This window comes from Mesorhizobium sp. WSM4849, assembly GCF_055811385.1.
This window is the reverse complement of record NZ_JBVVPW010000027.1, coordinates 1-57,671: the sequence shown is the minus strand read 5'-3', so window position 1 is coordinate 57,671 and position 57,671 is coordinate 1. Positions and strand designations below refer to the sequence as shown.

The 57,671-nt window shown below is 61.7% G+C and carries 45 protein-coding genes and 4 pseudogenes (1 of these 49 running past the window's edge); 14 read left to right on the top strand and 35 right to left on the bottom strand.

The annotated features are described in order from the left end of the window. Window positions 1-255 carry the 3' portion of a trifunctional glycosyltransferase/class I SAM-dependent methyltransferase/polysaccharide deacetylase gene (locus AC0L3L_RS26285; RefSeq protein WP_473639843.1) on the top strand. Its footprint begins 2,724 nt before the window's first position, so the window shows 255 of its 2,979 coding nt (coding positions 2,725-2,979); the start codon falls outside the window, past its left edge; the stop codon is at window positions 253-255. Window positions 256-293: 38 nt separating this feature from the next. On the opposite strand, the gene AC0L3L_RS26280 is transcribed toward AC0L3L_RS26285, so the two are convergent. Further along, window positions 294-974 carry a redoxin domain-containing protein gene (locus AC0L3L_RS26280; RefSeq protein WP_473528301.1) on the bottom strand — a complete coding sequence of 227 codons (681 nt, stop codon included), beginning with the start codon at window positions 972-974 and terminating at the stop codon, window positions 294-296. Window positions 975-992: 18 nt separating this feature from the next. Continuing rightward, window positions 993-4,292 (bottom strand): ATP-binding protein, encoded by a 3,300-nt coding sequence (locus AC0L3L_RS26275; protein WP_473639841.1) that lies wholly within the window; start codon window positions 4,290-4,292, stop codon window positions 993-995. A gap of 351 nt (window positions 4,293-4,643) precedes the next feature. On the opposite strand from AC0L3L_RS26275, the pseudogene AC0L3L_RS26270 reads away from it, so the two are divergent. Beyond that, window positions 4,644-4,915: pseudogene (locus AC0L3L_RS26270) on the top strand (adenylate/guanylate cyclase domain-containing protein); the annotation flags it as partial. A 91-nt stretch (window positions 4,916-5,006) separates the two neighbouring features. Here the strand turns inward: AC0L3L_RS26270 and AC0L3L_RS26265 are convergent. The 3 genes from AC0L3L_RS26265 to AC0L3L_RS26255 form a co-directional block, all read right to left on the bottom strand. Beyond that, window positions 5,007-6,392 carry a hypothetical protein gene (locus AC0L3L_RS26265; RefSeq protein WP_473639839.1) on the bottom strand — a complete coding sequence of 462 codons (1,386 nt, stop codon included), beginning with the start codon at window positions 6,390-6,392 and terminating at the stop codon, window positions 5,007-5,009. 208 nt (window positions 6,393-6,600) lie between these two features. Then, window positions 6,601-7,125 (bottom strand): GNAT family N-acetyltransferase, encoded by a 525-nt coding sequence (locus AC0L3L_RS26260; protein ID WP_095483612.1) that lies wholly within the window; start codon window positions 7,123-7,125, stop codon window positions 6,601-6,603. Between the two features lie 57 nt (window positions 7,126-7,182). Beyond that, window positions 7,183-8,007 (bottom strand): hypothetical protein, encoded by an 825-nt coding sequence (locus AC0L3L_RS26255; protein ID WP_473639836.1) that lies wholly within the window; start codon window positions 8,005-8,007, stop codon window positions 7,183-7,185. A 189-nt stretch (window positions 8,008-8,196) separates the two neighbouring features. Here AC0L3L_RS26255 and AC0L3L_RS26250 point away from each other — a divergent pair, with 189 nt between their 5' ends. After that, complete coding sequence (locus AC0L3L_RS26250; RefSeq protein WP_473485760.1) at window positions 8,197-9,612, top strand: DUF5939 domain-containing protein; 1,416 nt, start codon at window positions 8,197-8,199, stop codon at window positions 9,610-9,612. 37 nt (window positions 9,613-9,649) lie between these two features. On the opposite strand, the gene AC0L3L_RS26245 is transcribed toward AC0L3L_RS26250, so the two are convergent. The 8 genes and pseudogenes from AC0L3L_RS26245 to AC0L3L_RS26210 all read right to left on the bottom strand — a co-directional run bounded on the left by AC0L3L_RS26245 (window position 9,650) and on the right by AC0L3L_RS26210 (window position 20,630). Continuing rightward, window positions 9,650-10,129, bottom strand: a complete 480-nt coding sequence (locus tag AC0L3L_RS26245) for a class I SAM-dependent methyltransferase (protein WP_473485761.1) — start codon at window positions 10,127-10,129, stop codon at window positions 9,650-9,652. A gap of 211 nt (window positions 10,130-10,340) precedes the next feature. Further along, on the bottom strand, window positions 10,341-11,522 hold the full coding sequence (locus tag AC0L3L_RS26240) for an ABC transporter permease (protein WP_473639834.1): 1,182 nt from the start codon (window positions 11,520-11,522) through the stop codon (window positions 10,341-10,343). Continuing rightward, window positions 11,519-12,517, bottom strand: a complete 999-nt coding sequence (locus AC0L3L_RS26235) for an ABC transporter permease (RefSeq protein WP_473485762.1) — start codon at window positions 12,515-12,517, stop codon at window positions 11,519-11,521. The genes AC0L3L_RS26240 and AC0L3L_RS26235 overlap by 4 nt, the downstream gene beginning before the upstream one ends. Before the next feature lie 2 nt (window positions 12,518-12,519). Further along, the gene (locus AC0L3L_RS26230; protein WP_473639832.1) at window positions 12,520-14,418 is read right to left on the bottom strand and encodes an ABC transporter substrate-binding protein; all 1,899 of its coding nucleotides are present in this window, start codon (window positions 14,416-14,418) and stop codon (window positions 12,520-12,522) included. Continuing rightward, window positions 14,415-16,310 (bottom strand): ABC transporter ATP-binding protein, encoded by a 1,896-nt coding sequence (locus AC0L3L_RS26225; protein WP_473639829.1) that lies wholly within the window; start codon window positions 16,308-16,310, stop codon window positions 14,415-14,417. The genes AC0L3L_RS26230 and AC0L3L_RS26225 overlap by 4 nt, the downstream gene beginning before the upstream one ends. A gap of 164 nt (window positions 16,311-16,474) precedes the next feature. Next, on the bottom strand, window positions 16,475-17,815 hold the full coding sequence (locus tag AC0L3L_RS26220; RefSeq protein WP_473639828.1) for an adenylate/guanylate cyclase domain-containing protein: 1,341 nt from the start codon (window positions 17,813-17,815) through the stop codon (window positions 16,475-16,477). A gap of 206 nt (window positions 17,816-18,021) precedes the next feature. After that, a pseudogene (locus tag AC0L3L_RS26215) lies at window positions 18,022-19,366 on the bottom strand (nucleotide sugar dehydrogenase). 103 nt (window positions 19,367-19,469) lie between these two features. Further along, entirely contained in the window at window positions 19,470-20,630 is a 1,161-nt protein-coding gene (locus AC0L3L_RS26210) for a DUF3095 domain-containing protein (RefSeq protein ID WP_473639894.1), read from the bottom strand. Window positions 20,631-20,722: 92 nt separating this feature from the next. On the opposite strand from AC0L3L_RS26210, the gene AC0L3L_RS26205 reads away from it, so the two are divergent. Beyond that, window positions 20,723-21,811 (top strand): glycosyltransferase family 4 protein, encoded by a 1,089-nt coding sequence (locus AC0L3L_RS26205; protein WP_473639826.1) that lies wholly within the window; start codon window positions 20,723-20,725, stop codon window positions 21,809-21,811. Then, window positions 21,808-22,572, top strand: a complete 765-nt coding sequence (locus tag AC0L3L_RS26200) for a polysaccharide deacetylase family protein (RefSeq protein ID WP_123148673.1) — start codon at window positions 21,808-21,810, stop codon at window positions 22,570-22,572. The genes AC0L3L_RS26205 and AC0L3L_RS26200 overlap by 4 nt, the downstream gene beginning before the upstream one ends. Before the next feature lies 1 nt (window position 22,573). On the opposite strand, the gene AC0L3L_RS26195 is transcribed toward AC0L3L_RS26200, so the two are convergent. From AC0L3L_RS26195 to AC0L3L_RS26180, 4 genes are all read right to left on the bottom strand, one after another. Next, entirely contained in the window at window positions 22,574-23,428 is an 855-nt protein-coding gene (locus AC0L3L_RS26195; RefSeq protein WP_473639824.1) for an MBL fold metallo-hydrolase, read from the bottom strand. Window positions 23,429-23,550: 122 nt separating this feature from the next. Then, window positions 23,551-24,000: a cyclic nucleotide-binding domain-containing protein gene (locus tag AC0L3L_RS26190; RefSeq protein WP_123148675.1), complete on the bottom strand. Its 450-nt coding sequence runs from the start codon at window positions 23,998-24,000 to the stop codon at window positions 23,551-23,553. Between the two features lie 161 nt (window positions 24,001-24,161). Continuing rightward, a complete protein-coding gene (locus AC0L3L_RS26185; protein WP_473639822.1) occupies window positions 24,162-26,876 on the bottom strand; it encodes an ABC transporter transmembrane domain-containing protein in 2,715 nt (904 codons plus the stop codon). A gap of 9 nt (window positions 26,877-26,885) precedes the next feature. Then, window positions 26,886-27,251 carry a hypothetical protein gene (locus AC0L3L_RS26180; RefSeq protein WP_473639819.1) on the bottom strand — a complete coding sequence of 122 codons (366 nt, stop codon included), beginning with the start codon at window positions 27,249-27,251 and terminating at the stop codon, window positions 26,886-26,888. 80 nt (window positions 27,252-27,331) lie between these two features. Between AC0L3L_RS26180 and AC0L3L_RS26175 the strand changes: the two genes are divergently transcribed. Continuing rightward, window positions 27,332-28,006: a methyltransferase domain-containing protein gene (locus AC0L3L_RS26175; protein ID WP_473639817.1), complete on the top strand. Its 675-nt coding sequence runs from the start codon at window positions 27,332-27,334 to the stop codon at window positions 28,004-28,006. Between the two features lie 125 nt (window positions 28,007-28,131). Here AC0L3L_RS26175 and AC0L3L_RS26170 read toward each other — a convergent pair whose 3' ends face one another. From AC0L3L_RS26170 to AC0L3L_RS26160, 3 genes are read right to left on the bottom strand one after another with little or no spacing between them, the layout of a single operon-like run. Then, window positions 28,132-29,262, bottom strand: a complete 1,131-nt coding sequence (locus AC0L3L_RS26170) for a glycosyltransferase family protein (RefSeq protein WP_473639815.1) — start codon at window positions 29,260-29,262, stop codon at window positions 28,132-28,134. Beyond that, window positions 29,259-30,503 (bottom strand): glycosyltransferase, encoded by a 1,245-nt coding sequence (locus AC0L3L_RS26165; RefSeq protein ID WP_473639813.1) that lies wholly within the window; start codon window positions 30,501-30,503, stop codon window positions 29,259-29,261. Before AC0L3L_RS26165 ends, AC0L3L_RS26170 begins: the two co-directional genes overlap by 4 nt. 1 nt (window position 30,504) lies before the next feature. After that, window positions 30,505-31,719, bottom strand: a complete 1,215-nt coding sequence (locus AC0L3L_RS26160) for a glycosyltransferase family protein (RefSeq protein ID WP_123148680.1) — start codon at window positions 31,717-31,719, stop codon at window positions 30,505-30,507. Between the two features lie 480 nt (window positions 31,720-32,199). On the opposite strand from AC0L3L_RS26160, the gene AC0L3L_RS26155 reads away from it, so the two are divergent. From AC0L3L_RS26155 to AC0L3L_RS26140, 4 genes are all read left to right on the top strand, one after another. After that, window positions 32,200-33,165, top strand: coding sequence for an ABC transporter substrate-binding protein (locus AC0L3L_RS26155; RefSeq protein ID WP_473639811.1), 966 nt, complete (start codon window positions 32,200-32,202; stop codon window positions 33,163-33,165). Further along, window positions 33,162-33,854, top strand: a complete 693-nt coding sequence (locus AC0L3L_RS26150; protein WP_473639809.1) for a L,D-transpeptidase — start codon at window positions 33,162-33,164, stop codon at window positions 33,852-33,854. The genes AC0L3L_RS26155 and AC0L3L_RS26150 overlap by 4 nt, the downstream gene beginning before the upstream one ends. A 152-nt stretch (window positions 33,855-34,006) precedes the next feature. Next, on the top strand, window positions 34,007-34,225 hold the full coding sequence (locus AC0L3L_RS26145) for a hypothetical protein (protein WP_473639807.1): 219 nt from the start codon (window positions 34,007-34,009) through the stop codon (window positions 34,223-34,225). A 191-nt stretch (window positions 34,226-34,416) separates the two neighbouring features. After that, complete coding sequence (locus tag AC0L3L_RS26140) at window positions 34,417-34,656, top strand: hypothetical protein (protein ID WP_473639805.1); 240 nt, start codon at window positions 34,417-34,419, stop codon at window positions 34,654-34,656. A 106-nt stretch (window positions 34,657-34,762) separates the two neighbouring features. On the opposite strand, the gene AC0L3L_RS26135 is transcribed toward AC0L3L_RS26140, so the two are convergent. Further along, window positions 34,763-36,805, bottom strand: coding sequence for a transcriptional regulator (locus tag AC0L3L_RS26135; protein ID WP_473639803.1), 2,043 nt, complete (start codon window positions 36,803-36,805; stop codon window positions 34,763-34,765). Window positions 36,806-37,046: 241 nt separating this feature from the next. Here AC0L3L_RS26135 and AC0L3L_RS26130 point away from each other — a divergent pair, with 241 nt between their 5' ends. Continuing rightward, window positions 37,047-38,135, top strand: a complete 1,089-nt coding sequence (locus tag AC0L3L_RS26130) for a PLP-dependent cysteine synthase family protein (RefSeq protein ID WP_473639801.1) — start codon at window positions 37,047-37,049, stop codon at window positions 38,133-38,135. A 20-nt stretch (window positions 38,136-38,155) separates the two neighbouring features. Next, the gene (locus AC0L3L_RS26125) at window positions 38,156-39,427 is read left to right on the top strand and encodes an aminotransferase class I/II-fold pyridoxal phosphate-dependent enzyme (protein WP_123148687.1); all 1,272 of its coding nucleotides are present in this window, start codon (window positions 38,156-38,158) and stop codon (window positions 39,425-39,427) included. 438 nt (window positions 39,428-39,865) lie between these two features. On the opposite strand, the gene AC0L3L_RS26120 is transcribed toward AC0L3L_RS26125, so the two are convergent. From AC0L3L_RS26120 to AC0L3L_RS26105, 4 genes are all read right to left on the bottom strand, one after another. Then, the gene (locus AC0L3L_RS26120; protein ID WP_473639798.1) at window positions 39,866-41,506 is read right to left on the bottom strand and encodes an ABC transporter substrate-binding protein; all 1,641 of its coding nucleotides are present in this window, start codon (window positions 41,504-41,506) and stop codon (window positions 39,866-39,868) included. A gap of 223 nt (window positions 41,507-41,729) precedes the next feature. Then, the gene (locus tag AC0L3L_RS26115; protein ID WP_473639796.1) at window positions 41,730-42,704 is read right to left on the bottom strand and encodes an alpha/beta hydrolase; all 975 of its coding nucleotides are present in this window, start codon (window positions 42,702-42,704) and stop codon (window positions 41,730-41,732) included. A gap of 19 nt (window positions 42,705-42,723) precedes the next feature. Further along, window positions 42,724-43,404, bottom strand: a complete 681-nt coding sequence (locus AC0L3L_RS26110; protein WP_473485780.1) for an isochorismatase family protein — start codon at window positions 43,402-43,404, stop codon at window positions 42,724-42,726. A gap of 268 nt (window positions 43,405-43,672) precedes the next feature. Further along, complete coding sequence (locus tag AC0L3L_RS26105) at window positions 43,673-44,977, bottom strand: M24 family metallopeptidase (RefSeq protein WP_473639794.1); 1,305 nt, start codon at window positions 44,975-44,977, stop codon at window positions 43,673-43,675. A 476-nt stretch (window positions 44,978-45,453) separates the two neighbouring features. Between AC0L3L_RS26105 and AC0L3L_RS26100 the strand changes: the two genes are divergently transcribed. Next, entirely contained in the window at window positions 45,454-46,833 is a 1,380-nt protein-coding gene (locus tag AC0L3L_RS26100; RefSeq protein WP_473485782.1) for an FAD-binding oxidoreductase, read from the top strand. A gap of 186 nt (window positions 46,834-47,019) precedes the next feature. On the opposite strand, the gene AC0L3L_RS26095 is transcribed toward AC0L3L_RS26100, so the two are convergent. The 8 genes and pseudogenes from AC0L3L_RS26095 to AC0L3L_RS26060 form a co-directional block, all read right to left on the bottom strand. After that, entirely contained in the window at window positions 47,020-47,997 is a 978-nt protein-coding gene (locus AC0L3L_RS26095) for a GlxA family transcriptional regulator (protein WP_473485783.1), read from the bottom strand. A gap of 199 nt (window positions 47,998-48,196) precedes the next feature. After that, window positions 48,197-48,385, bottom strand: a complete 189-nt coding sequence (locus AC0L3L_RS26090; RefSeq protein WP_127211681.1) for a DUF1059 domain-containing protein — start codon at window positions 48,383-48,385, stop codon at window positions 48,197-48,199. A 127-nt stretch (window positions 48,386-48,512) separates the two neighbouring features. Next, a pseudogene (locus tag AC0L3L_RS26085) lies at window positions 48,513-48,726 on the bottom strand (PLP-dependent transferase); the annotation flags it as partial. Continuing rightward, window positions 48,711-48,902 (bottom strand): annotated as a pseudogene (locus AC0L3L_RS26080) (GlxA family transcriptional regulator); the annotation flags it as partial. The pseudogenes AC0L3L_RS26080 and AC0L3L_RS26085, both read right to left, overlap by 16 nt. Before the next feature lie 146 nt (window positions 48,903-49,048). Then, window positions 49,049-50,134 (bottom strand): MBL fold metallo-hydrolase, encoded by a 1,086-nt coding sequence (locus AC0L3L_RS26075; protein ID WP_473639792.1) that lies wholly within the window; start codon window positions 50,132-50,134, stop codon window positions 49,049-49,051. After that, entirely contained in the window at window positions 50,122-50,718 is a 597-nt protein-coding gene (locus AC0L3L_RS26070; protein WP_473525972.1) for a hypothetical protein, read from the bottom strand. The genes AC0L3L_RS26075 and AC0L3L_RS26070 overlap by 13 nt, the downstream gene beginning before the upstream one ends. Next, entirely contained in the window at window positions 50,718-51,167 is a 450-nt protein-coding gene (locus AC0L3L_RS26065; protein ID WP_473485786.1) for a (2Fe-2S)-binding protein, read from the bottom strand. The genes AC0L3L_RS26070 and AC0L3L_RS26065 overlap by 1 nt, the downstream gene beginning before the upstream one ends. Window positions 51,168-51,180: 13 nt before the next feature. Further along, entirely contained in the window at window positions 51,181-53,301 is a 2,121-nt protein-coding gene (locus tag AC0L3L_RS26060) for a xanthine dehydrogenase family protein molybdopterin-binding subunit (RefSeq protein WP_473639790.1), read from the bottom strand. A 227-nt stretch (window positions 53,302-53,528) separates the two neighbouring features. On the opposite strand from AC0L3L_RS26060, the gene AC0L3L_RS26055 reads away from it, so the two are divergent. Further along, window positions 53,529-54,521 (top strand): LysR family transcriptional regulator, encoded by a 993-nt coding sequence (locus tag AC0L3L_RS26055; RefSeq protein WP_473639788.1) that lies wholly within the window; start codon window positions 53,529-53,531, stop codon window positions 54,519-54,521. A gap of 68 nt (window positions 54,522-54,589) precedes the next feature. On the opposite strand, the gene AC0L3L_RS26050 is transcribed toward AC0L3L_RS26055, so the two are convergent. Together AC0L3L_RS26050 and AC0L3L_RS26045 are read right to left on the bottom strand one after the other, a co-directional pair. Further along, window positions 54,590-55,771, bottom strand: coding sequence for a cystathionine gamma-synthase (locus tag AC0L3L_RS26050; protein ID WP_473485788.1), 1,182 nt, complete (start codon window positions 55,769-55,771; stop codon window positions 54,590-54,592). Continuing rightward, entirely contained in the window at window positions 55,768-57,240 is a 1,473-nt protein-coding gene (locus tag AC0L3L_RS26045) for a pyridoxal-phosphate dependent enzyme (RefSeq protein WP_473639786.1), read from the bottom strand. Before AC0L3L_RS26045 ends, AC0L3L_RS26050 begins: the two co-directional genes overlap by 4 nt. Window positions 57,241-57,671 lie beyond the last annotated feature (431 nt).

Genomic DNA, 57,671 nt, shown 5'->3' with positions numbered 1-57,671 from the left:
CTCCTGCGCTCTCATATGTTCATCGAACGGTGGACCGGTCGGCCAACCACGTCGTTCGCGGCACCCTTTTCTGTCACCGACCGACGGCTTGGCAGGCTGGCCAAGGAGTGCGGCTATCGAATCGGCTTCGGCGGCAGACACGGGCCGGCGGACCTCGATTGCGATCCCATCGACCTTCCGCGCATCGAGATTCGCGGGGATCGCTCGCTCGATGACTTTGTTGCCACCGTCGAGGCCGTACTCGAAGAGCGGTGAACTTGTCAGTGTCCCGCCCGTTTACCTCGTTCGCAAGTCTATTGGGCGACTTGGGTCACGGCTGACATCAGCTCCTGCGGGCTTGGCGCCCCAAACATGTATCGCCCACCCTCTGGAACTTCCGTGAAGCTCCAGCGGACGATCCCCTGCCGGTCGAGCAGGAATTGACCGACCAATTGTCCGTGTCCCGTTGCCATCATCTGCTCGTCGGCTTCGGTCACTTCGTACTTGTCCTTCTTGTTGAGAATTTCGGTGGCCGCAAAAGGATCCATCGGACCGGGCAACTCGCCTGGTATGTCGACCCGCATGTCCTTTGCCGCTGCCATCGAGACCTTGTACGGCCAGATCGTCTCGTTTTGGGTGAATTCGAGATTGGGCAGTCCAAAAGCACGATGTGAAGCGCGTTCAGGGTCGGAGGCCGCAAGCAGATTCGGCATCGGGTGGTAGCGGAAATAGAGACGCGCCCGTTCGATCGGCGTGTTGACCACCGTCAGGCTCTCTACGCCCTTTTCGCGCAGCTCCGGATCAAGCCGCGCCTGGGCGGCGATATAGCGCCGGCAAAACGCACAATGCAGACCTCGAAACAGGCCGACCAGCACCGGTTTTTGTCCGCGAAAGTCGTCAAGCGCGATCTTGCCTTCCTGGGTAATCGCGTCGAGTACCAAGTTCGGCGCACGGTCGCCCGGTTGAAGCGGTACCAAGTCACTACGCGCGGACATTTCCAACCTCCAACCCGGCTAGTCGAGAAAAGGCAGCACCACAAGCGCTTCCGGGTCGAGCCCGTGCTGGGCGCATATGCCCTGCGCCAGGGAAAAGTAGCGTTCGGCCTCGGCCAGATTGTCGAGGTCGAGATTAAGCGTTGCGAGACCATCATAGCACGGAAACAGCAGTTGGGGCTCGCCCGTTTCGCGGGCTACGTCCAGCGCTTCCTGGAACAAGCCAATCGCCAGTTCCGGACGGCCGTTGCACTGGTGGATCTGCCCAAGCACGATCAACGGCACCGGCAGGTGCTCGCGCTGGTCGAGCGCCCGGTCGATCTCGATGGCCTTCTCGGCAGCAGGCACGCCCTCCGTTGGACAGCGATCCGTGAAAGTACAACAAGCGACCGCCAGATTGGCGAGGAGGCGCGCCTGGAAACCCAAATCACCAATATGGCGCGCCACTTCAAGACCGCGCCGACAGACCTCCATCGCCTGTGCCGGATCGATGGTCGTGTAAAGCACGCCGAGATTGGTGTAGCCGCGGCAGGCCGCGCCCAGTAGACCGGCGGCTTCGGCCAATTCAATGCTACGCTCAACCTGACGCACCGCTTCACGGTTTCGCCCAAGGCGAGCCAGCGCAACAGCCTTGGTATTAAGTGCCTCGGCGGTCACAAGAGTGGCATCACACCCGACCTCAGAGACATGCTCCGTTGTCAGAGAGCGTACGCAATCCAGCGCCGCGTCTGCCCATTTTGCCGCGAGGGCGTGATCTCCGCTACGGAACGCCTGGCGGCCACGTTCTTGCCAGAGATGCGCCTGCTCGATCGGGGCATCCGCTCCATCGAGGAGCGCTGCCGCTTCAGCATAGCGGGATTCTGCGTCGTCCCGCTTGCCGACGTCCCAGAGCAGCCGACCGATCTTACGCAAAACTCGCGCCGACGCGACACGATTGGCTGACTCGCGGTATGCCTGCAACACCGTCTCGTAGTGGTGGTGCGCGATCTCGCGGCGGCCTACCGGGCCGCTCAAATCGGCAATGCGCTCTGCAATTGCCAGTTTGAGCGGTGTTTGCCCGATCGCGCCCAACGCAGTCAGTGCTCGCTCGTAGAAACGAAGGGCGTCGTCGTTGGCGTATATCATGCGAGCGCGATCGCCCGCCGCCTGCAGGTAACGCGCGCCCCTCTCCCGCTCGGCGCTCTGTGCGAAATGATGACCGAGCACGGTCAAATCCTCGAGCCGTTCCGGCTTGTCGCCGCACAGTTGCTCCAAGGCAGTACCGACCCGCCCGTGGATGTCGGTGCGACGTTGCAGGAGCATATTCTGGTAGATCACGTCCTGCAGCAATGTTTGCGTAAAGCGGTAGCTTTGCGACGAGACCGAGCCTGATCCGGCAACTTCCTCGATGATTTCCGCATCGCAAAGCAGTTCGCAGCCGGCTTCTAGCCGGCCGGGATCGGATGTCACGGCTTTCAGAAGTGTGGCATCGAAGCGCGGGCCGATTACCGCGGCTTCCTGGGCCAACCGGCGCACCTCTTGGGGCAGCCGATCGACGCGAGCAAGCAACATTGCCTGGATAGTGGCGGGAATGTCGGTTGCGACTTCGCCTGCCACAGTCCGCCATCGCTGGCCCTCGCGCATCAGTACACCGCGATCGATAAGGCCGCGGACGATCTCCTCTAAAAAAAGGGGGTTGCCGCCCGCGCGCTCGAGGATCTGGTCAAGAAGCCCTCCTGCGGAGTTTACCCAGCTCTCGCCGAAAAGCGCCGCCAGCAGGCTGCGTCCGTCATCATTGTTGAGCGGCGAAAGCCTGAGCGCTGTGTGACTGACCCGACTTGAATCGAGCTGGCCGTTGTCCGGCGCCGGACGATGCGTGACCAGCAACATCAACCGCGTGCGTTCCAACCTGTCCATCACGAAACGCAGTGCCTCGAGCGACACGGCGTCGGCCCAGTGCAGGTCTTCGACGACAATCAACAGCGGCGACAACGCAAGCCGCCGTTCGACGATTGTGCGGACTGCGTAGAGAATTTGCCGCCGCAGCTGCTCGGGCTCGACATGCTGCAAGGTGGCATCGGGGTCGCCAAGGCCGAGCACATGGTAGAGCAAAGGCATCAGCCGCTTCGCCTCCTCGCCCTGCAGGCCGAGATCGGTAAGCAAGCCTGCGAGCTTCCCCCGCATTTCGTCCCCATTGTCGTTTTGCATCATCCCGGCAGCGCTGCGCACCACTGCGCCCAAGGCGCCAAATGATTGTTCGCCCAGCGGTGAGCACGTGGCCAGCCGCACGGCGACGTTGCGAAAACGATCCTCGTCGCCGACGCGGGCGACGAACTCCTTCACCAGCCGCGATTTCCCGATACCGGCTTCTCCGACGAGGCGGACAAGTTGGGCCGAGCCGCCGCACGCCTGGTCAAGGCTCGCCAGCATTCTATTGAGCTCCGCACCACGACCTATTATCGGCGCACTGAGGCCGAGCGCCTCGAGCCCACGCGCTGCACGCGGCGCCGCAAGCGGTGCATCCAGTCGATGGACGAGCACACTGCCAGCCTTGCCGCGAAACACGACATCACCCAGCGACTCGTAAGAGAAGGCATGCCGGGTCAGCCTGTGAGTGAGCTCGCCTACCAGCACCTCACCCGGTGCGGCAAGCGATTGCAGGCGTTGTGCCGTATTCACTGTGTCGCCGGTCACCGAATAGGATTTGGCGGTGCCGATGCCCAATCCGCCAGTAACGACCGGACCAGTGTTTATGCCGATATGGAGTAACAGAGGCGAGCCGGAGTGGGGGGTGCTTTCGCCGAGCCGCGCCGTCCGGGCGATCATGTCGAGAGCGGCGCGAAGCGCACGTTCCGGATCGTCCTCATGCGCGACCGGCGCACCGAACAAAGCGAGCAGCGCATCGCCGATGAATTTGTCGACGAAACCACCAAAGTTTCGCACGGCCGCCGTCAATTCCTTGAACAGCTCGTTCTGCAGCGCTTGCATGACCTCGGGGTCAAGCTGCTCGCTGAGTGTCGTGAAGCCGCAAAGGTCGGCGAACAGGACCGTTACCGTCCGGCGATCGGCGTCAGAGACGGGATACAGCCCTTCTTCGCTTTCGATGTTCGGAAGCAGCGACGGAGTTCGAGAAGGCGGCACAATGGCCCGGCTTGGTGTCGGAGCAGGCCGTTTGACGGCTTTTGCGGGCGCACCGAGGCTTGCCCCACATTTCGGACAGAACTCGAAATCAGGTGCGCAGGGGTAGCCGCAACTGACGCATGGCACGGGCTGGCGCCTGCCACACCTCGGACAGAAGGCGTAACCACCCTCAACCTCGAAACCGCAGCCCGAGCAGTCCATCGAACCAGACCTCACTAGGGGCCGTGGCGGCGTGATCTCGCTACGCACTTCACGGCCAGGCTATTCACAAGGATGCACCGATAGCCGTCGACCGGCAAGCGGCAGCGCAAATGGGCATCGAGCGATCCGTTTGGGTCCGGTGGCAGAGCGCTGCCGATTCGCGCGGCTGCGTGGCCGTCGTTGCGAAAGTTCTCTCTTACCCTCCGTCTTCCTGCTCTCGTGGAGATGAGGAGACAGCCATGAGCGAGAATCGTAAGCTAGTCGCAATCCTGGTTGCAGATGTGGTCGGATACAGTCGGCTCGCGAGCGCGGACGAAGATCGTACTTTGGCGAGGTTGCGGGCGCTGCGCAGCGATCTGTCAACTAGGAAGGTACGAAGAGGCCGTTGACCTCTTGATGCAACGGCTGGCTCGCAACGCTGTCACCGACGTCTCGCGCGCGCTTCTGGCCGCCAGCTACGGCCATCTGGCCCGTTTCGCCGAGGCCCGCGCGGCATGGCAGGATGTGCTTCGCGTCAATCCCGACTATTCGCTGGAATACCGTCGCAAAGTCTTGCCCTACAAGAACCCTGCCGATTTCGAACACTGGTGGATGGGCTCCGCAAGGCCGGGGTCGTGCAATGACAGGTGAGGCCTACCGGCCGGATCAGACGCCAGAGGCTCACCGATAGATCGCCGTCGCTTGCGGTTGCGCACCAGGAAATCAACTGAAGGCTCAGCTCGCCTTGATCTCTGCCTGGCCGATCTTGCGCCATCGGGCGTTTTCGCGAACCAGCTTCAGGTCGTCGGTCGTCTCGGCAAATGTCCGCAAACGGTATAGCCGGAGCAGGTCCGGGAAGAGCGCCCCTTCCGGCAGGCCGGCAAGCTGCTCGCGGACCGAGATCTTTTCGTCGATGACCCGCATGCCCCAGGCATTTTCCCGAACCTGCAGCTCCGCAGCCAGATCGCGCTCTTCCGACGCGTTTTCGTCTAGCGCAGCCAGCAGGATCGAGTGGAAAAGCGCTACATAACCAATCTGTCTCAGGCCGCCCACAACCCGCACGCGCGGCAATATGGCAAGGACGAGGAACATCAGGAACAAGTTCGGCAGCAGCACGCCGTCCAGCAGCGCCTGCCTGAGATGCGGCCGCTCGAACGGGATGGAAAGACCATGCGGCCTGCCAGGTTCGATCAGGTGCCCGTTCTCGAGGACGAGCTTGCGCACGCGCTCCTCGCGGATGCCCCAGAAATAGGCCGTGGCATTGGGCAGGAATCTGCCAAATGGGCTTGATGCGGCCTCTTGCAAGGCACATTCGAGACGCTGGCGCCTTGCGGGCTCAATGAGCAGCCTGGAAAGAAGGCTGCCGTCATATTCAAGATGCCGCGCCATGGCAGCCGCGGCGAGCCGATCATCGATGAAAACCGGCAGGGCCATGCCGGAACGATCCCAATCGGCGACCAGATCCTCGTTGAGGGCTGTCAGCGCATCGGCGGCGGTTCCAAACACCTTGTCCTGGCTGGCAAGCAATGTGCCCAGCCAGCGGCTGGCATCCGTTTCATCGCCCACCGCCTCGAGCGCGCGCTTGTTGAGGGAGACGGGACCGGCCACGCAGGCGCTTTTGCGGCACAGTTTGTGGCGCCCCATGCCAAACAGGTTGACCTTGTCGTCACCGACATCGAGCCATCCCGGCCCCTCCCGGCCAATTGTCTCCATGGTCATCGTCGTTCCCATGAAGCCGAAGAAGGCCGACAGCCCGTTTTCGACCGCGCCGAGCCAGGCAAGCAGGAGGGCATCGAAGGTGATCCGGTCCATCAGAAGCAGGCAGTGCAGGCCGGACTGAATCACCGGTCTGTGCTCGAACTCTTCAAGGGCCTTGCCGATCTCTTCAGGCTGCATGATCACACCAAGGCGCTGATGCAGGACTTCGCGCAGAATCGAGCGGGCAGCGATCGCCGGGCCCGATGCAGGCCTTGCCACCGGCCGCCACAGATGGCGAGCGTAATCGGAAACTGGTGCATTCCAGTTCTGCTCGATGTCACGCACGACTTCCGGGCAGAGCAGCGACAGCACAGCCAGAATTTCCACCGGAGGCGTAGGGGTTGGGTCAAAGACGGCGGTCATTGGTCCCGTCTAGCCGCTTGCGGTGCAAACGCCAAGGGAGACCAGACTTGCTGGATGCGACCGGCCCACAGATAGATTGTCAACTCGATCAAGATGGTGTGAGACGAAATTGACCGTATCCAACGGAGTTCTCCATGAGCAATCGCCGGTTCGTCGACTCGGCACGAATTGTTAGATTGGCTAAACAGTTAAGGCCAAACAGCGGATCTCAGAACCGCAGCCGGGCCATGCTCAGGAGGTCGTGGTACTGCCCGTCGGTAAAACCAGCCTTCACATGCCGGCCTTCGACCTCGAAGCCGTGGCTTGTGTAGAGACGGACGGCCGGTTCGTTGTCGGCATAGACGGTCAATTCGACCCGCTTCAGGGCGCGCCAGTTGTCGGCCACGTCAAGCAGCGCGCCGAGTATGGCAGAGCCGATACCCTTGCCGACAAAGGCATCGTCAAGGCCGATATTGATCTCGCCGATATGCGAACGGCGCGGCGAACCCTGCACGACCAGGCTGCCATGGCCGACGACCTTGCCGTCCAACTCGGCAACGATCCAGGTGGTTTCCTGGCCGGACTTGGCGATGCGCCGCTCCACCTGCTCCACCATCTCGAAGGGCATCCTCAGCGTGCCCCAGCGGAAGCCCGGCATGTTGAAGATAGCGCAAAGCGCCTCCGCATCGCTTAGCCGGACGGACCGGAGCTGCGGCTGGATTTTCTCCGAGGATGGCGAGGTCGTGCTGGTCATGGCGTTCCCGGCGAACGATGCACCGGACCTTACCTGAAAATCCAGCCGTCTCTGCAACTATGATGCCGATTGCGAGCTAAAATACCGGGAGGCGGCGTAGAGTTTGAAGACGCCGCTGATGCCGATCCAGCCGAAAAGGGCGAGCCAGCACAATGTCCCGGTCGCCGTCCAGTCGATCCGATCCACCGCAGCGTCGGTGATAACGAGGCCAAGGATGGCAAGCAGGCCAACCAGAAACTGCGCCAAGCCGAGCACCAGCAGTTCCTCGCGCGGCGCGCTTCTCCAGACGAGATATATGCCGCCCGCACCGGCCAGGAAGATGGCGCTGTAGACCTGAGCGTGGAAGGCATCGATCGGCCATGGCCAGATGCTGCCGAATGTCAGGGGAAACAGCAACAGGCCGACGCCATAGAGCCCAAGGATCGCCGATTCCACCGGCATGTAGCCGCGCCATGCGGGGGTTAAGGTCACGCCTTTTGCAGAAGGACGGGCCCTGGCCCGCCACAGGAACAGCCCGGATACCGCGACCGAAGCGAGATAGACTAAAAACCAGAGCCAGGGCGCTTTGCGCTCGAAGTTGAAATAGCCGAGATTGATGAACGAAGCCACCGACACGATGACGGTGAAGATGAACGCCATGACGAGCACGAGCCTGCCGGGCGACCAGCGATTCCAGACCAGCAGCGCCGCCATCACGACCATTTCGGCGGTGTAGAAGCCGCCGAGGAAGCGGGCATTGAACGGCGTGACGGCCCAAGGCCAGCGCGGCTTGACCAGCACAGGCGCGAAAAACAGGCCGGCGCCTACTATCAGCACGATGATGACCACCACAGAGAAAAGGCGCAGGGCCGCGGGAAATGGCGGGTTGCTGGATGTCGGCATGGGAGAAAGTCCCAAAGATGAATGCCCCGTGGACCATCATAGTGCCGCTTGCGGCCGGTGAAAATCCGCCGAATGGAAATTGAACTGTCACCAGGCTTATCTATTCGAATGGCCGTACGATCCGTTTCGAAGTAAGATGGAGAACTCGGAGCAAAGACGCCTCGGGGCGCATTTTCCGGAGCCTGCACGATGAACGAAGCTCAGGATCTGTTCTCGCTTCTGCGGCAATCGACCGATGTCGATCCGCAGGCAATCGACGCGATCAAGCGAACCATCGCGGAGGGCAAGGACCGCGAACTTTGCCGCATCAATGCGCCAGCCTTCGCCAGCAAGCATGGCCTCGATGAGGAACGCGCCATAAGCGCGTTTCTCCATGCGGCACGGGTGGGTATCTTCGACATCTCCTGGAATGTTCTGTGCCCCGGCTGTGGCGGCGTGCTCGACACCAACGCCACGCTGAAAACCTTGCAGAAGGATGAATACACCTGCGCGCTGTGCTCCGAGGGCTATTCGCCGACCCTCGACGAGATGGTCGAGGTGACATTCACCGTCAGTCCCCGCGTGCGCAGAATTGCCGCCCACAATCCACACGAACTGCCGTTGATGGAATACTTCCGCCAGATCTACTGGGGGTCCGGCGTCGATCTGCCGGAAGAGGATTTCGCGAAAAAGATAGAAGCGTTCTCGCTGGAGGATATCGAGCTTGCCCCCGGTGAAAAGGCGGTTCTGCCCATACAGCTTCCGTCCGAATTCATCATCGTCTTCGAGCCGGTCACCCATTCAGTGCAGTTCATCGACGGGAAGGGCGAACCAACAAAAGAGCGCCGAAGCCTGTCTTTGGTCTTTGACCGCGACCATGTCCAGAACCAGACGCTGGAGATGCAACCCGGCCCGTTGCGCATTTCGCTGGAAAACAGGACCGACGCCCGCGTGCTGCCGACGGTCTTCATCGCCGGCCAGGAATTGCATGATTTCCTGGGCAAACGCCGGCCCTTCCTGACCGCCAAGCGCCTGCTCACTAACCAGACGTTCCGCGATCTCTATCGCACGGATACACTCGACATCAACCAGCGCCTGAAGATCACCAGCCTGACCTTCCTGTTCACCGACCTGCGCGGATCGACCGAGCTTTACGAGCGGGTGGGCGATCTTTCAGCATTCGATCTCGTGCGTGTGCATTTCCAGGTTCTGCACGAGATCGTCGCGGCGGAGGCAGGCGCGGTGGTGAAGACGATCGGTGATGCGGTGATGGCGACTTTCGCGACGCCTGATCGTGCGATTGCTGCGGCCCTCAGGATGCGCGATGCCATGCGTGCGCTCAACGACAAGAGCGGGCGCGAGGATCTGCTGCTCAAGATCGGAGTCCATGCCGGCCCCTGCATCGCCGTGTCTATGAACGAGCGACAGGACTATTTCGGCCAGACAGTCAATATTGCTTCGCGGGTCCAGAATCTTGCCAACGCACAGGCGATCTTCGCCACTCGTGCGGTGGTCGACGACAATCTCACCGCCGATCTGTTGCACAGGAACGCGCTGACGCCCGTACCCCACGAGGTCTCGCTGCGCGGCATTGCGCGGGAGATAGCAGTATATACGATCCCCTGAAGACTTGGCCCCTGAAGATTTGAGTCGTCTCGGCTCCTCACACGCGCCTGCAGACAAAATAACGATCGGCGGGCACCGAAGGCGGTGGCGGGAGATATTGCAACAGCGGGTGATCGAGCGGCGTGCCGCTGACCGCGATGCCACCGACGCGAAGCAGGCGCGCGATCAGATCGGGAAGCCAGGTAGAGGTCACTGCATCGCGATCGTCATAGCCGGTGCCGATGTCGGCATGAACAAGAGCCGCGTCGATGCCAATGAACCTGCTCGCCGTCTCGCGTATTTCGCCGAGCACGAGGTTTTCAGCTTCGGGAATTGAGCTGGCGTGTGCGCCAAGTGCGCGGTCGAACACCACGATCCGGCGTCCGGGCAGGCGCTCGCGCAGATGGTGGAACGTCCGGCCATTGCCGAGGCCGAGCTCAAGCACCAGCCCTTCCATCTTCGCCACCTCGGGGCAGACTTGATCGAGAATGTCGCGCTGTGCGGTCATCCTGCTGATGAAATTCTCGAGGCGAGTCATATGCGTTTGCGTGTCCTGAAACCAGCTCAAGAGATCGGCAATGCCCGCGACCAGAACGGTTCACGGGTGAACCCCGAGGGCCCGTGTTAAACCCCGATCGCGTCTCGGCACATATAGAGGCGACCGATGAACACTGCAACAACCGAACAGGCCGCCGACAAGGATCATACCGGGTGGAGTCGGCGGCCCGGCGCGCGGCGGAATAGCGATCTCACTTGTAGGGGTCTGCGGCGTCCCGCAGGCCGTCGCCGAGGAAGTTGAACGCCAAGATGACGAGAACGACGGGGAGCATCGGCAAAAGCAGCCATGGATAGAACGCGATGACGCTGACGCTGCGAGCCTCGGTGAGCAGGATGCCCCAGCTGGTTATCGGCGCCCTCAGGCCGAGCCCGAGGAAGCTCAGCGCCGTCTCGCCCAGAATCATGCCGGGTACGGAGATCGTCGCCGTCGCGATCAGATGCGACATGAAGCCGGGAATGAGATGCCGCCCGATGATGCGGCTGCTTCTGGCGCCCATCAATTGCGCGGCCAGAACGTAATCCTCCTCGCGCAAGGCTAGAAGCTTTGAACGCACGGCCCGCGCCAGTCCAGTCCAGTCGAGCAGCCCGAGGATGACGGTGATGCCGAAATAGATCAGGATCGGACTCCAGGTTATCGGCATGATCGCCGCCAGAGCCAGCCATAGCGGAATGCTGGGGATCGATTGCAGAACTTCGATTATCCGTTGAACGATCAGGTCGAAGATACCGCCGTGATAGCCGGCCAGTCCGCCGATGACAATGCCGAGCAGGAAGCTGAAACTGATGCCGACGAGACCGATTGTCAGCGAAATGCGTGCGCCATAGATGATGCGCGAGAGCACATCGCGCCCCAGCCTGTCAGTGCCGGCTAGAAAGAGCTGGCCGTTTTCGGCAGGGCAGACAAAATGCCTGTCACCTTCGATCAGGCCCCAGAACTGATAACTGTCGCCCTTGCAGAAGAAACGGATCCGCTGAACATCATTCTGATTCTCGATGTAGTTCCGCTTGAGCGTGTCCATATCAAGTGTCATCTGGCGGCCATAGACGAACGGCCCGACGAGCTGGCCGTTGTGGAACAGGTGCACCCGCTGCGGCGGCGAATAGATGTAGTCCATGTTGCGCGTGTGCAGATTGTAGGGCGCCAGGAACTCGCAAATCAGTATCCCGAAATAAAGCGCTGCCAGGAATATGCCGGATATAACGGCAAGCCGGTGCATCCGGAATTTCCACCACATCAGCCGTAACTGCGACGCCTGAAAGACCTTCGACTGCTCCGGCGTCATCGCCTCGACCGACTGCAGGTCAATGGGCGCGGTGGAAACGTAGTGTTGAAGTGGAGCACCCGGAGCGGGCAGCGGCGAATGCGTGTTCATTTGGTGCTGCCGCCCTGCAAACGAATTCGTGGATCAAGCAGCGCCAGCGCCAGATCGGAAATCAGGACACCGATGACCGTCAGGAAGGCGAGGAACATCAGGAACGACCCTGCCAGATACATGTCCTGGCTTTGCAGCGCCTTGATCAGCATCGGCCCGGTCGTTTCCAAAGACAGCACGATCGCCGTGATTTCGGCGCCGGAGATGATGGCCGGCAGGATAGAGCCGATGTCGGAAATGAAGAAATTGAGCGCCATGCGCAGCGGGTATTTGACCAGCGCCTTGAACGGATGAAGGCCTTTGGCGCGCGCGGTCACGACATATTGCTTGTGTAGCTCATCGAGCAGATTGGCGCGCAGCCGCCGGATCATGCTTGCCGTGCCCCCGGTGCCGATGATCAAGACCGGAATCCAGAGATGGGCGAGGATCGACTTCGCCTTGGCCCAGCTCATCGGCTCGCCGAGATATTGCTGGTCCATGAGATGGCCGATGGATGTGCCGAACCAGATGTTGGCGAAATACATCAGGATCAGCGCCAGCATGAAGTTCGGAATGGCAAGGCCGAGAAGGCCGAAGAAAGTCAGGCCGTAGTCGCCCCAGCTGTATTGATGCGTGGCGGAGTACATGCCGATCGGAAAGGCGATGAGCCAGGTGAAGATGATCGTGACGAAGGAAACCAGCACCGTCAGCCACATTCGGTCCCCGACGACGTCGCGGACCGGCAGCTCATATTCGAAGGAATAGCCGAAATCGCCCTGTAGCATTCCGCCGACCCAGTAGAAGTAGCGAATAACCGGTGGCTGGTCGAAACCATAGTCCTTGCGCATCATCTCGATGCGATCAGAATCCACCGCTTCGCCCTGAGCCCGAAGCTCGGCAACATAGCTGTCGAAATAGTCGCCTGGGGGAAGTTCGATGATCGTGAACACCAGCGCCGATATGACCAGCAGCGTTGGAACCATCACGGCGATGCGCCAGACAAAATATCGAAACACGCTCAGGACTCTCCAAGCCAGAATGTATCCGGCATGTAGACACCGAAATAGGCGGTCGGGTCGTAGCCGTAGAGCGCCTTGTCAGGCAGATTGCGCAGCCGCGATGACGCCAGAACCGGCTGATGCGTTCCGTTCACGGTGCCGATCGAAAACACCTGATCGGTGTAGATCGACAGCATTGAATTCCAGATTTCGGCGCGCTCCGTGGCTTCGGTCGATGCCTTCCAGCGCTTGAGTAAAGCCATCAGCTCGACCACAGGCGGAAGATCGGGCGCCTCACCGACCTTGCCATGAGACAAGTAGTGAGCACCCCAGAGCGGCCATTGCAGCTGGTCGTCGATGGTGGGGGCCAGCTGGTACGGGTTCATGTCGGCGGTCGGCACGCCATTGTCGATGCCCGACCACATCGACATCATGATCTGGCCGCCAAGCGCGCGGCTGCGGAAGATATCGCGCTGCGAAGTCCGGATGAACAGGGCGATCCCGATCTTGCGCCAGTGATCGGTGATGAGTTCGAGCGCGTCGGTTTCCAGCGTGCTTTCGCCGGCCGTTTCCACTATGATCTGCGCAGGGCGTCCATCGGGAAGTATCCGCAGGCCGTCATCGTCACGCGTCTGAAGCCCGGCCTCGTCGAGCAGGGCATTGGCTTGGTCGGGATCATGGGCGACCCAGGCTTTCGCGAATTCCGGCCGGTAGAGCGGGCTCTCCGGCAGGACCGTATCGGCACTTTCCTGCGCCAGTCCGTAGAACACGGCCAGATTGATCTCGCGCCTATCCACAGCGAGCGAAAGGGCGCGGCGCACGCGCACGTCACGAAGAAGGCCACGCCACACCTGGTCGGCACAATTCAGATTGGGCAGCAGCGCCAGCCGCGAACCCTGGGTGCGTTTCCAGAGATGCATCTTCACCGGGTAGCGCTTCTCCGCATCCTTCAGGAAGGAGTAGTCGGTGAAGTCAATTCCCATGCTTTGCAGGTCGCTCTCGCCCGCACCGGTCTTGGCGGAAATGATCGCCGGCGAGCTGACATTCATGACAATCCGGTCAACATAGGGCAGTTGCCGGCCATTCTCGTCTATTCGATGAAAGAACGGGTTGCGCTCGAAGACGAATTGCTCGGCCGGCGGCTTGGTCCGGTTTTGCCAGGGATCGAGCGTCGGCAGTTTCGGGTTCTCCGGGCGATACTGCCGCGACATGCGGATATGCAGGAGCGTCCATTTCCGGGCCCGGTTCTCCTTCATTAGGCCGGCGAGCCGGAATGGATCCTGGTATTTCTTGTGAAACTGCTTGAGATAGGCGGCCGGCAGAACAAGCGATAGCGGCGAAGCAGCAGCGAGCTTGGGCAGAAAGTCGGGATTGGGCGCATCCCAACTATAGCGGACCGTCGACGGATCGACGATCTCGAAGCGTGGCGGCTTGCCGTCCGCCAGCAGGGGCGGGGCAAGCCCGCCTTGCGAAAGCTCATCGTTCAGCCAGACATCTTCCCAGCAATAGCGAAAATCCTCCGGCGTCAGCAGGCTACCGTCAGACCATTTATGCCCTTCCCGAATCTTGAAAGTGAAGATGCGATCATCCGCTACGTCGAAACTTTCGAGAATGTCGGGTTGCAAGTTAAGCTTTTCGTCATAGCCGACCAGGCGAGCATACCCGTAGATCGTCATCATCCGGATATCTTTCTGGCTGCCGATGATCGTGCGCAGCGTGCCGCCATACTGGCCGGGCTGCCGGCCCATCGCAGCGAGATTCAACGCGCGCGGGCTTTTGGGCAGGCGTTCGGCGAGTGCCGGCAGCGTCTTGGCCTTCAGCTGCGGCTGAAGAAATTCCGGCTCCAGATCGCCGGCGCGCAACGTGCCCGGCAGAAATGCCGAAGCCATGAGTCCAAGGACGGTGCGCCGGCTGATCAATGGCGTAGCTCGCTGACATCGGCCGAACGTCGCGCCAGCACGAGGTGGCCGCCGCCAAGATCGAGCGGTGACAGCATATCCTCGTCGCTCTCGTCGCGGAATTGTGGTCCCCATGCGCTGGTGTCGGAAGCGCCGCTGAGCTTCAGCGTCTTGAAATCCATCGGCCTGTCGAGATCGGCGAAAGGTACTGCGGCGACCAGTGAGCGTGTGTAGGGGTGGACCGGTTTCCTGAGTAGAATTTCGCGCGGCGCAAGCTCGACGATACGCCCGCCGCACATCACCGCGATGCGGTCTGCCATGTAGTCCACCACCGCCAGGTTGTGGGATATGAACAGGTAGGTCAGGCCCAATTCCTTCTGCAGGTCCTTCAGAAGGTTCAGGATCTGCGCCTGGACAGAGACATCAAGCGCCGAAACCGGCTCGTCGCAGATCAGGAGCTCAGGCCCCAGAGCCAACGCGCGCGCGATGCCGATACGCTGACGCTGCCCGCCGGAGAAACTGTGCGGATAACGCTTGATGAAGCGCGGATCGAGCCCGATTGCCTGCATCAGGCTCTTGACCGTGGCGAGTCGGGACGCGGCATTGCCACGCTGATGGATTTCCAGCGGCTCGCTCAAGATGTTCTCCACCGTCATGCGAGGTGAAAGCGACGAAACCGGATCCTGGAAGACCATCTGGATTTTCGCGCGCAGCATGCGCAGGGCGTCACCCTCGGCTTCCAAGACGTCGATCGGTCCATCGCGGCCGTTGAAGATCAAAGAGCCGCCGCTAGGGGTGACAGCCCGCATGAGGATCTTGCTGACGGTGGTTTTGCCGGAGCCGCTTTCGCCGACCAGACCCAGGCACTCACCCCGCCTGATATCGAAGCTCACGCTGTCCACGGCGCGAACAGAGGTTTGATGATCCCCGCCGAACCATCCGGACTTGCGGGTGGTGAAGGTCTTTTTCAGATCCCTGACCGACAGCAGGATGTCGTCCGGCCCCTTCGATGCCGGCGCAGTCTGCTCGCCGAGCAGGTTCCCGACATTCACCGGCACCTCGCGGAGCGCCTTTAGCCTTTCGCCAGGCTTCAGGTCGAAATGCGGAACGGCTGCCATCAGGCCCTTCAGGTAAGGGTGACCTGGCCGGCGGAATATCGCCTCGACAGGTCCCGCTTCCATGATCTCGCCATGGTAGATGACCACCACCTCGTCGGCGACATTGGCGACCACGCCGAGGTCGTGCGTGATCAGTAGCATCGCCATGTTCAGCTTGGTCTGAAGCCCGCGCAGCAATTGCAGGATTTGCGCCTGGATGGTGACGTCCAACGCCGTCGTCGGCTCGTCGGCGATCAACAAGGCGGGCCGGCAGATAAGCGCCATGGCGATCATGGCGCGTTGACGCAATCCTCCCGAAAGTTCAAAGGGATACATGTCGTAGGCGCGCTTGGGATTGGGAAAGCCGACAAGGCCGAGCATTTCCTCGGTCCGCGCCTTGCGCTCTGCCCGAGCCATGGGCTTATGAACCTGCAGGGATTCGCTGACCTGGTTGCCGATCGTGTGCAGCGGCGACAGCGATGTCATCGGCTCCTGAAAGATCGTGCCGATGCGGCTGCCTCTCAACGCCCGGATATCGGGTCCGTCACGCGGCATCTGCAGGATATCCTGCGTCGTGCCGGGCTTTTCAGGATCGGAAAACAGAATACGGCCGCGAACATGGGCTGTCTTCGGCAAAATGCCCATCACTGCCTGGCTTATAACCGATTTTCCGGAACCGGACTCGCCCACAAGCGCGGTAACCTTGCCGGGCAGGACGCGAAGATTTGCACGCCTGACGGCATGCAACGGTCCCCCGATAAGGGCAAAAGAGATGCCAACATCCTCGATCCGCAGCAGATCAACACCCGAATTCATTCTCACATCAGCCCGACTCTGGCAGCCTGCCGGGCGGCAGACCCAGAAAGCGAGACTAGCGCATTGCCAGCCTAGAGCAACTTGGATTCGAATCGGTCGCCAGTTCCCTGGCGGAACCGGCGACCCGACTGCATACCAAAGGCGTTCGGATCAGATCGTGGCGGTTACTGGAGCTTTCTCGGGTCGCCCGCCGACAGCCGCGCGGCATCGCGATGAAGCAGCATGACCTGTTCGGCGTCCGATATTCGGTCGTAAATCGGCTCCAGCGCACCGTCCTCATCGAGTGCGAGAGCACCCGACAGATCGGGTGAAAGCACCGTCAGCTTCTGCTTGATGCCCGCCAGTTCCTCGTTGCCGAGCGTCAGCCAGCCGTTGGCGCCGCAATAGCCTGCGAAGTCCTTACTGGCGAGAACGCTGTGCGGATATTTCTTGGTCAGGGTCTGGAGGCGCTGGACCTCGTTTACAGCCGAGCCGAAGACAGAGAATGTTAGCCGGTCGGTAAGTCCGACATTGCCGAACATCACATTGCCGACATGCAGGCCGATGCCAAATTTTATGTCGCCCAATCCCTGCTCCTTTCTGCGCAGATTGAGATCCATCATGCGCGCGGTGGCCTTGTGCGTTGCCGCAAGAGCAGCCTGGCAGGCGGTCTCGGACTGCGCACGGTGCCTTTCGCAAGGGTAGACGGCAATGAAGCCATCACCTATGAAACTCATGATCTGCCCGCCTCTGCGATTGAAAGGTGCAGCAATGGCATCGAAAAACTGGTTCAGCGTATCGATGTAGATTTCGCGGCCGGAAGTTTCGGCAAGCCTTGTCGACCCGCGCATATCGGCCATGACCAGCGCGGCCCGGATTGTGTCGCCCTCGCCGCGCTTGATCTGGCCGTCCAGCACGCGCCTGCCGGCGTCGCCGCCGAGATAAGTGATCATCATGTTGTCGGCGAGCTTGGTGAGCACCGCCATCTTGGTTGCAATAGCGAGATGGTTCTGGATGCGCAGCAGCGCCGAAATCATGCTGTCGCTGAAGCCTGAAGCACTGTCGGTGGACCAGGACCCGATCATGCCCTGACTGGTATTGCCGCTGAAGGGATGGACGAAAGCCATGTAATCGGTCACGCCCATAAGCCTGAGGTCATCGAAAACAGGAAATTCCGACGGCACCGACGGGTCGAGCCGGCGCCTCAGATGGTCGAGCTTGTTGCTGAGCAGATGGTAGTATGGGCTGGTCAGGAATCTGTCAGAATGAACGCCGTCCTCTTTGCGGAAGCCTTCCACTTCCATGCCCTGGCCGCGAAGCCAGGTGAAGCCAAGCGCGTCATAAAGCGGATGAAGCATCGAAAAGCTCAAATGCACCCGCTTCAGCGGCAGGCCGGCAGCAGCCAGCCGTTCACAAAAGCCCTTTACCAATGTTTCCAGGTCGTTGCCCGCCAGCGCCGATTGGGTCAGCCAATCGGCAACCTTATCCATGAGAATGGTGGAAATTTCTGCTTGCGCTGTGCTCATGCTCTCTCGAGACCCGTCAAAGACGAGCCATTCTCCTTTTGATCCGCCACAACACGTCCGCTAACGACCCAAAGACAAGACCCTCGAAGTCAATGAAGCCGGCTTGGGCGGCAAAAGCCGGCGAAGGGACATTATGTGGCGAGGCTGCCGGCGGAGTGCAATCACGATCCTGACATCAGGCAAAAAATTCGCCGGCTCAGACGCCGTCAGGCCTTCACCACCGTCTCTCGGGCCAGCCCGAGGCGGCCAAAAACATTGCGTGTGTCGACGATCAGAAGAGCGTGATCAGCGATCGCCTGATAGTCGATCGCGTCGTGGTCGGTTGCAACGACGACAGCATCGAAATCCTTCAAGGCCGTCTCGGTCAATTCGACCGAGCGACGCCCCTTGATCGCCATATGCTCCCGTGTCGTCGGGATCTCGGTAACATGCGGATCGTGGAATTTCCGCCTTGCCGCCCCATTCCTCGATGAGTTCAATGAGCCGCAATGAAGGGCTTTCGCGGATGTCGGGCACATTCTTCTTATAGGCGAGCCCGATGATGAGAATGCGCGAGCGGCTGAGCGCCTTGCCGCAGCGCCGGTCCAGCGCCTTCGCCAGTTCATCGACCACATGACGCGGCATGGCCGTGTTGATCTCTGCCGCCAGCTCGATGAAGCGGATCGGCAGTTCGTATTCGCGCGCCTTCCACGTCAGGTAGAAGGGATCGATCGGAACGCAATGCCCGCCAAGTCCGGGGCCAGGATAGAAAGGCATGTAGCCGAAGGGCTTGCTCTTTGCCGCCTCGATCACCTCCCAGATGTCGATGCCCATCGCACCGAGCACGACCTTCAACTCGTTGACCAAGGCTATGTTGACCGAGCGGAAGATGTTTTCCGTCAGCTTGACCGCCTCGGCGGTCGCCGTGGTGGAAACCGGAACGACGGTCTTGACCACGCCCTGGTAGAAAGCCTGCATGAGTGTCGCCGCTTCAATGCCGTCGCCTGCCACGACCTTGGGGATCGTCGCGACTTCAAAGCTGCGGTTGCCGGGATCCTCGCGTTCGGGCGAGAAGCCGAGGAAGAAGTCTATCTTCGACTGCAAGCCGGTTTCTTCCAGTATGGGCTTGATCACGTCGTCGGTGGTGCCGGGATAGGTGGTCGATTCCAGCACGATCAGTTGGCCGAGGCGCAGATGCTTCGCGATGGTGCCTGTCGTGTTCCTGACAAAGGAGAGGTCCGGCTCACGGTTTTTCGTCAGCGGTGTCGGAACGCAAATGATGATGACATCGCAGACCGCCAGTTCGGCAAAATCCGCAGTGGCGCGGAACCGTCCGCTCGCCACCTGGCCGGCAAGGGCTGTCGACGTCACCGCCTCAATATAGGATTGGCCGTTGTTCAGGCTCTCGACCTTCTGGGCTTCGATGTCGAAGCCGGAAACCGGGAAGCCGGCGCGTGCGATCGCAACCGCCAGCGGCAACCCGACATAGCCCAGTCCGATCACGCCGACTTGCGCGGCGCGCGCGGAAATCCGGTTCAGAAGACGGTCATATGTCGTGAGGCGTCCAAAAATCTGCTTTCCGTCAATTCGGACCGTCCGCTCCCATGGCGAAGCTCACCTGGTTCCCCAAGAACCCCGAGGCATATTGCGGAAAATCGTTTTCCGCAAGCCGTCGTCAGACCGGCACCTTCGCCTTCAGGCTTGCGGCGGCCATCGCATAGCCGCCGGCGGCGCCATCGATGAAATGAACGTGATCGCGCTGCAGCGGCGAGGCGACGAGGCATGTCATCAAGGCCGATTTCTGGCGGTGCAGGCCATAGTTGCAGATGCCCGCCTCTTCCGCCTGTTTCAGCCGGTTCTCGATCCGTTGCAACACATCCGCGTCAACGTCGATAGTCATCTTCAAGCCGTCGTCGAACTTCCGGAAATCCGAATTGCTGGCCACGTCGCGTTTGTAGATCTTCGGATCGAAACTGCCGATCGTCCAGCCATATCTGTCGGTGACAGCCGTAAGCGTCAGCAGGAACAATATCCACAGCTTCGACAGCCACCGCCAACCTGCCGGTGCCATGGCCCGCGCCTCGATATCGATGCCGGCGGGCGAAAAACTGTAGGCCGGCCCGTTCACCGGCAACGGGTGGCCTTCGCGTTCCTGCCCGCCGGCAAGGGCGATGATGTCGGAAGCCAGAAACTGAAAACCGCGCAAGTCGCGCGACGCCCCCGGTATGGCTATGATCGAGACGATTTCGCCATGCCGGGCTTCGATCGGGTTCCAGCGGCAGGAGAGGCCGGTCAGATCCGGCCGCGCGCCGGCCGGCGCAGGATCGATGCGGTAGCGCCCCGCTTTCATCTCGGCTTCCGCCCAACTGCCGCCACCGCCGGCGAACATGGCATAGAAGACCGCTTCGGAGGCCCGGAACCTCGCCACGCGAACGTCGAGGCCTTGCGCTCTTATATCCTTTATCGGCACGATTGCGGCACGCAAGGTCAGGTCCAGTTCGTCCGCCACCCATCTCTGGACAGCCGCCAGCGCGTTGCGGGTGATCTCCAGCGCCGAGCCGGGAAACGCCACGAGCGCGCCGTCGCCGCCGAAGACAAAGGGAAGATCTTTCCGACCCAGCGCATTGAGCAGCGCCGAAATGACGCTGGCGCCGGCCATATTGACGGTTTTATAGCGCCCAGCCCCGATCGCCTTGGTCGAGCCGACGATGTCGGCGGTGGCCAGCGCCCAGCCATCCGGGAGAGGCCGATAGTTATCGATATCGGCAACGCTTTCGAATTTTGCGAAAACCGGCAAAGAAGCGACAAACGGGTCGGACGCGGCAGCTGTTTCCATAAGCATCAGATAGCACATTCCACTGCTTGAAGGTGAAGTCGATCATGCTTCGAAATTGACTCGCGCAGGCTTTCCGATGATAGGGTCCGGCGATGCGAATTGCCTTCTATGCGCCGCTGAAGTCGCCCAATCATCCCGTTGCCTCCGGCGACCGCCAGATGGCACGGATGCTGGTCAAGGCGCTGGAGCATGGAGGGCATAGCGTCGAACTAGCATCCGAATTGCGATTCTATCTACGCGAACCGGAGTCGAAAAGTTTCGATGCGCTCAAGATCGAGGCCCGAGAGGAAGCCGCGCGGCTGGCAAAGCTTTGGGATCGTGACGGCAAGCCCGATCTCTGGTTCTCCTATCATCCCTATTACAAGGCGCCCGACCTGATCGGACCCGAGCTGGCGTCGGCCTTTGCTATCCCCTATGTGACAGCGGAAGCCTCCTATTCGAGGCGGCGCAACGCCGGTTTGTGGGCCGATACGCAAGCGTTGGTGGCGCGAGCCGTCGAACAGGCAGCGCTGAACATCTGCTTCACGCAAAGGGATCGTCAGGGACTGACGGATGCGATTCCCGAGGCCGTTCTCGGTATGCTTTCGCCCTTCATCGACACATCGGTATTCCGGGAAATGCCGGCACGGGGTTGTCCGACGCGCCTCGTTACCGTCGCCATGATGCGCCCGGGTGACAAAGCCGAAAGCTATCGCATGCTGGCGCAGGCGCTCGGTCCGATCGGCCACCTGCCCTGGACCATGTCGGTCGTCGGGGATGGGCCTGCCCGTGACGAGGTCAAAGCGCAATTCGCCGGCTTGCCCGCCGACCGTATCGAATGGCTTGGCGCGATTGAGCCAGCCGCCGTGCCGGATGTCCTCTACAGTGGGGGAATTTACGTCTGGCCGGGTTACGGCGAGGCCTATGGCATTGCCTATCTTGAAGCACAGGCCGCCGGCCTTCCGGTGGTGGCACAGGACATCGCCGGCGTGCCGGAGGTCGTGCGGGATGGCCAGACCGGGTTTCTCACCCCGCCGGGCGATGTGGCGGCGTTCGCTTCTGCCATTGAAAGGCTTCTCGCCCGTAACGACGAAAGAACCATCATGGCCGCGGAAGCCAGACGTTTCATCCTCGAAGAACGTTCCCTCGGTCCTGCAGTGGCGCGTCTGGCCGAACTTCTTGCGAGGATCCCGGTTTCATGACATCCGATCAGATCTGGCGGCCCTTGGTGGAAGAACTGGCGTGCCGGCAACGGGCGGACCGTAAGGCAGAGTTTTGGCTGCGCGACGACGACGCCGTGGATCCGACGCCTGCGCTTGATCGGCTGCTCGACCTCACCGGTGAATTCGCGGTTCCGGTCACTCTGGCCGTCATTCCGGCCCTGACTGATGAGAAGCTTGTCGTCCGGCTTGGCGAGGCGCCGCATGCCACGGTCGCCATCCATGGCTGGGCGCACCGAAATCATGCGCCCGAGCACCAGAAAAAGCAGGAGCTCGGCGCGCATCGGCCGCGCGAGGCCGTGCTCGATGATCTGGCTCGCGGGCTGACGCATGTAACCGACCTGCACGGCGCACGTGCCGTTCCGATGCTGGTGCCACCCTGGAACAGGATCGACGCCGGCTTGGTATCCGACCTTGGATCGATAGGATTTTCGGCATTGTCGGTCTATGGGCCGCCGGTGCCGGCTTCACTTGCGGTCATCAACAGCAATGTCGACATCATGGATTGGCATGGCACGCGCGGCTGCCGCGACCATGGCCTATTGGTTCAGGCTATCATCGCGCAATTGCAGCATGCAATCGACGGCGGCGAACCGGTCGGCCTGCTCACCCACCATCTCGTACATGATGAATCGGCCTGGCTCTTCCTCGAACGGCTGTTCACAGTCACCGCTCAGACTGAAGCCTGCGCATGGCTTCCGATCAGGACATTGATCGGGCGCAGCGCCGGCAGAGGAAAATAGCTCAGCGCTTTTTGCGCAATGAGACTGGAAATTTGAGCGTCTGGCCATCCCGCGCGGCAAAAGCGCCGGCAAACCTGTCTTTGGCCAGTTTCTGGATCTCGTCCAGTTCCGCATCGGTCCGTGTCGGATCGTGGTGAAACAGCGCAAGCCCCCGCGCACCGGCCGCCTCACAGAGCTTGACGCCCTGCTGCCATGTCGAGTGCCCGTAACCGCGGCGGCGTTCCATTTCCTCCTCGGTGTAGGTGCAATCGTAAATGACGAGGTCGGCATCTTCGATCAGGCCGAGCACCGCCTGATCGAGTTTGTCCGGTTCGTGCTCAGTGTCTGTGATCACCGCCACGACGCGGCCGCCCCATTCGACTCGGTAGCCTATGCAGCCGCCCGGATGGATAAGACTGCCGGTTCGGACCACCACCCCTTCGCGCGGCCGAAGCACGTCTCCGGATACGAAATCGCGATAGTCGAGGCTTGCCTTGCAGATCCCCAGTTTCACCGGAAACCACGGCGGCCGCATGAACTCATCGACCATCTGCCGGGTCGTCATGTGTCCTGCAAGATGCCCTGACCAAAGCGTAACCTTGACGCTCCGGTCATAGATCGGCGCAAAAGACGGCAGCCCGATGATGTGATCGTAATGGCAATGGGTGAAAAGCAGATCGAAATCGGTCACGGCCAACGCCTGAAGCGCCCCGCCGGCAGGCCGTAGGCCAGAGCCTGCGTCGAACAGAAGCGTATGCCTACCGCATCGCATCTCAATGCAGATTGTGTTGCCGCCATAGCGAGAGAATTCCGGCCCTGATACCGAAATGCTGCCGCGCACACCCCAAAACCTGACCAGGAAAACGTCGTCGTCCATGCTACCCCTTCGCCCATCCTAGCCAAACAACCGCTGCTAGGCGAGACAGGCTTTCTCCGGGTGACCTTCTCAGCAAGAGGACAATCCCATCACGACGGCGAGGATCGAGCGCACGTCATTCGTTATTTCGCGCTTCGTGCGTCGATCAGATCCGCGGTCGTATGGCTTAGGCGATCGGCAAGGACCCGCAATATCTCGATGGTCATTTCCGGGAACTCCCTCATAAGCCTCAGGAAATGATCCTTGCGGATTCTCAAGGCTTCCAGCGGACTTGCCGCTCTGACGGTGGCAGTGCGGGAGCTGTTGCACAATATGGCGATCTCGCCAACAATCGAATTTGGCTCCAGTTCGGCAACTTTTATCGGTCCGCTGTCGGAATCAACCAGAATATCCGCCCTGCCTGAAAGGATGACATAGGCGGCGTCTCCCTCGTCGCCCTGCCGGAAAAGGATCTGACCGGCGCTGTAGCTCACACGATCGGATGTGAACGCAAGCAGCTTGAGCTTTGTCGGCTCGATGGCAGAGAACAAGGGAACGCGTTGCAGCATTGCAACTTCATCCTTGAGCAGCATTGTCGCAAACCTTCCCAAAATTCGCGTTTGCCAGACTAGAGCAACGGACGCCCAGATGGAATGAATTCTGTTTCCGGGATGGCGAGACGCCCTTCGCCGAATCCCTTGACCTTGCAGTAAATTCCCACCGGCAGAATGATCCCATCTGATTGTCCGTTGCTCTATGACAACAGTTCCTTGAAGATACCGTTCCCTGCCAAAAGTGTCTCGGGTGTTCCGTCTTCCACCAATTTACCCGAGTCGAAGACGATAACGCGATCGAACATCATCCCCATCGCCGGATTCGTCACGACCCACACAATTGCCGGCGAATGGTCGTCGCGCCTGGCTTCCTCGAGCACGTTTCGCAGCACCTTATCCTGCATGCGCTGGTCGAGCGCCGACAGCGGCCGGTTGAGAATGAGAAAATCAGGACGCTTGAGCAGGGCCCGGGCAACATCGAGCTTCTGTCGCTGTCCACCGGTCAGCCGCCTGCCGCCGGAGCCGACGTTGAAGTCCAGGCCGACATCCAGAAGTTCGGCATAAAGCCCCAGTTCGTCAAGAATGTCATAGACGATGGAGCGTATGTGGTCCGGCGCGTCGGGATGGTTGTTGCCCACACGCCCGAACAGGACATTATCCATGACGGTGGCCGCGGCAATGTATTTGGCAGGATCATACCGTTCGATCGCATTTTGCAGCTCGGGCGGCAGGTTTTCATAGAAGCGGTTGCGTGCAGCGACGATCTTGCTCATCAGCTCGTCGCTCAGCAGGCCGAAGCGGTGCCGAGGCTCGATATAGGCAAAGCTCAAGGTGACGATCATGGCGCGGTCGTTCTCCGAAACCGCCTCGTGGGAACGGTTCTTGAGCCGTTGCAGCAAGGTTTCGTAGGTGGGTATCTCCTCGGCGCTCATGAAGGCGAGCTGCTGGAAGAACTGGTGATCGGGCGGCAGGTCGGCAAACAGCTCGATCGCCTGTTCGGCGATCTCCATGCCCATTTCGTAGAGCGTGCGGTCGAGGCCAGCTTGCCTCAGCACAGAAGCAAAATAGGGATTGGCCGCTAGAGCCCTGTCGGCCAGTTCGGGGCCGGCGGCAGCGCCGAAGAGCAGGTTTTGGCCGATCGTTGCTTCCTTGTTATAGGCGCCCGGTTCGAAAGGAACCACCAGTCCGCTCAGCCCTTCGTGTTCCAGCCGGGTTCGCAGCGCCGCACGCAGTTCGACGATCCGCCTGGCAAGCTCCGTGTGACGCGTGAGGTCGGCCGAAGAGCGCAAGCCAAGATCCAGAATGTCGCGCGATAGAACAACCGCGTCGAGCACCCGGCGTACGGCTTCAAAGAGGTCGTGCGGGCCGGTAGCGCCGGCGGAAGCATAGTTGATCCAGTCGCTGTGGATATCAAAATCCGGATTGCCCGACCGGCGCGCCTCGTGGATGTTCCAGCGGTGCTGGTCTGCCGCAGCACCGTTATAAGGCACCGATGTCAGCGGCGCATGCTTCAACCCGTAGAGCAGGTTATCGCGGAGGCTTGCCTGGAACAGGAAAACATCCGACGAGGCATAGGACATGCGCCGGCCGGTCACTGCTTCGGGGAGTTCAAGCAGGTCGTCGGCGCCCGAAGCGATCCTTCCGCTATCCGGCCAGTTCAGCCGCGCGAAGGCTTCTGCAAGCGCCTCGGCTCCACCTGTTGCGGTACTGACCAGCGCCACCGTCTCACCCGGCTTGATCTGGAGGGAGATACGGTCGAGGAGCATTGCACCGCCATCGTCTGCTATGGACAGACTGATCGCCGACAGGGGGTTGGTCATCGGATCGGGATCGTCGATCGTCAATGCCCCGATTCTCGGCGCAATGAGACCCTCGGCGGTGAACTGTTCAACAACCTGCTGATATTTGACCTGGATATCCTGCCGCGCCTGATCCCAGTCGATCAGTTCTTTCATCGGTCCGGGCAGATCCTTGTAGGCGCCGATCACGGCCACGAGCTGACCGACGTCCAGCCGCCCCTGGATGACCAGATACCCGCCGATCATGTAAAACAGAAAGGGCGTGACCTGCGCGAGAAAATTGTTGAGGAACTTCACCATGAATTTCCATTGGTAAAGATCGAAGCGGATCTTAAAGATGAGCCCGAGCCGGGCAGCTATGTCGGCGCGCTCGTAGTTTGATGTGTCGTGGACGTGAACCGCGCCGATGCCGTCGACGATTTCGCCAACCCGGCCCGAAAGCGCGCGCGCCGTCAACTGCCGTTCGCGCCCGAGCACGATCAGCCGCCGCCGCATTCGCGGGATGAGCGCGATCTGGATCACCACGATCACGGCCGCTATCATTCCGAGCCAGAAGTTCTGGACCACGATGAACAGCATGGCCGTCAGCGCCTGGCCGCCGAGCAGCACCGGCTGCACGAAGGCATCGCCGATGAAGCCGCCCAGCGGCTCCACCTCGTCCTTCACCATGGTCGCCACTTCGGCGGATTTCACCCGCTTGAAGTAAAACGGCGGAAACCGCAGCACACGATCGATCAGATCGAAGCGGATACGCCGCAGCATGCGTTCGCCGAGGCGGCCCTTGTAGGTGTTGATGTAGAGTTTGAACAGGCCGTTGATGACGACTAGCAAGAGGAACACAAGGCTCAGGGCAAACAGCGTCGCCTTGCGGTCGAGCTGAAAACCGGAGAAGAACTGGACCTCTCCGATGAACGGCAGGTTATAGTGTAGCCTCATGAATGGCTGGGTCGCGCCCGGTTGCTCGAAGCCGCTACCTTGGATCGGGCCGTTGACGATCAGCTTCGGCAGGTCGAAGGACATGAAATACGGGATCATCGAAAGCACGACGATCATCAATATCCAGAGCTGCTGCTTCTTGGTGTGCGTCCAGATATAGCGGGCTATGCTGGGTTCCATATGGACCCCTCAGTTGGAAGGATGCAGGATGTAAAAGCACCTGCTGGCCAATGGCGTATCGGCAATTTCTTCGTCGCCAACGACAAGCTCGAAGCTGCAGCGCACGGAGATTGTCCAGCGCTCAACGATGGAAGGAACCTGCGAGGCGGCGCGATCCAGTTCCGGCGCATGGTCGATGATAACGTCATAGGCATTGTTGATCAGCGAAGAAAGCAGCTGGCCAAACGGTTCGCGGCTTCCGCAGTGTTTTGGCGAATAGAAGAGCAGCACGAGGCCGCCGCTGCGCCGCTGGTGCTGGCGGATGGACGCCGATGGTCCGGACAGATGCAACAGGCTCTCTCCGGCACCGGGCAATGGCGAAGCCGCTTGCAGCATAATCACGTCCGCGAATTAAACAGCCTTGCGGGAGGCAAGATTGCGTTGTGTCGCCCGAAATCCCAACATACAAGACCAATATGATGGATGTCACGCAACCACGCAATGCCGGCCTGGAATGGCACGAGCAAGCCTTGGACCTCACGCGGGGAATTGCTGCCTATGTCAACTGCCCTGTGGTGGCAGGGCTGGCCCGCGTCATCACCAAGCATCCGAAGGCCGACATCGCCAACGCCTTCAACCACAAGCAGGTCGCCTGCAAGATGTGGGCGCTCGACAGGCTGTTCGAAAGCTGCGGCGGCCGGTTCGGGCGCATATGGGTTCTGGGCGGATGGTACGGCGTATTGCCGGCGATGCTTTTCAACGACGCCCGCTTCGACATCGCGGCGGTCGATAGCATCGACATCGATCCCGAAGTCGCGCCGGTCGCCCGGACCCTCAACCGGGAAGCCGGCGACCGGTTCCGGGCGCTGACGGCAGATATGTACGCACTCGACTATGCGGTCGGGCGGCCCGACCTGGTGGTCAATACGAGCTGCGAACACATAGCCGATCTGCGCGCCTGGCTTGCTCTGCTTCCGCGGGGCACGACTGTACTGCTGCAATCGAACGATTATTTCAGCGAGCCGACGCACATCAACTGCGTGGCTTCACTTGCAGCCTTCGAAGCAATGGCGGCGCTACGGGAGGTGCGGTTCTCCGGCGAACTGCCAACAAAAAATTATACGCGCTTCATGCTGATTGGAACTGTTTAATGCGTTTCGCCCAAAAGCGCGTAGCGCGTCGCACGAATCTCGCCAGACGCGACGCGCGTTAGGATCTATCGTCTGTTTGATCATGAACTTTTCCGAAACCGGGCCCCACTTTTTAGGGACCATGTTCAATACCGCTCGCGCAGGATTTGCGCCGAGCGACGCGCGCCTTCCAGATCGAGACGATGCGCGGCTGGCGTCGGTCCCACAAGCGCCTGTTCGATCGCTTGCGCCAAACCTTCAGGCGTTAGGTCCTTTTCCATCAGCACCGTTGCAAGATCGAGTTCTTCGAGCATCAGGCTGCGAACCGTCTGTTCGGTTTCCCCGCCGCCTGCAAATGGAACGAGCAGAGAGCGACAACCCGCGCGCAGGACATCGCAGACCGTGTTGTAACCCGCCTGCGAGACTGACAGGCGGGCGCCGGTCAGCAGGCTGGCGAAATCCTCGCGGAACCGGAAGATGGACAGGACCGGCGAGGCATCGCGTGCGATCGCGTCAAACTCGTCTTTCGGCAGGTTTGGGCCGGTGATCAAACACCATTTCCAAGCGTTGTTGGCATTCCGCGCCGCTGCGATGGTGGAGCTGACAAGGCTCTTTCCGGCAGCCCCGCCGCCAACCGACACCAGAACGTCGAAGCGCTCGGAGGCCGCGGGCGATGGCGGCGCGGCAACGAGCCCTGTGTAGGTGACCTCGGCCTTGATCGCCCCAGCCAGTGGAAATGTCTTGTCGATGGTTGCGAAAACCGGATCGCCGTGGACCATAACAAGGTCGAAATGGCTGTTGATCAGATCGACCGTTTCCTCGTTCCGGCCCGGCTTGACGCGCTCCTGAAGGATATCACGGACGGACGTCACCAGCAGCGGTCTGGGCGACATCGCGTCGATGGCCTCGATCAGCGGCAGGAGTTCGAAACGCATCTGCCGGCGTCCAAATGGAAACGCCTCGACAATGACGATATCAGGCCTGCAATCCCGGAATGCCTGCAGCAGCATCTCTGAACGCCATTTCTTGAAATCATCGTCGATGGGTTTGCCCTGCAGGTCGACAAGTCCGGAAAATCCTTCATCACCGGAGGTGACAGGTGGCAGGGTTACAGATTTTACACCCAGTCCCGGAAACCCCGCGATCGGCGCCCCGCCGGTCACGACGGTTACGTCAAACCCGTCATCGACCAGAGCCGCCGCAATGCGGCTGGCGCGCGCGAGATGGCCGATACCTAGCAGGTGCTGGACATAGAAGAAAGCGCGCAGCCGCTTCATTCGGCGGCCTGCCACTCCCGCTCGAACAGTTCCTTGAGCTGTCCAATGCTTGCCATATGATCGAAATTGCCGCGCACGCGCCGCTCTGCGGCGTCGCCGAGGCGGGCGCGCAACACGGGATCACGGATCAGGCGCTCCAGCGCCTGTGCCAGGGCAATTGGGTCTTCCGTCGGAACCAGCAGCCCGGTTTCATCCGGCGATAAAAGCTCCGGCACGCCGGAAATATCGGTCGATACGCAGGCAAGCCGCTGGCTAGCCGCCTCCACCAGAACATTCGGCAGACCGTCCCGGTCGCCATTTGCGGCAATCCTGCAGGCCAGGGCGAAGATGTCGGCACAGCGGTAGTGCTCAAGCACCTCCTCCTGCGCAAGCGCGCCTTTCCAAGAGACGCGACCATCCAGGCCGAGCTTTTGCGCCAGCGCCTTGAACCGTTCCAGTTCCTCGCCGCCGCCGATATGCTCGAAACGCCACGCCAAATCACCAGGCAAGAGGGCAAGGGCCTCCAGCAAGGTATCGTAACCTTTCTTTTCAACGGCGCGCCCGACACTCAGAACGATAACCGGTTCGGCCGGCGCCGAGCCGTCATGATGCTTTCGCGCCTCGCCGAAACCGCCGAAGCGATCAAGGTCTAGCCCATGATAGCTCAGGTGCACAGACGAGTTGCCGTTAGCGAGTTTTTTCAGACGGTCGAAGCCGGCTTTCGTGCAAGTGACCGTCCAGCGCGCCGAGGAAAGCTTGCCAGCCAGATCCCAGTCCGCCGAAGTCCAGATGTCCTTGGCATGGGCCGAGCAGCTCCAGGGCAGGCCACGAAGCTGGCTGGTATAGCGCGTCACCGATGCCGGTGTGTGCGCGAAATGTGCATGCAGCCAGCTCGCGCCTTCCGGCCATTCGGCCGCCAGCACGAGCGCTTGCCCGAAGCGGCGCGCGCGATTGCGCGTAAAGTCGCGGCGGATATCGGTAGCCAGCGATCCGAGCGCGCGCCAGAAGCCCGGCCGCAGCAGATAAGCAAACAGCGAGCGAACCACGCGCAGCGGCTCTTCATGCAGATATTCCGGCAGATAATGGACGGGCGCTTTGATCTCGTCATGCACGGGGTGGCGTTTTGCGTCGGTCGGCCGCCTGAGCGCGACGAGTATCAGGTCGAACCCCGCACGCTCCAGACCGAGCAGTTCCTGCGCGATGAAGGTTTCCGACAGCCGCGGATAGCCCTTCAGAACCACGACGATCTTGCGATGTTGCAACTCAGTTCATGCCTTCAATGACCGAAAGGTGATGGCCGCCCCGCCGGTCGAGCAGTTCCGCGACGATTTCGGAAATGTGAGGCAGCCCTTCCAGCGTCAGATGCGGATGGCTCTGCGATGGGCCGGGCCGGTCCGGCAGCACCTCCAGTGCATTGGCAAACCGCTGGGAATCCTCGGCTTCTTCCGGCAAAAGCATCTCGATGAGGCCGAGTTCGGCTGCGCGCCGTGCTCGGATCAGTTGTTCCTCGCGGGGCTTGACGCGCGGCACGATCAGCGCCGGCTTGTCGAAAGACAGTATCTCGCAATAGGTGTTGTAACCGCCCATCGCCACGACTGCCTTGGCGCCGGCAATCAGCTCTTCCATGCGGTTGTCGAACTCGATGATCTTGATATAGGGGATCTTGGACCCCTTCTTGAGCAGCTTGTTGCGCTTGCGCGCCGGCATGTATGGCCCAAGCACGATCAGCGCCCTATGCTGCAATTGGGGATCCTGCTGATAGGCATCGATGACGCTGTGGATCAGTTCGGCGCCGTCACCGCCGCCACCGGTGGTAACGAGGATATAGTCGCCCTCGGGCCGGTGGCCGGGCAACTCGTTCTTCTGCAGGCTCCGTTGCAGGAAACCGACGAACTTCATCTTTGCTCTGATAGCCGGCGGCACATCCAAGCCGGTCAACGGATCGTAGAAATCCGGCGGACCATAGGCCCAGATCTTGTCGTAGAACAGGCCTATCTTGCGCATCACATCCCTGCGTGCCCACTCTGCTTCGAGCAAATGCGGCGCGTCCATCACCTCGCGCAGGCCAAGCACGAGCGTGGTGCCCCGCGTCTTGAGGTAGGACAGCGTGTCCTCGATCTCACCGCGCAGGCCGAGCGGTTCCTTGTCGACGATGAAGATATCCGGCCGGAAGGTCTCGGCTGTGTGGCGGATGATCGACTGGCGCATTCTTAGCGTCTCATGTAGATCGATATCCTTTTCCAGCGAGGTGTATTCGCCGTTGCGCAACTTGATGACGCTGGGGATCTTCACGAAGTCGACACGGGCGCGGTAGTCGAAGGCGCCAGCGATAGTCGCACCCGAAATGATAAGCACCTGAAGTCCGCGGAAATCCTCAACCAGCGAATGCGCGATCGTCCGGCAGCGCTGCAAGTGGCCGAGCCCGAACGTGTCGTGGCTGTACATGAGAATTCGAGCATTTTGTGCGTGCTGGGTCATTGTTGAAAGTCTTTTAGAATTCTCGGCTTGAGGACCGTTGGTGACCCGCACGAAACCATCCTCGCGAATCTACCGACCTGTTTTGAAACATGAGGGCGCAATTTTCAATTCGTATTACCCAAGAGGGTGCATATGCTGAAACTAGGAAGCTGCGTCTACTTAGCGGCCTGCTTGCCACGTGGTCCAGAAGAACCTGCATCATTTCACTGGTATTGACCATCTCGGATTCTCGGCGGCCTTGACCGCCACCGCGGACATCCTAAACATTGGGCCCGGCGGCCGCGTTTTGAGCATCTTCCCATACGGAATGTCATCGAGTAGCGTGCAGGGCGGCATGTGACGGCGCTCTCTTTGGCGAATGCACTGCCGCACCTTCAGCAGTTGCCGTCGGCAGATGGGGCTGCTGTCACAACCCGGTGCTTGCCGTGACAGATTGTTCCCGTCCCGGTTCGTTTTAGCACCGAAGCGAGGGGGAAGAAAATGCACAACCGATTTCGGCAGTGCCTGCGCAGATTGTCGCTGGCGGCATTGACGATGCTGGCGGCCCCGGTCCACGCGGCTGATCTCGTCATTGCAATGCCGAACTGGCCGTCGGGCCAGGCGACGGCAAACATTCTCAAGGTCAGCCTGAAGCAACATTTCGGGCTCGATGCCGATGTGCGCGAGATGGGGACGCTTATCGCCTTTGCCGGCCTCGATTCGGGCGAGGTGGATATTCATCCCGAAATCTGGCTGCCCAATCTCGACAATCTGGTGAAGAAGTATGTCGACGGTGCCGGCACGGTAGCCATCAGTCCCATCGGTGTGCCGGCATGGCAAGGCATATGCGCTACCCGCGAAACTGCCGACAAGTTCGGGATTCGTGACATTTCGGACCTCACCGACCGTCGCAAAACCGCCGCGTTGGACACTGATCGGGACGGAAGTGGAGAACTCTGGATTGGCGCTGAGGGTTGGTCCTCCACAGCGATCGAGCGTGTACGCGCCAACAGCTATGGCTATGCCAAGACAATGACATTGCTGGAGACGCCGGAGGATGTCGGAATGGCGGCTGTCGATGCCGCGGTTGCCACGGCTCATCCGATGGTGTTTGCCTGCTATGCGCCGCATCACGTGTTTAAACTGCACGACATTGTCCGGCTAACCGAGCCGCCTTTTGACCCGGCAAAGTGGAAGATCGTGCTGCCTTCCGAGGACCCGCTCTGGGTCTCGAAGTCCAGCGCGCCGGTGTCATGGGATACCGCACATTTCCACATCGCTTTCGCCACCTCATTGCGCAAAAAATATCCGAAGGTGGTCGAGTTCCTGGAACGGGTCGACCTCAAGCCCGACGACGTCACGAAGATGAGTTATGCGCTCCAGGTGGAGCGTCAGGATCCTTACGAATACGCCAAACAATGGGTTGCCGCGCAGGGCGCTCGGGTGCACGGGTGGGCAAATCCATGACCAGAAAGCTGATGATCGCGGGACGCGCCGCTCTCCAGCGGAAATCCCTTACGGCAGTTGTCGCGGTGGCGTTCGGTCTTGTCGCGGTGGCGGCGCTGGCTGCGGGAACACAGGTTTTCGATCCGAAAACCCGCAAATGGGTGGACTACGATCGTACCAAGGCGCGCAAATACTATGCCGCGCATAATGAAGTGCCAGAGGCGTTTCGCCCGCAGATGGTCAAGTTCCGCACCGCGGAAGTGCCCGGTACGATCATCATCGATGGCAACCAGCATTTTCTCTACCTTGTGCAGCCGGGTCAGCGGGCCATGCGCTACGGTATCGGGGTGGGCCGGGAAGGGTTTGGATGGGCCGGCATCGTGCGCGTCGGCCGCATGGCGGAATGGCCGACCTGGACACCGCCGGCCGAAATGATCGCTCGTGATCCGAATGCGGTCAAACATGCGGCAGGCATGCCGGGAGGGCCTGACAACCCGCTCGGCGCCAGGGCGCTCTATCTGTATGAGCGCGACCAGGACACGATCTACCGGATTCACGGCACGCCGGAGCCCTGGACGATCGGGCTCGACGTGTCATCAGGGTGTATCCGGATGAGGAACGACGACATCACCGATCTGGCATCCCGCGTCAAGGTTGGGGCCAAGGTCATCGTTCTCATGCAGGGGGCGGCACTTTACAAGGGTGTGTGAAGCCGGAGTGTGTGAAGCGGCATTTGGAGAGGGACCAGGCAATGTCGGCAAAACGTGCAGTGAGAACTTCGATCCGGGCAATAGCAATTGGATTCCTGGTGGGGCCCTTGAGCGCTTGCGTCAGCGCGCCGCCGCCGCCTGCTCAGGACCAGATGTCCAGGACCCAGGTCGAGACGGCCCCGGCGGACCTTCAGCTGCTTTGCGCCGACGCGGTCGCCAAGGCGAGCGGCGCCGACAGCACAAAGATACTTCCGGTTTCATCGAGCAAGCTCGATTCCAAAACCTATCAGGTCGAACTCGATGCCAGCGGCAAAAAGACAAGCTGCCTTGTCGATACGGACGGCAATGTCAAATCCGTTCAGCCCACCTGATCCGCTCTGGCCGAGGAATTTTGCGACGATCTGACGATTGCCGCGAACCTGGCGTCGGTTTCGAGTCACGCCTGCCGGATTCGGTGAACGGACGCTCAGCGGCATCATCGTGATTGGCACGTCCGGGCATTAGCTGTACCATTCCTACGCCGGTCGTCGACGTGGCGTGTTCCGGCGAGGGAGAAACGTCCATGTTACGATCAATTTCGCTTGCGGTTTTCCTGGCGGTCGTTCCTGCGACAGCCTTTGCAAATTCATGCCCGACCATCATGGCCGCGATCGACGCGGCGTTGCCGACCGCGACGCTGCCCGAGGCCGATATGACCAAAGTCAAAGAACTGCGCGCCCAAGGCGAGACATTGCACGCGGCCGGCGATCATGCAGGGTCAGAGGCTGCGCTCAACCAAGCCAAGACGATGCTCGGCATATAGCTGCAAAGAACGCGGCTTTCCTGGCCGATTGCGGGGCTTTTGTTCGGTTGTCGGTCGGTGAGGATCACGGCCTTGACCGCTTGAAGCAGGCCCGAGCTGGGTTGGATCAGCCCAGTCCGATGCGCCGGGCGCCTTGCCGGAACAGGGCCTCGGCGTCCGGCTCGAAGCGGAAGGTGCCGATGAAATCATCGGCACAGTAGTTCGGCAGCGTCTTGCGCAGCGCGGAGGAAAAATTTCGCGCTTCGTCAAGCCGCCCCGCCAGCGCAAGGCAGTGGGCTGCGATCGCCAGGATGATGGCATGGGCGTTGGGACGGGCGGCTGCCTTCAGCGCCCATTCGGCGGCCTCGTCGAACTGGCCGAGGCGGACATGCGCCATCGCCCTGGCGCCGAGCATGCCGAACAGCAGCGGATCGAACGGGCTGAGATGGCGCGAGTGATCGGATGAACCGATTGCGGCGTTCGGATCACCCGACTGGGAATGCACGAAAGAGAGCGCGTAGTGGCCGAGTGCGAAATTCGGGCTGAGGTCGACGGCCCGTTCCAGCTCGATGAGGGAGCCATCTTGCTCGCCGCGCAGCCACAGCGCCCGGCCCATGGCCCAGTGGGCGGCCGGATTGTGATCGTCGACCAAAAGACTTTGGCCGGCGGCCTCGAAGGCTAGCGCACTTTCCTGGTCGCGGTCCCCCCAGCGCTGAAAGGCGTTCTGCCAATGGGTGAAGGATAGGCCGGCATAGGCGCGGGCGAAGGTCGGATCGAGCTTCAAGGCTATCCCGAAGAAGTGCCTGGCCTGCTCGTTTTCCGTGCGGGTGAAGCGATACATGTGCCAGAGACCGCGATGGTAAGCCTCCCAGGCATTCAGCGAGTTGGGCGCTTTAAGCATGGCGCGGTTGCGCTCAACCATCTCGATCTCGGCTGAGATCGACGAGACGATGCTGTTGCCGATATCGTCAAGGACGGCAAAGATATCGTCGGGCTTGCGTTCGAACGTCTCGGCCCAGACGATCCTGGCCGTGCGGACCTCTACAAGTTCCACGCTGACCACGACGCGGCCTGCCTGGCTGCGCACAGTCCCGGTGGCGACATAGTCGACGTTGAGCCGCCGGCCGGCATCTTCCGGCGCGATGTTTTTCTCCGCCAGCGCAAAGACCGAGCCGCGCGCGATGACGAAGAAATCCCTGAGCTTGGCTAGGCGGGTGATGATGTCGTGGGTGAGGCCGTCGGCCAACCCGCCGCGAGGGCCGCAGCGAACGCCACCGATTCCGGCTTCCTCGACAAACGGCATTACCGCAAGCGAGGTCTTGCACGATGCAGCAACACCGGAATCGGGAAGCATAATTTCCGCTGACGGGGCCGCGGGCACGAGTGCCGGTCGCGCCCAGAGCGTCGCGGTCGGACGTTCGCTGCGAATCGTCCGCCATGCCTCACGAACGGGCCCGAAATCCAGATCCTCCGAAGCAAACAGGTTCGCCGCAGAAGCGAGATGTTCCTCACACGCGGCGATCTGGCCGCGCTGCGCCAGTCTTGTCAGAAGAGCCAGATGCGCACGCTCGTCGAAGGGAGCGAGTTCCAGCCATTTCTCCAGATGCGTGGACATTTCGTCGGCATCCGCCGGAAGCTTGTTGACGAGATGTTCCAGAATGGCGGCATGCCACGAGCTGAAGCGGCGGCGCTGCGCGATCAGCCAGCTGTTGAAATGCGGGCTGCGGTCGATCTCCAGCCCATCGAGGAAATCGCCGACGAACAGCCCGGACAGGGCCTGCAGCCGCTCAAGATCGAGCGTCTCGATGCCCTTGGCGGTGGCCGAGGCGATGTCAACGGCGTCAACGCAAACGCCTTCTAGATCAAGGGCGATCGTGTCGCCTGATGTTTCGATCCTATGGCGATCCGGTTCGTCGAGAATGCCCCTGAGCTTGCTAAGGCACCAGCGAAGCTCGCTCCGCGGGTCATTCGGCACATCCCACAGCAGCTCGCACAGGCGGCTGCGGCCGACGGCATGCGGCGCGAGCGCCAGATAGGCGAAGAGCGCGCGCAGCTTGCGCGATGCCGGCAGCTGCACTGTGGCGCCGTCGCGGATGACCGTCAGCGGTCCGAGCAGCCGCACGGACAGCCCGGCCGTTGCGCCGTCCAGGCTCGATCGAGCGGATTCCACGTGCGTTTCCACGCTTGCTCCCACGCTGGCCAGTTGTCCTCTGTTCTACCATCGAAAGCGATAGAGTGCATCCGGCAACGAATTTCCGCGCCGGCTGCTGGCATCGCCCTTTTCCGGGCCACATGCCGGCAAAGCAACCGTACTGCGGCAAGGTCTCGAAACCTCGCCGCCCAAGCCGCCGGTTTGTAACCGGCTCGTGACAACAACAACTCGTGACAACAACAAAAAGAGGAGAGCAGACATGTTGCAGCAACGGAAAATCAGAACCACGGCCGGGCGCGGCCGCCTGTTCGACAGCATTATCGACACGGTCGGCGATACGCCGGTGATCAGGGTCAACAATCTCGGCCCCGATCATGTGACGATCTATGTGAAGGCCGAGTTCTTCAATCCGGCGGCGTCGGTGAAGGACCGGCTGGCGCTCAACATCATCGAGGAGGGCGAGCGCAGCGGCGCCTTGAAGCCGGGCCAGACCGTCGTCGAGGCGACCAGCGGCAACACCGGCATCGGGCTGGCCATGGTCTGCGCGCAGAAGGGTTATCCGCTGGTGGTGACGATGGCCGACAGTTTCTCCATCGAGCGCCGCAAGCTGATGCGCATGCTGGGCGCCAAGGTGGTGCTGACGCCGCGCGCCCAGAAGGGTTTTGGCATGTACAACAAGGCGGTGGAACTCGCCGAGGCCAATGGCTGGTTCCTGGCTCGCCAGTTCGAGACCAAGGCCAATGCCGCCATTCACGAGGCGACGACGGCGCGCGAGATCATCAACGACTTCGCCGGATCGCGGCTCGACTGCTTCGTCACCGGCTATGGAACCGGCGGCACCGTCGTCGGTGTTGGGCGCGTGCTGCGCCGGGAGCGTCCGAAGATCCGGATCGTGCTGGCCGAGCCGGCCAATGCCCAGCTCATCGGCAGCGGCAAGGCGCAGGAGCGCGGCGCCGACGGCGCGCCCGCCGCCAGCCATCCGGCGTTCGAGCCGCACCCGATCCAGGGCTGGACCCCGGATTTCATTCCGGACGTGCTGCAGGAGGCGGTCGACGCCAGCCTCTATGACGAGGTCGTGCCTGTTCCCGGGCCCGAGGGCATCAAATGGGCCAAGGCGCTGGCGCAAAAGGAAGGGATTTTCACCGGCATCTCCGGCGGAGCGACCTTTGCCGTGGCACGCCAGATCGCGGAAAAAGCTGCACCCGGCTCGGTGATCCTGTGCATGCTTCCCGACACCGGCGAACGCTACATGACGACGCCGCTGTTCGACGGCATCGAAGCCGAGATGGACGCGGAGGAGACAGCCCTTTCGCGCTCGACGCCGGGCTGCCAGTTCCCGGCCGAGTAGCGGGAGAGGGAGAAACCACCATGGACGCGACGTCAAGATCCTCCGGCATGGCTTTCGAAGAAACGCTCGACATGCGCCGCCTGCAGCAGGGGGAGTGCGTCGTGCCAATCGCCACCGTGTCCAGCCGGATGCTCGCCGTCACCGAGGAAATGCGCACGGTCATGGATTTTGCGCGAAACGTCCTGGAGGGCGACGGACTGGGGCCCGATGCCTGCGATTTCATGTTCGGCAATCCGCAGGAAACGCCGTTGCGTGGATTTGTCGATGCATTGATCCGCCACGTCGAGCCACAGGATGTTCACTGGTTCGGTTATAAAAAGTACGATGCGCTGGCGCGCGAAACGGTGGCCCGTTCGCTCAGCCAGGCGCGAAGCCGGAACTACAAGCCAGACGACATTGCGATCACCGCGGGAGGGTTCGGAGCGATAGCGGCTGCGCTGCTCGCCGTGCTCGAGGTGGGAGAGGAGGTCATCTATCCGCGTCCCGGCTGGTTCGCCTATGGTGCCCAGATTCGCGGCGCGGCAGGGACACCCGTCGCCGTCGACCTAGCACCGGGAACCTATGACCTCGATCTCGAAAGGATTGAGGCAGCGATCACCCCGCGCACCCGCGTGGTGGTGGTCAACACGCCGCACAACCCGACCGGCCGCATCTTTCCCCGCGCTCAACTCGACGCGCTCGCCGACAAGCTCGCGGCCGCGTCCGAAAGATTTGGCAAGGTGATTTATCTCCTTGCCGACGAGCCCTATGCGCGACTGGTGTTTGACGGCCATGCGCATATCAGTCCGGCCGAGAGCTACCCGCACACGCTGATCGCCTATTCCTTCGGCAAGACCTTGCTCGCGCCCGGCGAGCGCCTGGGCTGGCTCGCACTCGGGGCGGACATGCCCGAGGCCGATCGCATACTGTTGCGCGAGGCTGTCGACATAGCGCAGGTTTCGCACGGTTGGGCTTTCGCCGGCCGTACCCTGCAGCGGGCACTGCCTGATCTCGAGAAGCTCAGCATAGATGTCGCAGCCCTCGCGCGGCGCCGCGATCGCATGGTCGAAGGCTTGAGGGCAGCGGGATACGACCTGCCGGTGCCTGAAGGTACCTTCTATCTCATTCCACGCTCCCCAATACCGGACGACATGGCCTTCGCGGCACGCCTCGCAACTGACGGTGTCTGGGTGCTGCCCGGCAGCGTCGCCCAATTGCCTGGACGTCTGCGGATCAGTTTGACTGCAAACGACGGCATGGTGGAGCGCTCTTTGCCCGTCTTTGCGCGAGCGATCCGGGAAGTCGCAGCCTAACTCCTGGCGAGCAGGAGCTCACACAAGGGCTTCTGGTCCATCGCTTGAGCGATGGCTGGCGGCCGTTGCAATCGACTGCTGAATGCCAAATTGCGTGTGGCGATCAACAATCACCGCACCCGGCGCGAGGATCCGGACCTGCTGGTGCGGGAATCAGTGCGCCTCGGACAGGAGATTTCAAAATCGGGCGCCGCTCGCTGATCCGTGTGGCGCGATGATCGTCAATGCTCCGAGATTGGGGGGAAAGCGGCTTCATTCCAGCTTGGGTTCCTCGCCCCCACGAGAGTGGGGGAGAGGTGGCTCGGCGAAGCCGAGACGGAGAGGGGGGAACCGCGCTCTACGAAAGCCCCCTCTCCGGCCGCGTCGCGGCCACCTCTCCCCCGCTTCGCGGGGGCGAGGAACCCAGGTCTTGAGAGGCTGGAGGGACGGCACCCGCTATCACGCCTCGAGCCAAACCTTGTCGAAATGCTGCTCCAGCGACTGGTGCTGCTCGCAGCCATGCACGCCCTTGCGGAACGTCCGGTAAACCGAGCGCCAATAGGGCTGGATGATGATGCCGGAGTCGCGCAGATTCTGCTCGATCTTGGCCATGATCTCGCGGCGCTCGCCGGCGTCGGGTGTGGCCAGCGCCTTGTCGAGCAAGGCGTCGAACTCCCGATTGGCATAAGCGGTCTCGTTCCAGGCAGCACCCGATCTGTAGGCCAGCGCCAGCACCTGGACGCCCAGCGGCCGGCCGAGCCACTCGGTGCAGGAGAAGGGATATTTGCTCCAGTCGTTCCAGAACGTCGCCGCCGGCAGCACGGTGCGTTTGACCTTCAGCCCGGCGTCGCGCATCTGCGCGGCGATGGCGTCGCCGGTGTTCTTCTGCCAGTCGACATCGACGGAGATGAGGTCGTATTCGTGGTCGGATTTGCCGGCCTCGGCAAGCAGCGCCTTGGCTTGATCGATATTGCGGACGGCCGGGCCAATGTCGGCGTATTCGGCATGCATCGGGCCGACATGGTGGTTCTCGGCCGGCTTGCCGCGGTCGTCCATGCCGATCTTCAGGATCGCGGCATTGTCGACGGCGAGCTGGGCGGCCCGCCGCACCCTGACGTCGTCATAGGGCGGATTGCCGACGTTGAAGCGGGCGACGATGGTCGAGCCGGTGGCAAGCTCCGAATTGCTCAGCTCCATGGCGTCGGTTTGCGAGACCGTATCGGCGGCGGTTTCGTGGTTGGTGTCGATCTCGCCCGATTCGAAGGCCGAAAACATCGCATTGGGATCGGAGCCGTAGTCGACCCATTGGATGCCGTCGAGCCAGAAATCGCCTTTCCACCACGGTCTGTCCTTGCGGCGGACCTCGGCGCCGACTTCGGCGTCCCATGCCACCAGTTCGCAAGGTCCTGTGGTGATCGCCAGCGCCTTCAACGGATCGCCGTCGCCATCGTAGCTGCGATGCATGATCAGCGCCGGATAGTCGGTCATGCCGGCAATCAGCGAAATGTCGGGCTTCGGTAGATTGAGCCGGACGGTAAAGTCGTCGACGCGCTCGATGCCGCCATCGATGGGTTTCTTGGTGGCGGCGTCGACCAGCGCCCCCATCCGCTCGGCGACCGAATTGCCGGCAACGCTCGCATCGCACCAGCGCGTCAGGTTGTGGACGACATCGTCGGCGTTGAAGGTGTCGCCGTTCGACCAGGTGATACCCTTGCGGACGTGCAGTGTGAGCACGCGGGCGTCGTCGCTGGTCTCCCAGCTCTCGAGCAGCCACGGCTCGAAGGTGAAATCGCGGTTCCAGCGCACCAGATATTCGTTGCACTGACGGGCGACATTGGACATTTCGACGCCGTCGAAGGTGCGCGGGTCCTTCCAGCCCTTGACGTTCATGGCGACGCGTAAGATGCCGCCGCGCATCGGCTCCTGCGCCCTGGCCGGGGCGGGCGCAAGGCCGCCAAGCGCCAGCGCGCCGGCGGCGCTGACACCAAGTGCTGCCATGGTGGCGAGATATTCGCGCCGGTTCATGCCGCCCTTCTTGAAGCCGTCGGCGACGGGCTCGGCCTGCGGATGCAACGCTCTGTCGGTCAACATGAACTTCATCGTCGATCCTCCCTGTCGGCGCCCGGTCGACCGCGTCGCGGGGGCGGATGCGGCCGCCGGGCGCCTTTGTCCATGGGCAATGATAGTGTGGGATTTAGCGGGAAAGTGTTCGGGTTTCCGCAGTTGTTGTGCGCTGTTCCGCAGAGGTGAAGAGTGGGGTGCTTGTAAGGCCCCCTCATCCGGCCCTTCGGGCCGGCCGGATGAGGGGGCCTTCGCGGGTTCCCTACAACCAGTCGCCCTTGCCGAGCGTGGCGATGGCGGCGACGATGCGGGTGAACGCTTCGTCGGCCCGCGGCACGGTTTTGCGGGCGCGCAGGAAACTGTGCACGAGGCGCTGCTCCTCGTACCACCAGGCGCGGCCGCCGGCGGCAAGGATGCGGTCGCGATAGGCCTCGCCGTCCGATGACAGCGGATCGCATTGCGCTGTGACGATGACCGTCGGCGGCAGGCCGGAGAAGTCGCTGTCGTGCAGCGGCAGGAAGGTCGGGTCGTCCGGCGACTGTGCCTTGCCGGAGCGGACCTGGCGATAGAATTCGATGTCGCTGAGGGTGAGCAGCGGCGCCTCGGCGTGCTCAACATAGGAGCCGGCGCTCTCGTCACCGCCCAGCTCGGGGTAGACCAGCACCTGGCCAATTGCGGGGCGAGGATGGCGGCGCGCCGCGTGCGCGACCGCGGCGGCAAGATTGCCGCCGGCGCTCTCGCCGCACAGCACAACCGGCAGCCCGCTTGTCGCCGCCCATTCGAACACCGCCAGCGCATCGTCGAAGGCGGCCGGATGCAGATGTTCGGGCGCCAGCCGGTAGTCGGCGGATAAGACCGCAAAGCCGGTGCCGGCGCAGATCTCGGCGCAGATGTCGTCATGGCTGTCGAGGCCGCCAAGCACAAAGCCGCCGCCGTGATAATAGACGACCAGCGCCTGCGGCGCCTTGCCCGCCAGCTGGTAGCGCCTGATCGGGATCGCGTGGCCGCCGGCAACAACCGTGCCGTCGCTGGCTTCAACGCCTGCGGGAGTGCCCGCGTGAAACGCCCGGCACATCGCGTTGTAGACCGACCGCTGCTTGTCGACCGGCAGGTCGATTTCGGGCGGATACCATGCGTTGACCCGGTCGATATAGGCCCACAGCGCCGGATCGAGCAGCGTCGCGTATTTTTCCCGTTTTGCTTTTTCGGTTTTTTCGGCGCCGCTGACCATCGCCATCCGGTCCCACCTGGAAGCATCAGAGCTCGTCGTAGAGCCGGGCCGCATTTTCATAGGTGAAGCGCAAAGGCACGGAACCTTGGACCTGCCATGCATCGACCGTCTCGCCTGCCATCAGCCGGCAGGCGCCGTCGGTGGTGGTCACGGCGCCGCCATAGAGCCGGTTGGCAAGGTTGAGGATTGCGGTCTGGTGCATTGCCGTGCTGCCGCTGCCGCAGGCATCCTTGACCAGCAGCACCCGAAAGCCTGATGACACCGCATCCCTAACGGTGGCGTCGATGCAGGCCTCGGTCCACACGCCGGCAACGACCAGCCACTCGATCCCTTCGGCCTTGAGCCGCCCCGCGGCGGGGCCTGCACCGAAGGCGCTGGCCTCGGTCTTGACCAGCATCATCTCGCCGGCGACCGGCGCCACTTCCGGACAGATCGCCGTCAGCGGATCGTCCTTGTCGGAGAAGGCCGACCTGCCATTCGCATCGACCGGATGGAACCGCCGCGCCTCCCTGGTGAGATCGACGATATAGGCCGAATGGTAGAGCAGCACATCGTTGACCCGCGCCGCCGCCTGCAGGCGCTGGACGTTGGCCAGAATGTCGGCAAAACCCTCGACCAGATAACGCTTGTCCTGCCGATGCTCCTCCTGGAGGTCGACGAACACCGCGGCCACCGTGCCGCGTTTGATCGAGACCGGGCTCTTCATTCGGATACCTGAACTTCGTCATTCCAGGGCGAATCAGCCGCGAAGCGGCGTCGCGAAGACCCTGGAATCCATGCCGTTACCTCTAGTGAAGAATGCAGCGGAACAGAGTTCTGCACCATCTCGAAGCCTAGATGTAACGGCATGGATCCTAGGGTCTGCGCCGCGTCGCTGCGCTCCTTGCTCCGCCCTAGGATGACGAAAGCATGAGCGCTGCGGTTAGTCCCGAAGATTTGCGATACCGCACCGCGACCAGTGGTGGATGCTGGGATCAAACCTGTTTCTCCAGAAAATCGTCCTCATAGGGAAAGCGCGACAGAAGTTCGGTGCCGGTCTCGGTGACCAGGATCTCGTCCTCGAGCTTGACACCCTCGCGTCCGCCTTTCTCGCCAATATAGCTTTCGACGCTCACCACCATGCCGGGTACGACAAAACCGTCGCGGCCATAGGTCTCGTAGTCCATGGCGTGCGCGATGAACGGCGTCTCGCCATGCATGCCGACGCCGTGCATGACAGACGTATAGCGCTGGTCGACGAAGCGATCCGGGATATTCCAGGCCTTTTCGGCAATCTCGCGAAACGCCATGCCCGGCCTGACGATCGAGATGTTGTGCTGAACCTGATCGTGGGCCATGCGGTAGAGCGACTTCTGATAATCCGTCGGCTTGCCCGGCCCGCAGCGGAACGTGCGCGAGAAGTCCGAATAATAGCCGTAGCAGCCGATCGTATCGGTATCCAGCGCCAAAAGTTCGCCCGGCCTGATCTTGCGGCCGCTGGCCTCGTTGAACCATGGGTTGGTGCGCTGGCCCGAGGTCAGCAGGCGGGTTTCGATGAACTCGCCGCCTTGCCGGATCACCTCGTGATACATGATGGCGAACAGATCGTTTTCGGAAACGCCGGGCTTGATTGACTCGCGCACCGCATAGACGGCGGCCTCGGCGCCGGCCATCGACACCTGCAGGCATTTTATTTCCTCCGGCGTCTTCACTGCCCGCACGGCCAAGATTTCACCTTGGCAATCCCGGACCTCGCAGCCGCGCTTTTCCAGCGCCAGCGCCTGCAGATGGCCGCAGCGGTCGAGGCCGAGCTTCATCGAGCCGCCGCCATGCGCCTTGAGCAGTTCGGCGATCTCGTCGGCGAAGGGACCCGCGGTTTCGTCGTCGCGGCCCGAAACGGAAGACCAGACCAGCTTGGACGGACGCGCCTCGTCGATCGTGTCGAGCACCATCGAGACATGGTAGCTCTGCGGATACTCGAACAGCACGATCGGCCCTTCGGTGGGGATGAAGAAATAGCGTGTCGAGTTGCGCAGAAAATAGCCGAACATGTTGCGCGAGCCGGTGGCATAGCGCTGGTTGTAGGGATCGAATAGCACGACGGCGCCATAACCGGCCTCGCGCATCCAGGCGCGCAGCTTGGCTAGCCGCCCCTTGCGCAGCGCGTCCGCATCGATGAAGGACGGCTCGGTGTCTGACAGCCACATGCCGCCTGCCGGATCGGACGCCGCCGGGTGGCGCATGCGGTCTTTGAAATCCACGTCCTCGGTGCTGTCGGGGTCAAAAACGACGATGCTCATGGGCGCCCTCCTGGAAGCATGTCGCCCAAAAGCCTGCCCTGGGCTCGACCCGCGGATGCGCAGCGGTTTGGGATCACGACATGCATAAACAAGCCCTGAACATAGCCGCGCGTCGGGAAAGGCTTGTGCGGGATGCCGCAAATGTCGTGCAGAATACCGCAGCTGCATGGGATCTCATCTAACCTGGCGGCAAGCAGGCGGCATCATGGCGAGCGCAGGAACAGATTGCTCGGAAGTCGGGGGAGGAGTATTCTTTGTTTGCCGGCGCCATGCCGCGAAAACCTCCGAACGAAAACTGACTGACTTCAAACATCGCGTCGGGCGCGGCACCTGAATTGTACAGGCAGCCTCGGCGTGAATTCCGGTTGTTTGGTGCAATTCGATGGATCGGGAACAGCAGCATGTTCGCCGCTGCAAATAGTGGGTGGGGATAATCAATGATTTGAACAGAAAACTGTCACTTCAGGGAGGAAATCATGCAGGATACAGCCACCGAAGCCTTTGCCGGGACCATGCGCGGTCCAGTCATAGGCCGAAAAGACCCCGACTATAATGAGGTGCGGAGCCTCTACAACGGCATGATCGACAAATATCCACAGTTGATCGCGCGGTGCGTGGACGCCGCCGACGTTGCCACGGCGGTAAAATTCGCGCGCGAGAACGATCTCCGTGTCGCCATCCGCGGCGGGGGTCACAACGGACCCGGTCTCGGCAGCGTCGACGACGGCCTGATGATCGACATGTCGATGATGAAGGGCGTGCGTGTCGATCCGGCTGAGCGCACCGTTCGCGTTGGCCCGGGTTGCACCCAGGGCGATGTCGACCACGCGACACATGTCTACGGGCTGGCGGTGCCCGCCGGCATCGTTTCCACCACCGGGATAGCCGGCCTTACATTGGGCGGCGGCACGGGCTACCTGACCCGCAAACATGGCCTGACCATCGACAATTTGCTCGAAGCCGATGTCGTGCTCGCCGACGGCAGCATCATCACCGCCAATGCGACCGAGAACGCTGACCTTTACTGGGCCCTGCGCGGCGGCGGCGGCAATTTCGGCATTGTGACGAGCTTCCTGTTCCAGGCTCATCCCGTGAGCATGGTTTATGCCGGTCCGATCTTCTGGGATCTCGAAGATGCCGCGCCCGTCATGCGCGCCTACCGGGATTTCCTGCCCGATGCGCCGGAGGAACTCGGGAGTTTCGTCGGACTGAAAACCGTTCCGCCGGTGGACCCTTTCCCAGCGGAACACCAGGGCAAACGCGCCTGCGCCATCATCTCCTGCTACAATGGACCCGCGGAAAAGGGCGAGGCGCTCATGGGCGAGTTGCTTGGCCGGCTGCCGGCGCCGCTCTTCAACTGGATGGGCGCCATGCCATTCCCGGCATTGCAGTCGATGTTCGATCCATTTTTCCCAAAGGGCCTGCAATGGTATTGGCGCGGTGACTTCGTCAAGGAACTGACGGACGAGGCGATCGACGTCCATATCGCGCAGGCGAGGAAGCTGCCGAGCGCGCTCTCGCTCATGCACCTCTATCCGATCGACGGTGCGGTGCGGCGTGCGGGCAGGAACGACACAGCCTGGAACACCCGTGACGCGACATGGTCGATGGTCATTGCCGGCATCGATGCCAACCCGCAAAAGGCAGGTGAGATCACGCGCTGGACCAAGGGCTATTGGGAAGCCATCCACCCCTATTCGGACAGGGGCGGATATGTGAACTTCATGATGGATGACGAGGACAAAAGCCGGCTTAAGGCCACCTATGGCGATAATTACGACCGCCTTGTTTCCCTGAAAGGCAAATACGACCCGACCAATTTCTTCCGGGTCAACCAGAACATCAGGCCGAGCTGACACCTGAAGCGCGTCGCGTTTGAACGGATTTGATGCGACGCGCTTTAAGTTCTTGTTTTTATGCATGTCTCTATCGCAAAACCGCGGCGCACTTTTGCGGACACGCATTAGCGTCGCGGGAGGTCGCAGGCATGGCGTGGCACGGGCGGAAGGTCAACGTCCTCCCGTGTCGGGCGCTGGCCGCAACTAATGCCTGCGCGCCACCTTCGGCGCGTGGCCATGCTCCTCCCTGAACGCCCGCGCAAAGCTCGACATCGAAGCAAAACCGCAGGCGAGCGCCACGTCGCGCACCATCAGCGTCGAATGCGCCAGGAGATCGGCGGCGCGCTTCAGCCGCAGGCGGCGGTAATAGCCGTTGGGCGAGATGCTGAGCTCGGAGCGGAAGTTTCGTTCGAGCTTGTCGGAGGAGACGCCGAGCTTTTCCGCCAGATCCGCCATGCCGAGCCGCTCCTCGACCGCATCCTCCATGATGGCGATGGCCGACAGCACCAGCTCGTTCTGGACGCCGGTGCGTAACCGCAGCGGCATCAGCTTGCGGTCGACACTGGAGCGCAGCGGGCTGTGCACGAACCACTCGGCGACGCCGGCCGCGAGTTCGGCGCCAAAATCGTTGGTGATGATCTCCAGCATCATGTCGAGGCTGCCGACGCCGCCGGCCGAAGTGAAGCGCTTGCGGTCGATGACATAGAGATCGCGCCTCAGCTCGATATCGGGAAATGCTTCGGTGAAGGCGGCCTGGCTGGTCCAGTGCAAGGTGCAGGCATGGCCGTCGAGCAGGCCGGCCCGCGCCAGGAAGAAGGCGGCGTCCGCCACCGCGCCGATATGGGCGCCGCCGCGCAGGCTCCTGCGTATCCAGCTCACGGCATCGTCGGCGACAAGATGATCGGCATCACCGCCCGAACAGACGACGATGCAGTCGACCTTCGGCGCATCGCCGGCAAAAAAGCCGGGCTGGATAACGACGCCGTTCGAGGCCTCGACCGGTCCCTTGGCGGCGCCGACGATGATCCAGCGGTAGCAGTCCCGCTTCGCCAGCACGTTGGCCGCGCGCAGCGGCTCAATGACCGAACTGAACGCCATCATCGGAAAGCCGGAGAAGACCAGCACCGCGAAGGTGAGGGGGCCTTCGGTTGCCGGTGGTTGGTGGCGCTCGCGAATGGTCATGCTTCAATCGTGCCTGTCGGCAATTGCAGGAAAGACCACAATTCCGCCGGATGCCACTCAGGTCAACGGGCGGTGGTGGGTCAGTTTGAAATTGTCACCGCGCCTAGGCGTTGTCGCCTATCGGGCCGAACTCCTAAATGCTTGCCGAAGCATTGGAGATAGTGGCGGGCGCTCTGCGCGTCCCATACAAACAGCAGGTTTAGGTAGCTACAATTAGCTTCTTGACCTGTTCACGGTCTTCCGGCGACCATTGCTTCGGGTCTTCCCCATGAGCGATCGCGCCGTGAAGTTCGACATGCTTCATCACTTCCGCCTCGGTCTCTGCCGTGAACGTCGCTGGACAGGCCTCGTTTCCCGGATAGTTCCTGCAACGATACGAGTAAGCCATGACTTTCCCTCCCAGGTTGCCCGATAGCAAAGCGAGGGTACGTCGCCTTTGTCAATTCACAGTTGGATGCGCCGGTCAGCCGGGAAATTTCAAACTGACGCCCCTATCCAACAGGGCACGGACCCCCTCAACCCGCCAGCGCCTGATCCAAATCCGCAATCAGATCGTCGCCATCCTCGATTCCGGCCGACAACCGCACCAGCGAATCGGAAATCCCAATCTCAGCCGCTTTTCGCCGGGATCGAGCCGTGTGTCATCAGCGCCGGGTGCTCGATCAGGCTTTCGACGCCGCCGAGGCTTTCGGCCAGGGTGAACAGTTGCGTATGTTCGAGGCCTCGACCGGCCCCTCGGCGGCGCCGACGATGATCCAGCGATAGCAGTCCCGCTTGGCCAGGACGTTGGCCGCACGCAGCGGCTCGATGACCGAACTGAACGCCATCATCGGAAAACCGGGGAAGACCAGCACCGCGAAGGTCAGCGGGGCGTCTGTAGGCTTTGGTGGGTCGCGCGGGTTCATGGGGCAGCGGTGCTCGTCGACAATTGCACGAAGCACAATTCTGCCGGACGCGCGTCAGGTCAACTGGTAGTCGGTGCTGATCCGCAAGGCTCGTTGCAAAAGCAAGGCGTCGATGCGCGGATATCGAGCCCACGAGCGGTAATGCGCTACATCCCCGAGATATCAGGCTTTCCCTGGACGACGAAAGCTTCGAGCATCGCCCAGCAATTGTCGCGCAGGTAGGTTTCGGTCCCGGCGAGCCTGTCGCGCCATTTCGGCAGAAGCCCATCATGCATCTGGGAGACCAGGATCTGCTCATAATCCTGATGGAGGTCCCAGGCCGTTCTTCCGGCGAGCCTCGGCGGATGCTGCGTTAGGAAGGCGGGGAAAGATAGGCTCGCATAGGCCAGTTCCGCCGCGTTGACGAGGTCCTTTACCAGTTCGGCCTGCGTCTCGACATCCTGGCGGTTGCCGGGACGGTCGATGTGGCCGGCGACAAGCGTTTCGAAATCGTAGGCAAGAACTTTGCGATGCGCCTCGACAAAGCCCGGAATGTCGATGGCAATGCCGAGATTCTTATAGGGCATCCAGCCGGGATAGACGACGTCGATGAACATGAGGGTCTTTTGGCGAGGCGCGAAGATAAAGATGTTGTCGATCGAATGGTTGATGCCCCCATACGCCAGTTCGAGGCGCTGGTTTCCCTGTTCGAGCGTGTAGGCCGTGTCGAAGGTTACGGTTGGGGCCGGACGTCGCGGGTCTTTCCGCGAAGCGAGCAGTTCGGCCGTCCGGGCGTTGGCGACGATCGTGACGTCCTTTGCGAACAGATGCGCACCGGCAATATGGTCGACATGTTCGTGACTGTAGACCAGATGCGTCACCGGCTTGTCTGTGACTTCAGCAATGGCCTTGAAGTAATTCTCCCCAAGCGTGGGTGGCGCATCGCAGGCAACCACCCCGGCCGACGAGACCATGAACATTGTGCTGTACGCACCGTCCGTAACCCAATAGAGCCCGTCGCCAATCTGCTGGACGAGGTAGCCCTTGCCAGGATCGACCAGAGGGCCCGTGCCGGACGCCGCGATGGTGCCGCCGGCCGCGAGCGCCGGATGAAGTCCACATCCGCAAAACCCGGCCTGCGCGACCGTGGCTGCGGCCACACATTGCAGGAAGTGGCGGCGGCCTCGATCGGTGCCGCCTTTGCTCGGTGCGCCGCGACCCGGCAAGTCCTCAGCTTCGGCTATTTCGGACATGCGGCTCCGCTCGTCATCCAGCTTTCGGCATCCTTCGTGAATTCCTCATAGGGGACGGGCGGGGTCGTTCGTGCCTTCCCGGTCCGGTCGACGCCTGGCGACCAGGCCCATCTGACGAGGGCCGATCTGAGATGATCGATGACCTGGCCGCCATTGCGGTTTCCGTTGTGTTGTGGATCCTTCAGGTGTTCGCAAAGCTCATGTTGGGAAAGGCCGTCCCAACCCATGGTGAGGGGCGCGAGCCGCCACTCGTCGTTGGCGCCGGGAACGCCGCTGGCTGCGTTGTTCGATCGTCCGTGACAGGTGGAACAGGGCAGGCCGGCCGCACCGTCATCCGCGGGTCCACGCTTTACATGGAACATGTGTCGATGCCGGTCGTCGCCCTGGCGCGGAAAGTCCGTCAGGGTGTGGCAATTCTGACAGCGAGGGCTGGCCATGACGCGGGCAATCGTGTCGAAGGCGTCGGCCGACGACGTGCTGTCGCCCTTCGTTTGCGACCACAGCGGCGGCACGAAGGCCAAGGCTGCCATCACGCCGAGCGTCACGCCGGCGAGTGCTCGCGACTGAAGCGGACGGCCAATCATCACGCACCGCGCACGGCGCGATGCACCGCGGCGCGGATGCGGGCATAGGTGCCGCAGCGGCACAGATTGGTGATTGCCGCATCGATGTCGTCATCGGTTGGATGCGGCCTATCTTTAAGCAGCGCGGCGGCGGCCATGATCATGCCGGATTGACAATAGCCGCATTGTGGAACCTGTTCCGCAATCCAGGCCTGCTGCAAGGGATGCGCGCGATCGTCCGATAGCCCCTCAATCGTTGTAACCTGCTTGTCTTCCGCGTCAGCGAGCGAAAAGGAACAGGAGCGTACTGGCTGGCCATCGACGTGCACTGTACAGGCGCCGCAGGCAGCGATGCCGCAGCCGAATTTGGTGCCGGTCAGCCCGAGGTGGTCGCGCAAGGCCCATAGCAGCGGCATGTCCGGATCGGCGTCGACCGTGACCGCACTCCCATTGACTGAAAATCTCGTCATTGTATGGCTCCCGTCAGACCAACTGATAGCCGCTGCGCGAAATCGGCAGGGTCCGGATGCGCTCGCCAGTCGCGGCGAACACGGCATTGCCGAAAGCGGCCTGCGTCGGCACCGGACCAATCTCGCCGACGCCGGTCGGCTTGCCGCCGCTCTCGACGAATTGTGTCGTGATGACAGGGGTTTCCGACAGGTGCAGCGGATCGAATTGGTCGAAGTTCGTCTGCTCGATCTCACCGTCCGCGAAGGTGACTTCCGTGCGCAGTCCGGAAAGGCCCCAGACCACGCCGCCTTCGATGTTGGACGTGGCAATGCCCGGGTCGAGCGTCTGGCCGACATCGACGGCGCTCCAGACATGGTGACACTTGATGTCCCTGTCCTTGACGGAGATTTCGACGACTTGCGCGATATAGCCGCCGAACGCATTGGCGAGCGCCAGGCCGCGGAACCGTCCGGCCGGCAGAGCATTCGACCAGCCGCACAATGTGCCGACAGCTTTCAGCACCGCGACCGCACGAGGGTCGGAAGCGGCAAGCTTCAGCCGATAGGAAAGCGGGTCGTCCTTGGCGCGGTGCGCCAATTCGTCGACAACACTTTCCAGGACAAAGTTGTTCGGCCCGTGGCCGGTTGTGCGCCAAACGGAAACGGCAATCGGCGTGTCGACGCGATGCTGCTCGACGGCGTAGTTTTGAATGGCATAAGGCGTCTTTGTCAGACCTTCGACCGCCATGCTGTCATAGGCTGCCGGCGGCATGATCGGCCGCGCCCAGTCGCCCTCTGCCTTGATGGCGCCGCGCGGGAAAATGTAGAGCATGTGGGAAGGCGAGACGACACGATGCGTCATGGCCACCGGCAGGCCGTCATTGCCGAGAGACGCCTTCACCGCATGAAGCATTGGCGGGCGGTAGGCGTCGTAGCGAAAATCTTCTTCCCGGCTCCAGATGACCTTGACAGGGCGGCCAGCGGCCTTTGCAACGATGATAGCGATCTTGGCGAAATCCGCGAGCAGCCGCCGGCCGAAGCCGCCACCGAGCAACGTCCTATGGATAATGATCTGGTCGTCCGCGAGGCCCGTCACCTGCCTGGCGACGGCATGGGTGATCTCGACGCCCTGTGTCGGAATCCATAACTCGCACCGGTCCTGCGTCACATGGGCCGTGCAGTTCATCGGCTCCATTGTCGCATGCGCCTGGGCGGGAATTTCGAATGTGACCTCCAGCACGTCGTTCGCAGCCGCAAGAGCGGCAGAGGTATCACCCGCTTTGACCATTGTGTCGAACGGGGCGGATTTCAGCAGCGCGACATATTCGGCCTTCTGGCCATCGGTTGAATATCCGGCGAGCGGACCAGGCGTGAATGAAAGATTGGCCCGATCGAGAGCCTGCTTCGCCGTCCAGTAGTCATTGGCAACGACGGTGAGGCCGGATGGAATTTCGACGACGGCAAGCACGCCACGTTCGGCCTTGATCGCCGCTGCATCGAATGCCGCGAGCGATCCTCCTTGCGAAGGGGCCCGGCGGATGGCGGCCACCACCATGCCAGGCACTTTCACATCGATGCCGAAGATGGCTGATCCATCGACCTTCGGGGGTATGTCGACGCGCGGCTGCGGTTTGCCGATCAGGTCCGAGCTGCTTGCCGGCTTGATCTGGGGATCTTTCGGGACCTCAAGCCTCGCCGCGTCCGCAGCAACCGAGCCAAAGGTCAGCATCCGGCCTGTCGGATCATGGTGGATGCGGCCCTTGTCGACGCGAAGACTGGCGGCCGCAACATCCAGACGCGCCGCGGCTGCCTCGACGAGCATCTCGCGCGCGGCAGCGCCGACGGTCCGCATGATCGGGAAGAAGGTCGAGATCGATTCACTGTTGCCGGTGAACATCCACTGATATTGCGGATGCCGGTATGCGGGATCGAAATCGGACCATTCCAGCCTTACCCGCGACCAGTCGGCGCCGAGCTCGTCCGCGAGCGCCAGGGGAAGGGTGGTTTGGATGCCCTGTCCCATTTCCGACTGGGACAGCACTATCGTCACTTGATCGTCCGGATCGATGCGCAGCCAGGCATTCACGAATTTGTCCGGGGATGCGGCCTGCGCTTTCACGGTCAAGTTCGCCGATAAGACTAACGCGCCGGCCATGCCCAGGAACTGCCTTCGATCCAGTGATCCGGGCTTTGTGGCAACTGGGGTGCGCATCATGTTCAGCAATTCCCTTCCAAGCTCCACAGGCCATGGCAGTACCGGCGTCTAGCCATCGATCATAGGATTTGCCATTATTTGATCAACTGAAATCTCTAGATATGCGATATGAATGAAGTTGATATCGCTGAAACAGGTGATCGCGTGGCGAAGAGGAGATGCAGTTGATGCGCAAAGCCAATACCGATCGGCTGAAGCTGCGCCGGCTGGACTTCACCATGCTAGCAATCTTCCGCGATCTCGTACGGCTGCAGAAAACCACGCTTGTCGCGGCAGCGCTGGGCGTAAGTCAGTCCGCCGTCAGCCATGCGCTCGCGCGGCTGCGGGAGCTGTTCGACGATCCCCTGTTCATCAGGCGTCCGAACGGGCTGGAGCCGACGCCTCGCGCCTCACAGCTTCTTCCGCAGATTGAAATCATTCTTCGGCTTGCCCACGCGGCGCTCGACGTTCCCACGCATTTCGAACCTGAAACATCATCGCGCACCTTCAGGCTCGCGGGCAACGACCTGGTCGGCGCCGTGATTGCCCCTCCGCTGATAGGGATGCTGCGCGCCGAAGCACCTGGATGCCGGGTCGCGTTTCAATTCGCTGTCGGAGCCGAAAGCCTGAACGCCCTGCGCACGAACGAAATGGAGATGGCGATTGGGCGCTTCTGGGATTTGCCGGATGAATTCCAGGCGATGCCGGTCTTCGATGAGGACTTTGTCGTCGTGGTCAGGAAAGACCATCCCGTTGCGCACGGTCCGATATCGCTCGACCACTACCTGGCACTCGATCACGTGCTTGTCTCATTCAGAGGCGGCTTTCATGGCATGGTCGATCAGGCTTTGAAAAAGCGCCGGCTCCGGCGGCGGGTCGTCGCGAGCGTTCCAATGTTCATGACCGCCATGGGCGTTGTCGCGAATAGCGATCTCTCGTCAACGGTTCCGGCCAGACTCGCCGCCAAATACGCCAATCAATTCGGGCTTGCGGTGCTTGAACCGCCGCTCGCCGTCGATCCCTTCACGTTCACCCTCGTGCGGCATGTAAGATCGGCATCAGATATTGGCCTGGATTGGTTGTCGGAAAAGATAATCGAGTGCGCCGGCTTGCCGCGGACCGGCAGCACAATCAGGCAAGGCAAAGCGAATGGCGCTGACAGTGATAAACCCGATCAATGACAGGCGCCGGCGAAGTTCAGTTGCTTGACATGCGGCGCAGGTCAACGGACTAACCGCATGAACGCCCCTCAGCTCGCCAGCGCCTGATCCAGATCCGCAATCAGATCGTCACCATCCTCGATCCCGGCCGACAACCGCACCAGCGAATCGGAAATCCCGATCTCGGCCCGCTTTCCCGCCGGGATCGAGCCGTGCGTCATCAGCGCCGGGTGCTCGATCAGGCTTTCGACGCCGCCGAGGCTTTCGGCCAGCGTGAACAGTTGCGTGTGTTCGAGGAAGCGTTTTGTGCCGGCGAGGTCGCGGTCGAGCTCGACCGTGATCATGCCGCCGAAGGCGTGCATCTGCCGCCTGGCGATGGCGTGCTGCGGGTGGCTGGGGAGACCGGGATAGATGACGCGGCGGATGTCGGGACGGCTTTCCAGCCAGTGCGCGATCTTCTGGCCGTTCGACGAATGGCGCTCCATCCTGAGCGCCAGCGTCTTGAGGCCGCGCAGCGCGAGAAAGCTGTCGAACGGCCCGGAAATGGCGCCAATCGCGTTCTGCAGGAATTTCAGCCGGTCGGCCAGATCCTTGTTGTCGCCGACCACGGCGACGCCGCCGACCATGTCGGAATGGCCGTTGAGGTATTTCGTCGTCGAATGGACTGATATGTCGATGCCGACCTCCAGCGGCCGCTGCAGATAGGGGCTGCAGAAGGTGTTGTCGGCAACCGAGATTACGCCCTTGCGCTTGGCCAGCGCGGCGACCGCCTCGAGGTCGACGACACGCAGCAGCGGGTTCGTCGGCGTCTCGACCCAGAGCATTTTGGTTTCCGGGCGGATCGCCGCCTCGACCGCGGCCAGATCGGTGAAGTCGACGAAGTCGATCTGGAGGTTGGCCGAGCGCTTGCGCACCCGCTCGAGCAGCCGGAAGGTGCCGCCATAGATGTCGTCGGTGGCGACGACATGGGCGCCGGAATCGAGCAGTTCGAAAATGGTGGCGATCGCCGCCAGCCCCGAGGCGAAGGCGAAGGCGGCTGCGCCGCTTTCGAGGTCGGCCACGGCGCGCTCGAAGGCAAAGCGGGTCGGGTTCTGGCTGCGGGCATATTCAAAACCCTTGTGCACGCCCGGGCTCTGCTGGCCATAGGTCGAGGTCGCATAGATCGGCACCATCACCGCACCCGTCGTCGGGTCGTGGCTCTGGCCGCCATGGATCGTGCGCGTCGAGAAGGCCAGGCGATTCCTGCCCGATACGGTGGCTTTGATGGTCATCGGGCGCGCCTCAGATGGTTGATCAGGTCGATGCGGGTTATCAGGCCAATGAATTCGTCGCCATCGAAGACGATGGCGACTTCGTTGCGGTCGAACACCGGCAGCAGCGCGTCCAGCGTCTGGCTGGCCTGCAGCGTGTGCAAATTGGAGGTCATCGCCGTGCGGACCGGGGCCTTAAAACGGTCCCAGCGGCTGTCATAGGGGCCTTCGACGTGGGCGAGGATATCGCTTTCGTCGACGATGCCGACCAGCTTGCCGTCGTCCAGCACCGGCAGTTGCGAGACATCCGAACGGCGCATGCGGCCATAGGCGTTGAGCAGGCTTTCGTCCGGGCCGACAGACACGATGTCGCCGGTGCGTAGCGTGCGCATCACCAGATCGCGCAGATCGCCATGCTGCTCCTGCTCGGCCAACCCTTGCTCGGCCAGCCAGAAGTCGTCGAATACTTTCGACAGGTACTTGTTGCCGCTGTCGCAGACGAAGGTGACGACCCGTTTCGGCACGGTCTGCTCGCGGCAATAGCGAAGCGCGGTCGAAAGCAGCGTGCCGGACGACGAGCCGGCGAGGATGCCTTCCCGCGAAAGCAGGTCGCGCACGGCCAGCATGCTCTGCTTGTCGGTGATGGAGTAGGCCTTCTTGACCAGAGACAGATCGGCATTGGGCGGGACGAAATCCTCGCCGATACCTTCCACGGTCCAGCTTCCGGCCTCTATCATCTTGCCGGTCTTGATCAAGGGCGCCAGCACCGAGCCGACCGGATCGGCGAGAATCATCTCGGTCTTCGGCGAGACCTTTGCGAAATAGCGGCCAAGCCCGGTCAGCGTGCCGCCGGAGCCGACGCCGACGACCACGGCATCGACGTCGCCATCGAGCTGTTGAAAGATTTCCGGACCGGTCGTGGTTTCATGGGCGAGCGGATTGGCCGGGTTGGCGAACTGGTTGGCATAGAAGGCGCCGGGCAGCTCGGCGGCGATCTTTTCGGCCATGTCCTGGTAGTATTCCGCATGGCCCTTGCCGACGTCGGAACGGGTCATGCGCACTTCTGCGCCGAGCGCGCGCAGATGCTGGATCTTTTCGCGCGACATCTTGTCGGGCACGACGAGAATGATGCGGTAGCCCTTGGGGATGCCGACCTGGGCGAGGCCAAGACCGGTGTTGCCGGCGGTCGCCTCGACGATGGTGCCGCCGCGCTTCAGCTTGCCCTGCTTTTCGGCGGCGGCAATCATCGACAGCGCGATGCGGTCCTTGATCGAGCCGCCGGGGTTCTGGCTTTCGAGCTTGATGAACAGCCGGCACTTGCCGATGTCGAATTTGGTCAGCTCGACGACCGGCGTCTGCCCGATCAGCTCAAGAACTGATGCATAGGGCGGACGCAGGCGGGACATTGCCCTGTCTGAGGATGGGGCCTCGTCCGAATGGGCACTGCCCGAGGGGGAACTGTCGGGTGCGGCGATCTTATGCTTGCTCATATCAGATGCTCCATGGTCAAGCGACCGCCTTGGGCAGGCTGTCAGCCTATCTTCTTTTCCAGCCGTTTGCAGTCTGAAAGAAGATAGATCGTGCCAATCCATTGGCCAGACGGGGAATGGGATTCCGGCTTTCGCTGCCGGTGGTCCCAACCCAAATGCCTTCTGCCTGCAACGATCCTTCCCACCCCCCCTCTGGCCTGCCGGCCATCTCCCCCGCAAGGGGGGGAGATTGAGCGCTCGGCTGCTTTCGCCAATCATCACCGTCGCAAGAGTGCGCGTGGCATCGGAACTGCCGATCTCCCCCCTTGCGGCCCTTGCGGGGGAGATGGCCGGCAGGCCAGAGGGGGGTGCTGACCCATAGGCGCTAACTTAGGGCATGAGCGTTATCCTTGCTGCGGCGGATTGGCTTTTTCGTCGCCTCGGTGGATCGC

What these genes read in the sequence shown, in the direction of transcription:
- AC0L3L_RS26150 (WP_473639809.1), top strand. Translation starts at nt 33,162, where the DNA reads ATGACCAGAAAGCTGATGATCGCGGGACGCGCCGCTCTCCAGCGGAAA.
- AC0L3L_RS26060 (WP_473639790.1), bottom strand. Translation starts at nt 53,301, where the DNA reads ATGGCCGGCGCGTTAGTCTTATCGGCGAACTTGACCGTGAAAGCGCAG.
- AC0L3L_RS26170 (WP_473639815.1), bottom strand. Translation starts at nt 29,262, where the DNA reads ATGAAGCGGCTGCGCGCTTTCTTCTATGTCCAGCACCTGCTAGGTATC.
- AC0L3L_RS26050 (WP_473485788.1), bottom strand. Translation starts at nt 55,771, where the DNA reads ATGACCATCAAAGCCACCGTATCGGGCAGGAATCGCCTGGCCTTCTCG.
- AC0L3L_RS26100 (WP_473485782.1), top strand. Translation starts at nt 45,454, where the DNA reads ATGCAGGATACAGCCACCGAAGCCTTTGCCGGGACCATGCGCGGTCCA.
- AC0L3L_RS26155 (WP_473639811.1), top strand. Translation starts at nt 32,200, where the DNA reads ATGCACAACCGATTTCGGCAGTGCCTGCGCAGATTGTCGCTGGCGGCA.
- AC0L3L_RS26075 (WP_473639792.1), bottom strand. Translation starts at nt 50,134, where the DNA reads ATGTCCGAAATAGCCGAAGCTGAGGACTTGCCGGGTCGCGGCGCACCG.
- AC0L3L_RS26065 (WP_473485786.1), bottom strand. Translation starts at nt 51,167, where the DNA reads ATGACGAGATTTTCAGTCAATGGGAGTGCGGTCACGGTCGACGCCGAT.
- AC0L3L_RS26190 (WP_123148675.1), bottom strand. Translation starts at nt 24,000, where the DNA reads ATGCTGCTCAAGGATGAAGTTGCAATGCTGCAACGCGTTCCCTTGTTC.
- AC0L3L_RS26125 (WP_123148687.1), top strand. Translation starts at nt 38,156, where the DNA reads ATGGACGCGACGTCAAGATCCTCCGGCATGGCTTTCGAAGAAACGCTC.
- AC0L3L_RS26175 (WP_473639817.1), top strand. Translation starts at nt 27,332, where the DNA reads ATGATGGATGTCACGCAACCACGCAATGCCGGCCTGGAATGGCACGAG.
- AC0L3L_RS26255 (WP_473639836.1), bottom strand. Translation starts at nt 8,007, where the DNA reads ATGCCGACATCCAGCAACCCGCCATTTCCCGCGGCCCTGCGCCTTTTC.
- AC0L3L_RS26225 (WP_473639829.1), bottom strand. Translation starts at nt 16,310, where the DNA reads ATGAATTCGGGTGTTGATCTGCTGCGGATCGAGGATGTTGGCATCTCT.
- AC0L3L_RS26210 (WP_473639894.1), bottom strand. Translation starts at nt 20,630, where the DNA reads ATGGAAACAGCTGCCGCGTCCGACCCGTTTGTCGCTTCTTTGCCGGTT.
- AC0L3L_RS26220 (WP_473639828.1), bottom strand. Translation starts at nt 17,815, where the DNA reads ATGAGCACAGCGCAAGCAGAAATTTCCACCATTCTCATGGATAAGGTT.
- AC0L3L_RS26120 (WP_473639798.1), bottom strand. Translation starts at nt 41,506, where the DNA reads ATGAAGTTCATGTTGACCGACAGAGCGTTGCATCCGCAGGCCGAGCCC.
- AC0L3L_RS26180 (WP_473639819.1), bottom strand. Translation starts at nt 27,251, where the DNA reads ATGCTGCAAGCGGCTTCGCCATTGCCCGGTGCCGGAGAGAGCCTGTTG.
- AC0L3L_RS26130 (WP_473639801.1), top strand. Translation starts at nt 37,047, where the DNA reads ATGTTGCAGCAACGGAAAATCAGAACCACGGCCGGGCGCGGCCGCCTG.
- AC0L3L_RS26195 (WP_473639824.1), bottom strand. Translation starts at nt 23,428, where the DNA reads ATGGACGACGACGTTTTCCTGGTCAGGTTTTGGGGTGTGCGCGGCAGC.
- AC0L3L_RS26105 (WP_473639794.1), bottom strand. Translation starts at nt 44,977, where the DNA reads ATGAGCATCGTCGTTTTTGACCCCGACAGCACCGAGGACGTGGATTTC.
- AC0L3L_RS26110 (WP_473485780.1), bottom strand. Translation starts at nt 43,404, where the DNA reads ATGAAGAGCCCGGTCTCGATCAAACGCGGCACGGTGGCCGCGGTGTTC.
- AC0L3L_RS26090 (WP_127211681.1), bottom strand. Translation starts at nt 48,385, where the DNA reads ATGGCTTACTCGTATCGTTGCAGGAACTATCCGGGAAACGAGGCCTGT.
- AC0L3L_RS26205 (WP_473639826.1), top strand. Translation starts at nt 20,723, where the DNA reads ATGCGAATTGCCTTCTATGCGCCGCTGAAGTCGCCCAATCATCCCGTT.
- AC0L3L_RS26265 (WP_473639839.1), bottom strand. Translation starts at nt 6,392, where the DNA reads ATGACCGCCGTCTTTGACCCAACCCCTACGCCTCCGGTGGAAATTCTG.
- AC0L3L_RS26140 (WP_473639805.1), top strand. Translation starts at nt 34,417, where the DNA reads ATGTTACGATCAATTTCGCTTGCGGTTTTCCTGGCGGTCGTTCCTGCG.
- AC0L3L_RS26055 (WP_473639788.1), top strand. Translation starts at nt 53,529, where the DNA reads ATGCGCAAAGCCAATACCGATCGGCTGAAGCTGCGCCGGCTGGACTTC.
- AC0L3L_RS26250 (WP_473485760.1), top strand. Translation starts at nt 8,197, where the DNA reads ATGAACGAAGCTCAGGATCTGTTCTCGCTTCTGCGGCAATCGACCGAT.
- AC0L3L_RS26115 (WP_473639796.1), bottom strand. Translation starts at nt 42,704, where the DNA reads ATGGCGATGGTCAGCGGCGCCGAAAAAACCGAAAAAGCAAAACGGGAA.
- AC0L3L_RS26240 (WP_473639834.1), bottom strand. Translation starts at nt 11,522, where the DNA reads ATGAACACGCATTCGCCGCTGCCCGCTCCGGGTGCTCCACTTCAACAC.
- AC0L3L_RS26260 (WP_095483612.1), bottom strand. Translation starts at nt 7,125, where the DNA reads ATGACCAGCACGACCTCGCCATCCTCGGAGAAAATCCAGCCGCAGCTC.
- AC0L3L_RS26070 (WP_473525972.1), bottom strand. Translation starts at nt 50,718, where the DNA reads ATGATTGGCCGTCCGCTTCAGTCGCGAGCACTCGCCGGCGTGACGCTC.
- AC0L3L_RS26045 (WP_473639786.1), bottom strand. Translation starts at nt 57,240, where the DNA reads ATGAGCAAGCATAAGATCGCCGCACCCGACAGTTCCCCCTCGGGCAGT.
- AC0L3L_RS26280 (WP_473528301.1), bottom strand. Translation starts at nt 974, where the DNA reads ATGTCCGCGCGTAGTGACTTGGTACCGCTTCAACCGGGCGACCGTGCG.
- AC0L3L_RS26095 (WP_473485783.1), bottom strand. Translation starts at nt 47,997, where the DNA reads ATGACCATTCGCGAGCGCCACCAACCACCGGCAACCGAAGGCCCCCTC.
- AC0L3L_RS26145 (WP_473639807.1), top strand. Translation starts at nt 34,007, where the DNA reads ATGTCCAGGACCCAGGTCGAGACGGCCCCGGCGGACCTTCAGCTGCTT.
- AC0L3L_RS26200 (WP_123148673.1), top strand. Translation starts at nt 21,808, where the DNA reads ATGACATCCGATCAGATCTGGCGGCCCTTGGTGGAAGAACTGGCGTGC.
- AC0L3L_RS26185 (WP_473639822.1), bottom strand. Translation starts at nt 26,876, where the DNA reads ATGGAACCCAGCATAGCCCGCTATATCTGGACGCACACCAAGAAGCAG.
- AC0L3L_RS26275 (WP_473639841.1), bottom strand. Translation starts at nt 4,292, where the DNA reads ATGGACTGCTCGGGCTGCGGTTTCGAGGTTGAGGGTGGTTACGCCTTC.
- AC0L3L_RS26245 (WP_473485761.1), bottom strand. Translation starts at nt 10,129, where the DNA reads ATGACTCGCCTCGAGAATTTCATCAGCAGGATGACCGCACAGCGCGAC.
- AC0L3L_RS26160 (WP_123148680.1), bottom strand. Translation starts at nt 31,719, where the DNA reads ATGACCCAGCACGCACAAAATGCTCGAATTCTCATGTACAGCCACGAC.